This window comes from Streptomyces sp. NPDC058326, assembly GCF_042879855.1.
Classification (GTDB): domain Bacteria; phylum Actinomycetota; class Actinomycetes; order Streptomycetales; family Streptomycetaceae; genus Streptomyces.
The window spans coordinates 113666-171336 of record NZ_JBHVZO010000005.1 but is presented as its reverse complement, the minus strand read 5'-3'; the positions used below and the strand labels follow the sequence as shown (position 1 = coordinate 171336).

Sequence of the window (57671 nt, the reverse complement as noted above, 5' to 3'; positions counted from 1 at the left end):
CGCCGGGGCCGTCCTCGCCCTCGCCGCGGACTTCCGGATCGCCGATCCCACCACCCGTTTCGCCTTCCTCTTCACCCGCGTGGGCCTCTCCGGCGGCGACATGGGCGCGGCCTATCTGCTGCCCCGGGTCGTCGGACTCGGCCACGCCACCCGGCTCCTCATGCTGGGCGACCCCGTACACGCCGCGGAGGCCGAGCGCATCGGCCTGCTCTCCGAGCTCACCGAGGAGGGCCGGGCGGCCGAGCGGGCCACCGCCCTCGCCCGCCGCCTCGCCGACGGGCCCGCACTCGCGCTCGCCCAGACCAAGGCCCTGCTCACCGCCGAGCTCGACATGCCGCTCGCCGCCTCGATCGAGATGGACGCGGCCACCCAGGCACTCCTGATGAACGGCGCCGACTACGCCGAGTTCCACGCGGCCTTCACCGAGAAACGGCCCCCGAAATGGCAGGGCCGGTAGTCATGGCCGGGCAGGTGGACAGGGCAGGGCCGTCGAGGATCGCCGTCGTCGGGGGCGGGCCCGGCGGGCTCTACGCCGCCGCCCTGCTCAAGCGGCTCGACCCCGCCCGCGAGATCACCGTCTGGGAGCGGAACGCGCCCTCCGACACCTTCGGCTTCGGCGTGGTCCTCTCCGACGAGACCCTCGGCGGCATCCGGGACGCGGACCCCTTCGTGTACGAGGCGCTCCGCCGCGACCTCGTCCGCTGGGACGACATCGACGTCGTCCACCGGGGCCACCGCACCCGCTCCACCGGCCACGGCTTCGCCGCCCTCGGCCGCCGCCGGCTCCTGGAGATCCTCCACACCCGCTGCACCGACCTGGGCGTACGGCTCCGCTTCCGCACCGAGGCCCCGCCCGCCGCCGCCCTCGCCGCGGACCACGACCTGGTCGTCGCCGCCGACGGCGTCCACAGCCGCACCCGCGAGAACCACGAGGCCCACTTCCGCCCCCGGATCACCAGCCACCGCTGCCGCTACATCTGGCTCGCCGCCGACTTCGCCTTCGACGCCTTCCGCTTCGAGATCGCCGAGACCGAGTACGGCGTGATGCAGCTGCACGCCTACCCCTACGAGGCCGGTGCCTCCACCGCCATCGTCGAGATGCGCGAGGAGGTCTGGCGGGCGGCCGGTTTCGACGAGCTCGACGAGGCCGAGTCCACCGTCCGCTGCGCGAAGATCTTCTCCGAGGCGCTCGGCGGCCGCGAGCTCCGCTCGAACAACTCCGCCTGGACCGCTTTCCGTACCGTCGTCAACGAGCACTGGTCCTACGGCAACACCGTGCTCATCGGCGACGCCGCCCACACCGCGCACTTCTCCATCGGCTCCGGCACCAAACTGGCCGTCGAGGACGCCCTGGCCCTGGCGCACGCCGTCGACGGCCACCCCGACCTCCCGGACGCCCTCGCCGCCTACGAGGCCGAGCGCCGACCGGTCGTCGCCTCCACCCAGCGCGCCGCCGCCGCCAGCCTCCACTGGTTCGAGGAGCTCGCGGACCGGGTCGACCGGCCGCCCCGCCGCTTCGCCTTCGACCTCCTCACCCGCAGCCGCCGCGTCACCCACGCCAACCTGAGGCTCCGCGACCCGGCCTTCACCGCCGCCGTCGAAGCCGACTTCGGCTGCCCGCCCGGCACCCCGCCCATGTTCACCCCCTTCCGGCTCGGCGGCCTCACCCTGCGCAACCGGATCGTCGTCTCCCCCATGGACCTGTACGTCGCCGGGGACGGCGTCCCCGGTGACTTCCACCTCGTCCACCTGGGAGCCAGGGCCCTCGGCGGCGCCGGTCTCGTCATGACCGAGATGGTCTGCGTCAGCCCCCGGGGCCGCATCACCCCCGGGTGCACCGGCCTCTGGACCGACGAACAGGCCACCGCCTGGACCCGGATCGTGGACTTCGTCCACACCTCCGCCCCCGGCACCGCGCTCGGCGTCCAGCTCGGCCACTCCGGCCGCAAGGGCTCCACCCGGCGCATGTGGGAGGGCATCGACCAGCCGCTGCCCGAGGGCAACTGGCCGCTGGTCGCCGCCTCACCCCTCCCGTACCGGCCCGGCGTCAACCAGACCCCGGCCGCTCTCGACCGGGCCGGACTCACCGCCGTACGCGAGGAGTTCACGGCCGCCGCCCGGCGCGCGGCCGGCTGTGGCTTCGATCTCCTGGAACTGCACTGCGCCCACGGGTACCTACTCTCCGGCTTCCTCTCTCCGCTCACCAACCACCGCACCGACGCCTACGGCGGCGACCTCGACGGCCGGCTGCGCTACCCCCTGGAAGTCTTCGACGCGGTACGGGAGGTGTGGCCGGCCGACCGCCCCATGACCGTCCGCATCTCCGCCACCGACTGGGCCGAGGGCGGCACGACCGACGCGGAGGCCGTCGCCGTCGCCCGCGCCTTCACGGACCGGGGCGCAGACGCGATCGACGTCTCCACCGGCCAGGTCGTGCCCGACGAGACCCCCGCCTACGGCCGCTCGTACCAGACGCCGTACGCCGACCGCGTCCGCAACGAGGTCGGCGTCCCGGTGATCGCGGTCGGCGCGATCTCCTCCTGGGACGACGTGAACTCCCTGCTCCTGGCCGGCCGCGCCGACCTCTGCGCCCTGGCCCGCCCGCACCTCTACGACCCGCACTGGACCCTGCACGCGGCGGCCGAGCAGGACTACTCGGGACCGGCCGCGCCCTGGCCGGCCCCGTACCGCGCGGGCAGCCGCAAGCCCCCCACCGGCCGGGGCACGTCCTGACCCGAAAGGGGCTCTAGGCGGGCTCCCCCGAGAGGAACGGGCGCACGAACTCCGCGCCCCGGTCCCACAACAGCTCGTGCAGGGCCGTGAAGACCTCCGCCGAGCGGCTGCCCGGCCAGTCGTCCGGCAGGAGCTCCGCCGGGAGCACCGGGTCCGCGTACGGCAGCCGGCGCCAGGAGTCGAGGGCGAGGAGGTAGTCCCGGTAGGCGTCCTCGGGGCTCGCCGGCGCCGTCCGCCAGGCCCGCAGCACCGGCTCGTGGGCCGTGAGGAACTCCTCGTGGAGTGCGGCGATCGCCGGCAGGTCCCACCAGCGGGCCGCCGCCGCTGCCGTCGCCGCGTACCCCAGGTGGTCGCCCCTGAAGAGGTCCACGTACGGGGAGAGCTCCAGGCGCTCCAGGGCGTGCCTGGTCTCCTCGTACAGCCGCGCGGGTGCGATCCAGACGCCCGGTGCCGCCGTGCCGAAGCCGAGCCGGGCGAGCCGGGAGCGCAGCAGATGGCGCTTGTGCCGCTCGGCCTCGGGGACCGAGAAGACGGCGAGGACCCAGCCGTCGGAGAGCTTCGGCTCGGTACGGGCGTAGATGCGGCGGTCGCCGTCGTCGAGGAGTCGGCGGGCGTCCTCCGAGAGGGCGTATCCGGCGGCGCCGTCCGCCGTCCGGCGCGGCAGCAGCAGCCCGCGCCGCTTCAGACGCGACACCGAGGAGCGCACGGAGGGCGCGTCCACCCCGAGCACCGCGAGGAGCCGGATGAGCGCGGCCACCGGCACCGGCGACCCGTCGGGCGCACGACCGTACGCGCCGTACAGGGAGACGATGAGGGATCGGGGAGTGTGCTGCTCGGCCACGTGATCACTTTACGGGGTGATGGACACGTCATGCCCGGTCACACCGTGTCCCGCAGCCGGAAGCGCTGGAGCTTGCCCGTCGCCGTGCGCGGCAGCGCGTCCAGGAAGACGATCTCGCGGGGCGACTTGTACGGGGCGAGGCGGGCGCGGACGAAGGCCCGCAGCGCGGCGGCCGTGGTCGCGTCGCGCGGCACCCCGTCCCGTACCACCGTGTACGCCACGACGATCTGGCCGCGCAGCTCGTCCGGGCGGCCCACCACGGCCGTCTCCACCACGTCGGGGTGGTCGAGGAGCGCCTCCTCGACCTGCGGCCCGGCGATGTTGTACCCGGCCGAGATGATCATGTCGTCGGACCGTGAGACGTAGCGGAACCAGCCGTCGGGCTCGCGGACGTACGTGTCGCCCGTGACGTTCCAGCCCTCCCGGACGTACTCGGACTGGCGGGGATCGGCGAGATAGCGGCAGCCCACCGGCCCGCGCACCGCGAGCAGCCCCTCCTGGCCGTCCGGCACGTCCCGGCCGTCGCGGTCCACGACCCTGGCCTGCCAGCCGGGCACCGGGCGGCCGGTGGTGCCGGGGCGGATGTCGGCGTCGGCGGCGGAGATGAAGATGTGGAGGAGTTCGGTGGCGCCGATGCCGTTGATCAGACGGAGGCCGGTGCGGGTGTACCAGGCCTTCCAGGTCGCCTCCGGCAGGTTCTCCCCGGCGGAGACGCAGCGGCGCAGCGATCCCACGTCCGGGGCGGCGCCCTGGGCCATCTCGCCGAGCATGACCCGGTAGGCCGTCGGGGCGGTGAAGAGCACCGACACCCGGTGCCGCTCGATCGCCGCGAGCAGCTGCTTCGGCCCGGCCTGTTCCAGCAGGACCGCGCTCGCCCCGGCCCGCAGGGGGAAGACGACGAGCCCGCCCAGGCCGAAGGTGAAGGCGAGCGGCGGCGAACCGGCGAAGACGTCGTCGGGCAGCGGGCGCAGGACGTGCGCGGAGAAGGTGTCGGCGACGGCCAGGACGTCCCGGTGGAAGTGGACACAGCCCTTGGGCTGCCCGGTCGTGCCGGAGGTGAAGGCGATCAGGGCCACGTCGTCGGCGGCCGTCGCCACCGCCGGGTACGGGCCCGCGCGGCGGGCCGCGAGGGCGAGGAGGTCGTCCGGTCCTTCCCCGCCGAAGAGGGTGACGCGGAGCCCCGGGATCCGGGCCGCGAGGAGCTCGTCGACGGTGCGGGCGTCGCAGAGGGCGTGGGTGCAGCGGGCCGCCTCCGCCATGACGGACAGCTCGGGGGCGCGCTGCTGCGCGAGGACGGTGACGGCGATCGCGCCCGCCTTCATCACGGCGAGCCAGCAGGCGGCGAGCCAGGGGGTGGTGGGGCCGCGCAGCAGGACCCGGTTGCCGGGCAGGACCCGCAGATCGGAGGTGAGGACGTGGGCGATGCGGTCGACCCGGTCCTGGAGTTCCCCGTAGCTCCAGACGCCGCCCTCGCCGTCGTGGAAGGAGGGCCGGTCGGCGCCGAATCGTTCCACCGTACGGTCCAGGAGCTCGGCGCCGCAGTTGAGCCGGTCGGGGTAGGCCAGCTCGGGGAGGTCGAAGAGGAGACGCGGCCACCGGTCCGGCGGCGGCAGCCGGTCACGGGCGAAGGTGTCGAGGTGGGCCGAGGGTGTCAGCTCCATGAGTCCGTCCCCCTGTCGTGGTGGGGTCGCCCGTCGCTCCACGAGCGTATCGTGTTGGTGACGGCAGTCAACGGTTCGCGACAAGGGTGCCGGGGAGCACCCGGAGGACGGCGCCGGGCGGCGCCGGGACGCAGACGCCCGACGGGGTCAGGACGCAGACGCCCGACGGCGCAGGGACGAGGACGCCCGAGGGCGTCGGAGAGGGCCCACATGCCCGCATTCTCGCTCGATACGGCACAGATCACCTGGTGTGCGGAACTCCGCGCCCTCGCCGCCGAACGCCTGAAGCCCCTCGCCGAGAAGGGCGAACCCGGACGGGTCAACCGCCCCCTCGTCGCCGCCCTCGGCGAACACGGCCTCCTCGCCCGGCTCTTCGACGCGGGCGCCCTCGACCTCTGCCTCCTGCGTGAATCCCTCGCCAGGACCTGCACGGAGGCCGAGACCGCCCTCGCCCTCCAGGGTCTCGGCGCCCACCCCGTCGCCGCCTTCGGAACCCCCGCCCAGCGCGCCCGCTGGCTCCCCGAGGTCACCGCAGGACGGGCCGTCGCCGCCTTCGCGCTCTCCGAACCCGGCGCCGGCTCCGACGCGGCCGCCCTCGCCCTCGACGCCGTCCCCGACGGACGCGGCGGCTGGCACCTGCACGGCGAGAAACAGTGGATCTCCAACGCCCCCGAGGCCGACTTCGCCACCGTCTTCGCCCGCACCACCCGGGGCGCGGGAGCCAGGGGCGTCACCGCCTTCCTCGTCCCCGCCGGCCGGCCAGGACTCGGCGGCGAGCCCCTCGACATGCTCGCCCCGCACGCCCTCGGCACCCTCACCTTCGACGGCGTCCCCGTCGGCCCCGAGGACGTCCTCGGCGAACCCGACCGGGGTTTCCGGGTCGCCATGCACACCCTCAACCTCTTCCGGCCCAGCGTCGGCGCCTTCGCCGTCGGCATGGCCCAGGCCGCCCTGGACGCCGCCCTCGCCCACACCGCCGCCCGCCCCGCCTTCGGCGGCCGGCTCGCCGACCTTCAGGCCGTCGCCCACCGGATCGCCGAGATGGCCACCCGCACCGAGGCCGCCCGCCTCCTCGTGTACGCGGCGGCCACCGCGTACGACGCGGGCGACCCGGACGTGCCCCGGCGGTCCGCCATGGCCAAACTGCTCGCCACCGAGACCGCCCAGTACGTCGTCGACGCCGCCGTCCAGCTCCACGGCGCCCGCGCCCTGCAACGCGGCCACCTCCTGGAACACCTCTACCGCGAGGTCCGCGCACCCCGGATCTACGAGGGGGCGACCGAGGTCCAGCGCACGATCATCGCCAAGGAGCTGTACGCGTCCCACCGCCGACCGCAGGGACACCCGGCCGGCGGCCCCGCCACGGCACCGCACGAGGGCGGCCGTGAGGCGACACCGTACGAGGAGGAGCCGACCCCATGAGCCTGCACCGGCACAACCCCGCCGAACTCTCCCCGCCCAGCGGCTTCTCCCACGCCGTCACCGCCACCGGCACCCGGCTGGTCTTCCTCGCCGGACAGACCGCCCTCGACACGGCGGGCACCGTCGTGGGGGACACCCTGACCGAGCAGTTCACCACCGCACTCGCCAATCTCCTCACCGCCCTGCGGCACGCCGGCGGCACCCCCGCCGACCTCGCCCGCGTCACCGTCTACACCACCGACGTCGACGCCTACCGCGCCCAGGCCCATGAACTGGGCCGCGTCTGGCGCCGCTTGGCGGGCCGCGACTACCCGGCGATGGCGGTCATCGGAGTCGTACGCCTCTGGGACGAACAGGCGCTCGTGGAACTCGACGGCTTCGCGGTCCTCGACGAGACCGCACACGCTTGATCAACTGGTCACCCGCGCGGGCCGGGCTTAGTGTCGAAAGGTGGACTGACCGGCCCACGGATCACTCAGAGGCGAAGCTCCGAGGCGCCACCATGAGTACTCCCCAGCCGACGACACCGGCACAGACCGCCACCCAGAGGAACGGCAGTGACGGAAAGGGCATCGCCCTGTTCGTGATCGCGTCCTGCCAGCTCATGGTGGTCCTCGACATCACGATCGTGAACATCGCGCTCCCGCACATCCAGAGCGCGCTGGACTTCTCCACGACCAGTCTGGCCTGGGTCGTCAATGCCTACACCCTCACCTTCGGCGGCCTGCTGCTGCTCGGCGGCCGCGCCGGTGACATCCTGGGCCGGCGGCGGGTCTTCATCTTCGGTGTGCTGCTCTTCGGGCTCGCCTCGCTCTTCTGCGGACTCGCGCAGAGCGAATGGCAACTCCTCGCGGCCCGGGCGCTCCAGGGCGTCGGCGGCGCCATCGCCTCGCCGACCGCGCTCTCCCTCATCACCACGACGTTCGAGGAAGGCCCGGAGCGCAACCGGGCCTTCGGCGTGTTCGCGGCCGTCTCGGCCGGTGGCAGCGCGATCGGCCTGGTCGCGGGAGGCGTGCTCGTCCAATGGCTGGACTGGCGCTGGATCTTCTTCGTGAACGTCCCCATCGCCCTGCTCATCGCCTTCCTCACCCCCCGCCATGTCAAGGAGTCCGAGCGGCGCCCCGGCCACTTCGACTTCACCGGCGCTCTCACCTCCACGCTCGGCATGGTGGCCCTTGTCTACGGGTTCATCCGCGCCGCCCAGGAGGGCTGGCGAGACCCGTACACCATCGGCTCGTTCGCCGCGGCGGTGGTGCTCCTCGCCGTGTTCCTCCTCGTCGAACGGCGCTCCCGGCAACCCATCACGCCGCTGCGGATGTTCGGCGACCGCAACCGCTCCGGCACCTACGCCATCATGCTCTGCCTGGCGGCGGCGATCTTCGGGATGTTCTTCTTCCTCACGCTGTTCGTGCAACAGGTGCTGGACTTCAGCCCCTTGAGGACGGGCCTCGCGTTCCTGCCGGTGAGCGCGATCATCGCCGTCGCCGCGGGGCTCACGTCCACCCTGCTGCCCCGGTTCGGGCCGAAGCCCTTCATGGTGACGGGCTCGGTGCTCGCCGCGCTCGGCCTCTCCTGGCTGACCCTGACCGACGTGGACTCCACCTATCTCGGCAGCATCCTCGGACCGATCCTGGTCTTCGGCTTCGGCATGGGCTTCATGTTCGTCTCGCTGACCATCATGGCGCTGTCGAACGTCGAACAGCGGGACTCCGGCGCCGCGTCCGGCCTGCTCAACGCCACGCAGCAGGTAGGAGGTTCGCTGGGCCTCTCGATCCTGGTCACGGTCTTCGGCACGGCCAGCCGCACCGAGGCGGACAAGCAGGTCCCCGCGTTCCTCTCCCAGGCGGGTCCGCTGGAGAAGTCCCAGTTCGCCAGGACCGGCCAGCTCCCGCCCCCCTGGGCCGACGAGGTGCTGACCTCCGGAGTCTCCGCGGGCTTCGTCACGGCGGCGGTCTTCGCCGTGGTCGGCGCTCTGGTCGCGCTCTTCGTGATCCAGGTCCGGGCCTCGGACATCGAACGCCTCAAGGGCGGCATGGTGCCGCCCGGCTGAGCGCCCGCCCCGCTCCATGACGGGCGGGGCGGGCGGCGCGGCCGTTCAGGCCGTCACGGGGAGGCACTCGTCGAGCAGGCCGACGATGTCGCGCCAGGCCCGCCGCGCGTGCTCCGGGTGGTGGCCGACGCCGGGAACCACGTCCTGGTCGACCGGCGGGTGGTGGAAGGCGTGCAGGGCCCCGCCGTAGACCACGAGACGCCAGTCGACCCCCGCCGCCTGCATCTCCGCGGTGAAGGCGTCCCGTTGCGCGGCGGCCATGATCGGGTCCTCCGACCCGACCCCGGCCCACACGGGGCAGCGGATGCGTGCCGCCTCGCCCGGCCGGCCCGTGGTCAGCGCGTTGACCGTCCCGATCGCCCGCAGGTCGACGCCGGCGCGCCCGAGCTCCAGTACGACGGCGCCCCCGGTGCCGTAGCCGATGGCGGCGATCCGGCCGGGATCGGTCCGCGGTTCGGCGCGCAGCACGTCGAGCGCGGCGTGGCCGATGTCCCGCAGCCGGTCGGGGTCGGCGAGCAGCGGCATCGCGCGCGCCAGCATCTCCTGGGGGTCGGTGAACCAGCGCCCGCCGTGGAGGTCGAAGGCCAGGGCCACGTAGCCGAGTTCGGCCAGGGCGTCGGCCCGGCGGCGCTGGAAGTCGTTGAGGCCTGTTCCCTCGGGTCCGATCAGGACCGCGGGCCGGCGGTCGGTACCGGAGGGGAGGGCGAGGTGCCCGATCATCGTGAGGCCGTCGGCCGGGTATTCGACCGTGCGTGTGGTGACAGTCGTCATGAGACCGGACTGTACGGACGGCCGGGCCGGGGCGGGCGGGTCTTCACCGAGGGCGGAACCGCGAGTGGGGCCGGTGCCCGGGGCCGGGGGCGGCGTGGTCGAGCGATGCGGAACCGGCGTAATGAAAACGATTGTCATCCTGATATGGTCGGCGCACACCCGCTCGCCACGCCCCGAGGACCTCCCTTGCCCCGCCTGCCCGTACGCTCCGGCCTGCCCGGAAACAGCCCCGCGCCCCGTGCCCGCCGCCGGGCGCTGACCGCCCTCGCCCTCACCACCGCGGCCGTTACCCTTCTCACCGGCTGCTTCGCCGGCACGGGAGATACCGGACGGGACGGAAAGACCGGCGCCGGCCACGACGGCCGCCTCCGGGTCGCCATGATGCAGCCGCCCCGGTCCGGCCTCTCCCCGCTCTCCGACGACGCCTTCAAGCTGTCCCGGTGGTCCACCGCCGAGACCCTCGTCCGGCTCGACCGCGACGGCAACGCCGTACCCGCCCTCGCCACCACCTGGCGGCAGGCCGGCCCGACCTGGACCTTCACCCTGCGCGAGGGCGTGACCTTCCACGACGGAACCGCCCTCACCGCCGAAGCCGTCGTCCGCTCCCTGACCACCGCGGCCAAGGCCTCGCCCAAGCCCCGGATCCTCGACGGTGTCGCCCTCACCGCCCGCGCCACCGGCCCCCGCACCGTCACCGTCACCACCGGCACGGCCGACCCCCTCGTCCCCCAGCGGCTCAGCTCACCGCAGCTGTCGATCCTCGCCGCCAAGGCCTACCGGGGCGGGACGGTGAACCCGGTCGGCGCGGGCACCGGACCGTTCGTCCTGGTCCGCGCCGAGGGCGCCGCCGCCGCGACCCTCGACCGGTACGACTCCTACTGGGGCGGCCGCGCCAAGGCCTCCGGCATCGACGTGCGGTACGTCCCCGACGGCACCGCCCGGGCCGCCGCCCTGCGCAGCGGCGAGGTCGACATCGTCGAGGCCGTCCCCGTCTCCCAGGCCCGCCTCCTCGACCCGGAACTGATCACCGAGGTTCCCATGCCCCGGACCAACACCCTCTACCTCAACACCCGCAGGGGCCCGTTCAAGGACCCGGCCCTCCGCGCCGCCGCCCGGCAGGCCGTCGACGCGCGCGCCCTCGTCGAGGGGGTGTACGAAGGCCGGGCCGACGTCGCCGGCGGACTCCTCGGCCCCGCCCTGCCCTGGGCGGCCGAACTGCGCACACCCGTCCGCCGCGCCCAGGAGCCCGCCGCCCCCAAGGGCGCCACGATCACCATCGGCACCTTCACCGACCGGGCGGAGCTCCCCGAGGTCGCCCAGCTCCTCCAACAGCAGCTCCAGAAGGCCGGCTTCACCGTGAAGCTCGACGTACGGGAGTACGCCACCATCGAAGCCGACGCGCTCGCCGGGAAGTTCGACGCCTTCGTCCTCTCCCGCGCCACGGTCCTCGACTCCGGCGACCCCGCCGCGTACCTGTACAGCGACTTCGCCGGCGACGGCTCCTTCAACATCGCCCAGCTCGCCGACCCCGCCGTCGACCGGGCGCTCACCACCGCCACCGGCACGGCGACCGGCGAACCCCGCCGCCGGGCCGTGATCGCCGCCGAGGCCGCCGTACTCGCCACCGACGCGGCCGTACCGATGCTGCACGAACGCGTCATCCAGGGCGACGCGGCCACGGTCGTGGACGCCGCGCACGACCCGCGCGAGCGCGAACTCGTGACCGTGGACACCCACATCCGGTGAGGTCCCCGTCGATGACCACCCTGGCCGCCCGGGTGCTCGTGGCCAAGGCCCTGACGGTCAAAACCCTCCTGACGAAGGCCCGCCCATGAACCACCCCAAGGGAGAACAGCCCTCGACGACCCCGACGCCGGGGAAGCGGGGGACGACGCACGCGCCGGGCGGGCCGGGGGCGGAGAGCGCCCCGGCGGGGCCGAGTGCGGTGATCGCCCCGGTCGGGCCGAGTGCGGCGGACGCCTCGGTCGGGCCGAGTGCGGCGAGTGCCCTCAGCGGGAGGGACACGGCGCCCGGCCGCCGGCGGCGCCACCGGGGCATCCCGCCCCGGTGGCGGCCCGTCCTCGCGGCCGCCGGCGGACGAGGGATCGCCCTGACTCTCCTCGTGGCCGTCGTCGGGCTGCTGCCGTGGCTCTCCGGCAAGGACCCCGCCCTCGGCCTGCTGCGCGCCCGGTCCGCCGAGCAGGCGCCCACCCCCGAGGCGCTCGCCGCCATCCGCGCCGATCTCGGGCTCGACGCCGGGCCGTCGGGGCTCCTCGGCGGCTGGGCCGCCGGGCTGCTCCGGGGCGACCTCGGCGTCTCCTGGGTCTCCGGGACCGACGTCGCACCCTCGGTCCTGGGCGGCCTCGGGGTGTCGCTGACCCTGATGGGCGCGGCGCTCGTCGTCGCGACCGCCGTCGGCGCGCTGCTCGCCGTGCCCGCGCTCGTACGGGGCAGGGCGACGACGGGCACCGTGGCCGCCGTGCTCACGTCGCTGCCCGAGTTCCTGCTCTCCCTCACGCTGCTGATCGTCGCCGGAGTGTGGCTCGGTCTGCTGCCCACCTCCGGCTGGGCAGGACCGTCCCACATGGTGCTGCCCGCGCTCGCCCTCGGCGTCCCGGCGGGCGCGCTCCTCGGCCGGCTCGTCGCCGACGCCGTCCCCGCCGTCCTCGACGAGCCGTGGGTGGAGCTGTGGCGCGGCGCGGGCACCAGTCGTGCCCGGATCACGCGGGCCGCGCTCCGCCGCGCCCTGCCGCCGCTCGTCCCGCAGATCGGTCTCGTGGTCGTCGGGCTCACCGGCGGCGCCGTCGCCGTGGAGACCGTCTTCGCGGTCCCCGGCATCGGCCGTACGGCCCTCGGCGCGGCGAAGGCGCAGGACCTGCCGCTGCTCCAGGGCTGCGTGCTCGCTCTCCTCGTCCTCGGCCTGCTGGTCGGCGGCGCCGCCTCGCTCGTGCGGCGCCGGCTGCTCGGGCCCGCGTTGCGCGAGGCGGGACTGAGCCTGCCGCCGCCCCGGCCGACGAGGGTGTCCGTCGCCGTCCCGCTGCTCCTGACCGCCGTGCTCGCGGGGGTGATCGGCTGGGGCCTGTTCCGCGACCCGTACGCCGTGGACGTCGCCTCCCGGCTCGCCGGCCCGTCCGCCGCGCACCCGCTGGGCGCGGACGCGCTCGGCCGGGACGTTCTCGCCCGCCTCGGGCACGGCGCCGCCGCGACCGTCGGCACCGCCGCCGCGGTGACCGCGCTGAGCTGTCTGATCGCCCTCGCGCTGGGCTTCCTGCCGGGTACGGCGGCCGGGCTCTCGGACATCGCCAACGCACTGCCTCCGGTGATCGTCGGGCTGCTCGTCGCCGCCGCCACCGGCCCCGGCGCGGGCACGGCCGCGCTCGCCGTGACCCTGATCTCCTGGCCGCCGCTCGCCGCCCACGCGGCCGCCCTGGCCCAGGAGGTACGCGCCTCACGTTTCCTCCAGGCCCAGCGCGCCCTGGGCGCGGGCCCGTGGTGGATCGCGACGCGGCACGTGCTGCCCTCGGTCGCGGGCCCGGTGGCCCGTCACGCGGTGCTGCGGCTGCCCGGCATCGCCCTCGCCCTCGCCTCGCTGGGCTTCCTCGGCCTCGGCGCCCAGCCGCCCTCGCCCGAGTGGGGCCTGCTCCTCGACGAGTCGGCCGACTACGTCGAACGGGCCCCCGTCGCCGCGCTGGCCCCGGCCGTGGCCCTCGCCCTGCTCGCCGCGCTCGCCGTCCGCCTCTCCCACGCCGCTCCGGTCCGCGGCGGTTCCCGTACTTCCAGGAAGGCCCGCTCCCTTGCCGCCCCCCTCTCCTGAACCGCTCCTCTCCGTCGACGACCTCCGCGTCTCGTTCCCCGGGGCGGCCCCCGCCGGTGTCGAGGTCGTGCGCGGGGTCCGTTTCGAGGTGTACGCGGGCGAGGTCTTCGCCCTGGTCGGCGAGTCCGGCGCGGGCAAGTCGCTGACGGCCCGCGCGCTGCTCGGCATGGCGCCCCGCACGGCGACGGTCACCGGCCGGATCCTGCTCCACGGCGCCCCCGTCACCGCGGCCGACCTCGGCCGCCGTATCGCCCGGATCCCGCAGGACGCCCTGTCTGCCCTCTCGCCCGTCCACCGGGTCGAGGACCAACTGGCCCTGGCCGTACGGTCCGTCCAGGGGCTCGGCCGTCGCGAGGCGCGGGCGGCCGCCCGGCGGGCGCTCGCCGACACCGGCCTCGCACCGGAAGCCGCCGCCGCGTACCCGCACGCGCTGTCGGGCGGCATGCGTCAGCGTGCCGTGATCGCCATGGCCCTGGTCAACGGGCCCGACCTCGTCGTCGCCGACGAACCGACCACGGCCCTCGACCCCGACCGCCAGGAGTGGATCCTCACCCTCCTGAAGGAGCGGTGCGCGGCGGCCGGGGCCGCTCTGCTGCTCGTCACCCACGACCTGGAGGCGGTACGCCGCCACGCCGACCGGACGGCCGTCCTGTACGCGGGCCGGGTCACCGAACTCGGCGCCGTGGAACGCGTACTGGAGCACCCGGCGGCCCCGTACACCCGTGCCCTCCTCGCCTCCCTCCCCACGGCCGGGCTTCCGCACCGCTCGCGGCTGCCCGTCCTCGCCGGAGCGCCACCGGTCCCCGGTGCCACGGGCGAGGGCTGCGCCTTCGCGCCCCGCTGCCCGGACGCCACCGCCCTCTGCCGGCGCGAGGACCCCGGACCGAGGACCGTCCACGGGCGCGGGGTCGCCTGCCACCACCCTCCCGGGGAGACCGCGTGAACGCCCTGCTCCAGGTCCGCGACCTCGTCGTACGGTACGGAGACCGCACCGCGGTCGACGGGGTGTCGTTCGACGTGGCGGCCGGCGAGACCGTCGGCCTCGTCGGTCCCTCCGGCTGCGGCAAGTCGACCACGGCCGCGGCCGTCCTGCGGCTGCTGCGCCCCGACGCCGGCTCGGTCCGGTTCGACGGCGTCGAGCTCACGACCCTGCCGGACCGCGAACTGCGGCCGCTGCGCCCCCGGTTCCAGCCGGTCTTCCAGGACCCGTACGGAGCGCTCAGCCCGCGCCGCCGCATCCGCGACCAGATCGCCGAACCCCTGCGGGTGCACGGGCGCTGGACGCGGGCGGACGGCCCCGTCCGCGTCGCCGAACTCCTCGGTCTCGTCGGCCTCGACCCCACGCACGGCGACCGGCTGCCCCACGAGCTCTCCGGCGGGCAGTGCCAGCGCGCCGGGATCGCCCGCGCCCTGGCCACCCGACCGGAACTCCTCGTGCTCGACGAACCGACCTCCGCCCTCGACCCCTCCCTGCGCGCCGGCGTCCTCAACCTCCTGATGGACCTTCAGGACACCCTGGGAGTCGGATGCCTCCTCATCTCCCACGACAGGGCGGCGGTGCGGCACACCTGCGACCGCGTCCTGACCATGCGCGACGGAAAGCTCACCGCGTGACCCCCCTCACCCGCCTGCTCATCTCCAGCCAGTTCGCCTTCAACGTCGGCTTCTTCGCCGTCCTCCCGTACCTCGCCGACCATCTCGGCGGCGCCCTCGGACTCGGCGGCGCGCTCGTCGGACTCGTCCTGGGCCTGCGGACGTTCAGCCAGCAGGGCCTGTTCGTCGTCGGCGGGGCCCTCACCGACCGGTACGGCCCCCGCCCCCTCGTCCTGGTGGGCTGCGCCCTCCGGATCGCCGGCTTCGTCTGGCTCGCCCTCGCGGCGAGCGCCTGGACGGTGATCGGCGCGGTCGTCCTCGTCGGCTTCGCCGCCGCCCTCTTCTCCCCGGCCGTCGAGTCCGAGATCGCCCGCGAGGCGCTCCGCGTCGAACGCTCCGGCGGCCCCCGCCGCACCCGGACCCTGGCCCGCTTCTCCGCCGGCGGACAGGCCGGCGCCCTCCTCGGCCCCGTCATCGGCGCGCTGCTCCTGCACGGGGCGGGCGACGCCCACTTCCGTACCGCCTGCCTGGCCGGGGCGGGCGTCTTCGCCGTGGTCCTCGCCGCCCACGCACGGCTGTTGCCCCGCGGCGGCGGCCGGGAACGGAGCCCGGGGGAGTGGCGGGCGGTCCTCGGCGAGCGGCGCTTCCTCCGTCTCGCCCTCGCCTACTCCACCTACCTCCTCGCCTACAACCAGCTCTATCTGGCCCTCCCCGCCGAACTGGACCGCGCCACCGGTTCCCAGGCCGCCCTCGGCTGGCTGTTCGCTCTCTCCTCAGCCCTCGTCGTGTTCGGCTCGGGTCCCCTGGAACGGCTCGCGTCCGCCCGGCTCGACAGCCCGGCCATGGTCCGCGCCGGACTGTTCCTGACGGCCGCCGCGTTCGCCGCGACCGCGGCCCTCGGCTCGTACGGCGGCCTCTGGGCGGCCGTCACCTTCACCGTCCTCCTCACCCTCGGCCAGATGCTGGTCCTGCCCGCGACCCGGGCCCTCCTCCCGGACCTCGTCGACGAGCGCCACCTGGGCCTGGCGACCGGAGCCCTCTCCTCACTCGCCGGCCTCGTGGTCCTCGCCGCGGCGGCCCCGGTGGGCGCCCTCCTGGACCACCGGGGCCCCACCCCCTGGCTGCTGCTCGCGGCAACCCCGCTCCTCGGCCTCACCCTCGTACCCGCCGGACCCGGCACCGCGAAGGCCGGCCCCAGGGCGGGAACGACTACGGCCGTTCCTGCCAGTGAGCAACGAGGGTTGTGGCGCCGGGCGTCGGGCGGCGGAAGCCGCGGGTGAGGCAGAGCAGGTAGCCGAAGCCGGCGGCGAGCCAGCAGCCGCCGATCGTCAGGGCGACCGAGCTGAGCTGCGTCATCAGGTAGAGGGTGACGCACACACCGAGTGCCGGGACGACGACGTAGCCGAGCACGTTCACGCCGTCCGCGCCGCGGTTGCGCACGAAGAACACGACGACGCACACGTTGACGACGGTGAAGCCGAGGAACGCGCCGAAGTTGATGAACGAGGTCGCGGTCTCCAGGGAGATGCCGAGGCCGATCAGGCTGACCGTGCCGGTCAGGACGAGACACAGCACCGGGGTCCCGGTTCGGGCGTTCAGCGCGCCGAAGATCCGCTTCGGCAGCACTCCGTCGCGGCCCATGATGTACAGCAGCCGGCTGGAGCTGAGCTGGACCGCGAGCCCCGAGGCGAAGCCGCCGGCGATCCCGGCGATGTTGGTCCAGTCCGCGAAGGCCTGGCCGCCGACCTCGACGGACATCGTGTACGCGACGATCTCCGGGTCGTCGAAGATGCCGCCGGGGTGGACCAGTTGCATCACGTAGGCGACGGCCGCGAACAGCAGGCCGCCGATCGCGATCACCAGGACGACGGCGCGTGGGATGGTTCGCCGGGCATCCCGCGCTTCCTCGGAGAGCGTGGTCACGGCGTCGAAGCCGAGGTAGGAGTACGCGGCGATGGCGGCCGCGGCCGAGATGCCGGCGAGCCCGCTCTCCGCGTTCCAGAGCGGCGCGGTGTACGACTGCGGCGGCTGGTCGACGAGGTGGACGAGGCAGTACGCGACGAACAGCAGGACCAGGAACACGGCGAGGCCGGTCAGGACCTTGTTGACGCGGTCGGTCAGGGTGAGGCCGACGATGTTGACCAGTGTCGTCAGCCCGGCGTTGATCAGCATCCAGACCCAGACCGGGATGCCCGGGAACTGCGCGTTGAGGTAGAGCGACTGGACCAGCCAGGCGACCATCGGCAGGAACAGGTAGTCCAGGAGCACCGCCCAGCCGACCAGGAAGCCCACCCGGGAGCCGATCAGCTTCCGCGCGTACGAGTACGCCGAGCCGGACATCGGGAAGTGGCGGGCCATCTTCGCGTAGCCCAGCGCGGTCAGGAACATGGCGCCCGTGGCGACGAGGAAGGCGGTGGGCGCGGTGCCGGCGCTCACCGCGGCGATCACGCCGAAGATCACCATCACGAGGCTGGGCGCCATGTACGCGAGACCGAAGGTCACCACCGAGGCGAGCGAGAGGCGGCCGGTGAGGCGGCCGGGCTCGGCGGGGGCGGCGGCGGTCCGGATGTCCTGCGTCCTGCTCATCGGGCCACGTCCTCTCCGGCGGGAGCAGCCACGGCCGGGGCCGCGGGCCGCAGGCCCTCCGGGATCCACGGGGAGACAGCGGGCCGCCAGGTCTTCGGGTCGATACGGCCGTTGTAGAGGGGCAGCTCCAGCGGCGTGTCGTCGGCCGTGAAGTGGTCCCACGGCCAGGAGTCGCCGCCCGTGCCGTGCTTCCGCACGGCCGCGACCCGGTCGAGGTCGACGACGGCGAGCAGGGTGGTGTCCTCGGTGCCGACGGCGGCTACCTGAACGTGTCCCTCGGGGTCGACCAGCAGGCTCCGGCCCTGCGCGGTCGGGACCGCGCCGTTCACGCTTGCCACCCAGACCTGGTTGACGATGGCGTTCGCCGTGTTGATCGGGATCTCCTGGGCGCGGCCGGACGTCGCGGTCTGCACGACGTTGACGATCAGCTCAGCGCCCATCCAGGCGAGATGCCGGGTGACCTCGGGGTACCAGGAGTCGTAGCAGACCGACAGGCCGATCCGGCCGGTGCCCGGCATGTCGAAGACGACGAACTCCCGGCCGACGCACATGGGCTCGTAGGGGCGCCAGGTGAAGATCTTCCGGTAGTGGGCGACAAGCTCCCCGTCCGGGCTGTAGACGACGGCGGTGTTGTACACCTTCCCGTCCGCGCCGCGCTCCAGGACGGTCCCGGGGATCAGCCAGATCCCCAGCTCGCGGGCGAGCGCGCCGAGCGCCGTGCCGCGCGGGCCGTCGAGGGGCTCCGCGTACGTCTCGTAGTACGCGTCGAGGGTGGTCATCGTCTCTACGCCCTCGGAGCACAGGTGCAGCTCGGGGTAGACGACGAGATCGGCCCGGTTGGGCGACTTCATGCGCAGCCGGAGGCCCTCGGCGAACTGCTCGAAGGACTCGGCCGGGGCCTGCACGAGGGCGAGGCGTATGTGCCGGCTCATGGGTTTCCTGGATTCCTGACGACGTACGGGGTGGGGGTGGGTGCCAAAAGAACCCGATCCGAAGCACTGTTGTCAACGGTGTTGGCAATCTCGTGGGAAATCCGTTGGTAGGGTCGCGGGAGCGCCGGAGCAGAGGAGAGTCATGGCGAAGAAGACGGCGGCGAAGGCGCAGACCACGGCCGGCCGGCGGTCCGGCGACGGCACCGCCGCCGAGCGGCCCACCCGCCGGGAGAGCAGGGAGCTGCGCCAGGAGGCCGCGGTGAGCGCGGCCTTCCGCCTCGCGGAGCGGGAGGGCATCGCCGGGCTTTCGATGCGCCGGCTCGGCCAGGAGCTGGATGTCGACGCGACCATCCTCTACCGGCTCTTCCGGGACAAGGACGAGCTGCTGCTCGCCCTGGCCGAGCGGACCATCCGGATGATCCTCGACGGGACCGGAGAGACCCCGCAGGACGAGTCCTGGCAGGACACGCTGCGCCGGATCGCCGAGGACACCTGGCTGGTCCAGACCCGCTACCCGGCGATCACGGCGCTGACCTTCGCGCGCACCACCGGAGGCCCGGCCGAGCAGCGGCTGGTCGAGCTCATCCTCGCCGCGTTCGCGCGCTCGGGGCTGGCCCCTGGCCCGGCCGTGCTCCACTACCGGACCTACGTGGACACCATGCTCGGCCTGTGCGCGCACTCCGCAGCGCTCGGTTCGCTCGACCCCGAGGTGCGCGAGAAGGACGAGACGACCTGGACCCGGGTCTACGCCCGCCTGCCCGAGGTCGGCCACCCGGTCACCCGGACGTTCATCGACGAACTGAGCAGCGTCACGCCGAAGGCGATCTACGACAACGCGGTGGAGGCGGTGCTGGCCGCGGCCGAGCGGGCGGCGGTGGCCGCCGGGTAGGCGGCGGGCCGGCTACGAGAGGGATGCGGCGGCCGGCGGACCGGCTGCGATCGGCCTTGACACGCGCCAGGTCTTGAACGTGGCGGAGACCTCCGGTGGCGGGGAGCTGCTGCCGCGGTCCGAGCAGCCGCCGCACGGAGACCCTCGGTGCGACGCGTGTCAGCGCCTCGCCCGCGGCCCCTGTCACAGCGAGGCGACGCTGTGGCAGGGGCTGTTCTCGCGGGGGACGGATTCAGCCCGTGCAGCCCGCCGTCTTCTGCGCGGTGGGGAAGTAGGCGGTCATGAACCGCACGAGGGCCTCTTTGCGCTCGGCCGTGTCGTCCTTCTTGGGGTAGAAGCGCTCCGCGCGCGCCAGGAAGACGCGCTCCTCGCCCTTGACGGCGCACTTCCGCGCCGCCGCGACCAGCGTGTCGGTCGCCCGCCCCTCGTCACCGATGGCAACGGTCGTGGCCTGGGGCATCTGCCAGTCCCAGGTCGCCCGGTAGTTCTCGTTAGCGGGTGCCACGCGGCTCTCCAGGGCGAAGACGCGTTCCCCGTCCACGAGCACGCCGCAGCGACGGGTCGCCGCGTCCGAGTTCGCCGGGCTCGTGGTCAGCTTCTCGCCCGGCAGGAGCACCGGCCGGAGCACGGCGGGGTCGACGGGGATCCCGCACAGTTCGGACGGCGCCGCGTACTGCTCCGCGGACTTCGTGCAGCCGGTGGCCGTGAGGGCGACGAGGCCCGCGGCGAGCGCCACGAGCGTCACGATCGGACGGTGACGCCTCACTGGTCACCCGCCAGGCCCTTGGCGCGGTTGTTTCCGTTCAGTGCGGCGAGATTGATCTCGTTCTCCAGTGTGTAGGCGTTGTTGCCATGGCCGGGATGGGCCTTGGCCCATTCCTCGGAAAGGGCGCGCAGCTGGTTCTCACGGAACTGGAACGTCTTGCCGTTCTGCTCCTGGATGCCCTTGTCGATCCGCGCCTGCTCGTCGAGCTGCCACTGGTAGGCGAGCGCGTCGACGCCGCGCTGTGCCGCGTCGCCGACGACCGGGATGAAGTTCGCCGCGCCGCCGAAGCCGTGGTAGAGCCACTTGGCCTCCCAGGCCGGGTCCTCCTTGTCGGTCTTCAGCGCCTGGTAGCGGGCCTCCTCCAGGAAGCCGATGGTCGCCCCGCCGCGTTGCAGGGTCTCCTTCGGGTCGCTGGGGTGCTCGTTGTGGATGTCGTTGAGGATCTCCCGGTTCATGGCCTCGTTGAGCATGCCGTACGCGTCCTGGTCACGGGAGATCTGCTTGGTGACCTCCAGCAGCTGGGCCCGGTCGAGCTGGCGCGGGTCGCTGTCGTTGTCCGACAGGGAGCTCGCCGAGTGGTGCGTGACGTCGCTGTGCCGGGAGAGGACCTTCGCCATGTCGTCGCGCATCTCCGAGGGGAACTCGTCGCCGCGCGCCGACAGGTATTCCAGCGACCGGTCCAGGACCTTCCGGTGCTCGGGGGTGAGGTCGACCTGACGGGCGGTCGGGTCGTTCGGGTTCATGCCGGTGGCGGCCGCCGCCAGCGCGGCGCCGGTGGCGTTGAACGCCGAGTTGCCGTCCTTGCTGTTCAGCGGAGTGTCGTCGAAGACCTGCCGGTCGCCGAGGACGTACTTGGCGTTGTCGGGGTTGTCGGCGCCGAAGAAGTCGGTGGCCGCGTTGGGGCTGGCGGACAGCGCGGTCATGAAGCCGGTCATCGGGTCGCGCCCGAAGTCCTCGCCGATGAAGTTCATCTTCGGCATCGGCGGCACCCCGGCGTTCCAGTAGTTGGCGGGGAGCTTCATCTTCTTCTCGGTCTCGACGAGCTTGTTGCCGTAGTCGTTGAGGAAGCGGTTGTCCCAGTCGCCGGTCCGCATCAGGTTGCTCATGATCTGGAAGCCGTACGGCTGGGCGCCACGCGTCTCGATGCGCTGGTCGCCGAGCTTCACCATGTCGTTCTCCCAGGTACGCATGGCGGGACTGTCGGACTGGGTCGCGCCCGCCAGGACGAGGGAGAGGTTCTGCTGGAAGTCCCCGAGCTCCTTGAGACGCGCCCGCTGGAGGTCACCGCCGTCCGAGGGGTCGGACAGGTCGGCCCAGAAGTCGAGGACGCCGCGCGGGCCGAGCGTGGTGGCCAGCTTCTCCTGGAAGAGCCGGTCGTCCTTGTAGGCGGCGAGGTCCCTGTTGAGCTGGTCGAACTCCTCGGGAGTGAGGTCGTCGCCCTTCTTCTTCAGCAGCTCCGCGATCCGGTCCGCGTCCTTCATGGCCTGCGCGGCCCGGTCCCGGTTGTAGTAGGCGGCGTCGGAGAACCCGTACTCGGTCTGGCCGACGAGCATGGTCAGCGCCTGAGCCGCGGTGCTGTCGCTCTCGGTCGCCTGCTCCAGGATCTTCTGCACCTGGTCGCGCAGCGCGGTGGCGTCCGCCGGGCTGTGCTCCGGCACCTCGTGGCCCTTGGCGGCCCGGTCCGGGTGGATGTTCATGGTGACGGTGAAACCACCGTTCCCGGTCTCCACCACGGTCAGGTTCCGGGTCAGGCCCTGCTGGATCGCGTCGTTCAGCTGCTTCTTGTAGCCGACGAGTTCGCCATGGGTGTCCTTGAGGATGTTGGCGATGCTGGTCGCCTGCGTGGCGGCGTCGCCGAACTCCTTGGCCGTCTTGCCGATGAACTCCCTGGTGACAGTGGCGTTCACGCCCTCCCAACTGGCCTTGGCGGCCTTGCCGCCGAGGTTGTCGCGGGCGTCCGACTCCAGTTCCCACAGCTTCTTCGCCATGGTCTCCCAGTCACCGGCGGCCGTACCGAGCTTCGAGAAGTCCCCGAACCTGAGCGCGTCGAGATCCATCAGTGCTGCGCCCTCTCCTCGAAGCCCTTGTCGAGCTGCTCGAACTTGAACCGGGTCGCGAACGTGTGCTCGTCGTCCGCGTGGGTCTTCTTGGAGTACTCCAGGTGGTTGGAGATGTGACCACAGGCGTCGAGCAGCGTGTCGACCTGCTTGCGCCACTTCTCGGCCACCGTGGTCAGGGCCGGGCCGAGCGCGAAGTCCTGCTTCATCGCCGCGCCCGCCTCCTGAGTGTTGGCCTTGGCGTGGTCGCCGTCGGTGCTCAGCCGCTGATGCAGCTTGAAGGCCGCGTCACCGATGGCCGCGAGGTCCGTCTGCTCGACCTTCAACGTTCCGTACTGCTGCGACCCTCCGCCCCCGCCGTCGAGTTGGTTGAGGCGCATGGCGGTCTGCTTCTCGCCGGCCGCTGTCCTGATACCGGCCCATTCCTCGTCGAATGACACAAGATCCCCGTGTGGTTTCGCGGTTTGACGCTTTGCGATCGTGAGTGCGATTCACCATAGCCCTGTCGGCGAGACGGGTGGAGATCCGGTCGCGAATCAGCCCCGCTCGAAGTGCCGGCCGTCGCGGTCGGTGCCGGGTCTCAGAAGAGGTTGCCGAGCCAGGAGCGTTGCTCGACGTCGCGGGACTTGGCAGGGGCGAACGGCGCCCCCCACCGGCCGGTGCCGTGGTGGAGGTGCAGGACGGTGTCGTCCGTGTCGGGGGTTCGGGTGTCGGCGAGCAGGTCGTTGCGGCCGTCGCCGTCGACGTCGCCGATGCCGATGAGGTTGTCGAAACCGCCCCAGCCGCCGCCGATCGGGAGCTCGTACGGCGCCTCGTACGCGTCGAGGTTCCAGACCTGCCTGATGTCGTACGACGACAGGGTGCCGTCCCAGTGGCGGACGAGGACGTCGGGGAGCCGTTGTCGTCGAAGTCGTGCGGACGGGGGGCGCGCGTGAGGGTGAAGGACCCCTTGCGCTCGACCGCCGGCCCGACGCCGTTGGCCGGCACAGCCGTCATCGCCCAGGTGTAGGCGCCGTTGAACGCCGGAAGGCCGTCCTTGAACAGACCGTCCCAGGTCAGGGAGTGCGCGGTCGCGCCCTCCCGGGGCTCCTGGACGACCTTCGCGGTCCGGCCGGAGGCCGTATGGGTCAGCGTCAGCGTCGTCTTGGCGTTGAAGCGGCTGAGCGTCCAGCCGGCCGTCAGCCTCCCGCCCGCGCGGTCGAAGTCGAAGGTGCCGGTCGGCGGCAGGGTCTCCTTCACCACGGTGAGGGCGGTCGGCCGGTTGAGGGTGCGCAGGAGGGCGGCGGTGGGCTTGCCGGTGGCGGGGTCCTGGGCGATCCGGTACAGGCCCTCGCCGTGGGCGAGGGTGCCGCCCAGGACAAGCGGGCTCCCGTCGGGGCTGTGGGCGACGGACCCCGCGTGGTCCAGCAGTGGAATGTCCCCGGCGCCGTTCAGCGAGCGTGCGGTGAGCGGGGTGTACGGGTGGGGGGACGTGGCGGTGCCCGCGCCTGGTTCGACCAGTGTCCAGGACACTGGTGACGTCGTCAGCCAGACGCGTCCAACGGTGAACAGCCGAGGTACCGGCACCACGTCACCCACAACAGACATGTGACAGCCGTTCAGGGTTGTACGGCACCGTGGTCACGATCCTGCCGGTCGCCCGAGCCGAGCTATCGCTTCCTGTGGCTCGCGCTCTTCGACGGTCCGGCGTGACCTGGCAGAAGGGAAGGGGACGAGCCGCCCACAGCCACCGCCGCACCGCCCTCTGCCCAGCGTATTCGCAGGTCGGAAGGGGTGCGGCGGTGCTGTTCCGTCAGATGTCCCGGAAGATCTCGATCTGCGCGCCGATCGAGTTCAGGCGCTCCGCGAGGTCCTCGTACCCCCGGTTGATGACGTACACGTTCCGGAGGACCGAGGTGCCCTCCGCCGCCATCATCGCGAGGAGGACGACCACGGCGGGGCGCAGGGCCGGCGGGCACATCATCTCGGCGGCGCGCCAGCGGGTGGGGCCCTCCACCAGGACGCGGTGGGGGTCGAGGAGCTGGAGGCGGCCGCCGAGGCGGTTGAGGTCGGTGAGGTAGATGGCCCGGTTGTCGTAGACCCAGTCGTGGATGAGGGTCTTGCCCTGGGCGGTGGCCGCGATCGCCGCGAAGAACGGCACGTTGTCGATGTTCAGGCCGGGGAACGGCATCGGGTGGATCTTGTCGATCGGCGCCTCCAGCTTGGAGGGGCGGACCGTCAGGTCGACCAGGCGGGTCCGGCCGTTGTCCGCCGGGTACTCGGCCGAGCGGTCGTGGTCGAGGCCCATCTCCTCCAGGACCGCGAGCTCGATCTCCATGAACTCGATCGGGACCCGGCGGATCGTCAGCTCCGACTCGGTGACGACGGCCGCGGCCAGCAGGCTCATCGCCTCGACCGGGTCCTCCGAGGGGGAGTAGTCCACGTCCACGTCGATCTGGGGCACACCGTGCACGGTCAGGGTGGTGGTGCCGATGCCGTCCACCCGTACGCCGAGGGCCTCCAGGAAGAAGCACAGGTCCTGGACCATGTAGTTGGAGGAGGCGTTGCGGATGACGGTCACGCCGTCGTGCCGGGCCGCGGCGAGCAGCGCGTTCTCCGTGACGGTGTCCCCGCGCTCGGTGAGCACGATCGGGCGGCCGGGGGAGACCGAGCGCTCGACCTGGGCATGGTAGATGCCCTCGGTGGCCGTGATGTCGAGGCCGAAGCGGCGCAGCGCGATCATGTGCGGTTCGATCGTGCGCGTACCGAGGTCGCAGCCGCCGGCGTACGGCAGTTTGAAGCGGTCCATGCGGTGCAGCAGCGGGCCGAGGAACATGATGATCGAGCGGGTGCGGATCGCGGCGTCCGCGTCGATCGAGTCCATGTCCAGCTCGGCCGGGGGCACGATCTCCAGGTCGACGCCGTCGTTGATCCAGCGGGTGCGCACCCCGATGGAGTTGAGCACCTCCAGGAGACGGAAGACCTCCTCGATGCGGGCGACCCGGCGCAGGACCGTGCGGCCCTTGTTGAGGAGGGAGGCGCAGAGCAGCGCGACACAGGCGTTCTTGCTCGTCTTGACGTCGATGGCGCCGGAGAGCCTGCGGCGGCCGACGACCCTGAGGTGCATCGGTCCCGCGTAACCCAGAGACACGATCTCGCTGTCGAGGGCTTCGCCGATCCGGGCGATCATCTCAAGGCTGATGTTCTGATTGCCGCGCTCGATCCGGTTCACGGCGCTCTGGCTCGTGGCCAGTGCTTCGGCGAGCTGCGTCTGCGTCCAGCCGCGGTGCTGACGGGCGTCACGGATGAGCTTGCCGATGCGTACGAGGTAGTCGTCTGCCATGGCGTCACGTTATCTCAGATATGAGATGGTGATCGTCATCGGGGTGCGCCGTCAGGGTGACAGGCCGTGCGCGGTGGGGTGACGCGGTTCGTACAGGGGGAGTTCCGTGCCGCTCGGCAGCCGGACGGCGGCGAGCAGCCCCCAGCCCTGGTCGGTGATGGCGCGTGAGATCTCGGCGCCCCGGTCCTCCAGGGCCGTCAGGGTCTCGGTGAGGTCCTCGCACATGAGGTACACCTCGTGCTTCGGCTCCTCCGTCGTGGGATGCACCGCGATCTCGGCCGGCGGCAGCTTGAAGACGAGCCAGCCGCCGCCCGCGTCCACGTGCTCGAAGCCGAAGACGTCCTTGAGGAAATTCCGGTCCGCTTCGGCGTCCCGGGTGTACAGAATCACGTGCGCGCCGCTGAACATGATCCGATCCTCGACCCGCCCTGCGGCCACGGCAATCGCTCCGCGCCCGTACGGGGGGCGCAGGGTGTGACGGCCCAGGTGTGGCGGCCGAACCGGTCCCTGCGGCGGCCGAACCGGTCTCTGCGGCGGTCGGCCGGTCCCTCCAGGAGCGCGCAGGCCCCTCCGGCGGCCGGTCGGCCCCTCCGGGAGTGGGCAGGCCCCTCCTCCGTACCAGCTACGGCAATTCCACCGATACATGGGCAGAAAGGGCGCCGAGGAAGTCTGCCGCCTCGAAGGCCGCGCCGGCCGAGGCGACCCCGACCGTCCTGGTCCGGCCCGACAGCACCCGGTCGACGGCCTCCACCGCGAGCGGCGCGCTCACGGCGTAGATGTCCTGACCGCGCGCCACCGCGCGCCGCTCCTCGCCGCCGGAGCGCACGACCACGTCCACCAGGAAGGTCTGGGCGGACCGGCCGCGCTCGTCGACCGCGGCCGGCGCCGGGGTGTCCGATGAGGCCAGGTCCTTCGCGGCCCCGGCGGCCATGTAGGTGCGGACCTCGGGGACGTCCAGGTGGCTGGGGACCGTGACGACATCGGCCATGGTGAAGTCGCCGATCACGGAGCTGACCCCCAGCGGGTCGGGGAAGGCCCACTTCTCGGTCGTGGACGGTGCCCCGTCGCCGTACTCCAGACGCCCCCCGGTGAAACGGACGTGCCGGCCGTCCCTGCGCTCCCGCGAGACCGCCCCCGCCGTACGGGTCCCGGCCGTGGGGTGCCAGCTGCTCAGCCCGTACGCGACGTGCACCTCGTCGGCCGACGTCCGGTCTCCCAGAGCGGCGGTGACGAGCAGGTCGCCGAGACCGCCGAAGAAGGCCATCGCGGGGACCACCAGAGTGCCCGCGGCACGGGCGGGTTCCGCGAACCGGGCGAACGTGTCGACGTTGGCCTCGATCTCGGCCGCCACGTCCACGTACGGGATCCGGGCGCGCAGCGCCGCCTCGATCACCGGGGCGGCGGTCGAGGCGAACGGCCCCGCGCAGTTGATCACGGCGGCGGCGCCGGTGAGCGCCCGGTCGAGCGAGGCCGGGTCGTCGACCGTGGCCGGCCGGACGGCGAGGCCGGCGAGCTCCGGACGGGACGCCGCGAACTCCGCCAGCTTGCCGGCGTCACGCCCGGACAGGACGGGGACGAATCCGCGCTCCAGCAGCTCCGCCACCACGAATCGCCCGGTGTGCCCGTAGGCGCCGAACACCGCGACCGTCCGTACCGAACCCATGACTTCCTCCGTTGCCCGCTGTCCTCTTCCGATACGAGAAGGCTGTCAGGGGCCGTCGGCCCGAGCCAGTGTCCGGAACGACACGCCCCGTACAATTACGGACATGGGAACAGTCGCGCTGGCCGTCACCGACGGAATGCTGCACTTCGAACTCTCCGTGGCGTACGAGGTGTTCGACGACGCGGCGTACGACCTCACCGTCTGCGGGCCGGGGCCGGTGCGCTTCGGCAGGTTCCGGCTCGAGCCGGACGCCGGGCTCGACCGGCTCGCGCACGCCGACACGGTGATCGTCCCCGGGTGGGCCGACGTCGACGCGGACCCGCCCGCCGAGCTCGTCGACGCGGTCCGCACGGCCCACGAGGCGGGCGCGCGGGTGGCCTCGCTGTGCACGGGCGCGTTCGTACTGGCCGCCGCCGGGCTGCTCGACGGCCTGCGCGCGACCACCCACTGGGCGCACACCGACGTCCTGGCGGCCCGTCACCCCTTGGTGGAGGTCGACCCGGACGTGCTGTACGTCGACAACGGCAGCGTGCTCACTTCCGCGGGCAAGGCCGCCGCGATGGACCTCTGCCTCCACCTGGTCCGGCTCGACCACGGCTCGGCACACGCCAACACGATCGCCCGCCGGCTCGTGGTGCCGCCGCACCGGTCGGGCGGCCAGGCCCAGTTCGTCACCGCGCCCGTGCCGGCCCAGGACGACCACCCGCTCGCCGAGCTGCTCCCCTGGGCGATCGAGCGGCTCGACCAGGCGCTGACGGTGGAGGACCTGGCCCGGCGGGCCAACATGAGCGCGCGCCACCTCGGCCGCCACTTCCGGTCGGTGACCGGCGCGACGCCGCTGCAGTGGCTGCTGACCCAGCGGATCCGGCGCGCCCAGGAGCTCCTCGAATCCAGCGGCGACAGCCTCGACACCATCGCGGCGGCCACGGGCATGGGCACGGCCACGACGCTGCGCCGCCACTTCAACCGCACGCTCGGCGTCCCCCCGGACGCCTATCGCCGCACCTTCCGCCGCTCCGTGGCCCGCGCCGGGATGTGAGGGCCGGCCGCGTCCGGCGGGTCAGGGGCCCGGTGTGCCGGAAATCGCGCTGTCGACCGCCTCGTACGTCACGCCGTGGTCGGCGAGGGCCTCCGCGACGACCCCGCCGGTCATGGTGAGCGCGAGCAGGATGTGCTCGTCCCCGATCTCCCGGTCCTTGCGGGCCAGCGTCACCCGGAGGGACTGCTCCAGGACGGTCTTGGCCTCCCGGGAGAAGGTCTGGCGGCCCGACCACCAGCCGGAGTCCTTGCGGTCGCCCGAGAGCGCGCCCGTGCCGTGGGTCTCCTCCACCCGCGCCACGATCGCCCCGACGTCGATGCCCAGGTCCGCCAGGGCGTTCGTGTCGGCGCGGGAGAGCCCCGCCCGGCGCCGGGCCTCGGCGAGCGCGGCCACCAGGGACGGGCGGCGGTCCGGCGGGCAGAGCCGGCGCAGCGCGGCCGCCGCCCGGCTGTCCTCCCGGTCGAGCAGGGACAGGAGGACGTGCTCCTTGGTGACGACCGTCGCGCCGCCCCGTTCCGCGTGCTCGACCGCCCCCTTCACCACGGCCCGCGCGTCCTTCGTGAACCGTTCGAACATCACTGCCTCCCATACTTCTTGTGGACGGCCTGCCGGCTGACTCCCAGTTCGGTCGCGATCTCCTGCCACGACCAGCCCTGGTTGCGCGCACTGCGCACCTGGACGGCCTCCAGCTGTTCGAGCAGTCGCCGCAGCGCGGAGACGGCCCGGAGTCCGACCCGGGGGTCACGGTCGCCCGCCCGTGTGGCGAGATCGGTCGCATCGCTCATGCAGTCAACCTACGTTGACAGTGAAGGTGGCGTCAACCCTGGTTGACATCGCGACTCTCGCCCCTCGGTGGCGGGGCATGCCTTGATCGCCGCCGCCGAACGGGTCGGCGTACGGCGCGAAGCTGGTCCTGGGGGGATGCTTCGTCCGATCCGTGAAGCCCTCATGGGTGCCCGCGCCGACAAGGCGTCCCGGCGGCGCCGCGGCCGTGACGAGGGTGTCGCACTCCTGGTGATCGGCGGGCGTGACGCCCGTCTTCCCCTCATCGGCTCCGACGGAAGGCATGCCGGGCATGACCGAGCGGCGGGGATGCACTAGAGTTATCTCGACATCGAGATAACTGCTTACGGCGCACCGCGGACGCCCACCCGGTAAGGGTTACCTAACTAAGTCTTACCTTAGCGGATCGGCGGGGAGTCGGGCGGCACCACGCGGCGGCAGCCGCATATTGTCGCTGCGCGGTAACCGCGCACACTGATGAAGGAGACTGTCGTGTCGGCGAACAGCTTCGACGCCCGCAGCACGCTGCGCGTGGGCGACGAGTCGTACGAGATCTTCAAGCTGGACAAGGTCGAGGGCTCCGCGCGCCTCCCTTACAGCCTGAAGGTCCTCCTGGAGAACCTGCTCCGCACCGAGGACGGCGCGAACATCACCGCCGACCACATCCGGGCCCTCGGCGGCTGGGACTCGCAGGCCCAGCCGAGCCAGGAGATCCAGTTCACGCCGGCCCGCGTGATCATGCAGGACTTCACCGGCGTTCCCTGTGTCGTCGACCTCGCCACCATGCGCGAGGCCGTCAAGGAGCTCGGCGGCGACCCGGCGAAGGTCAACCCGCTCTCCCCGGCCGAGCTGGTCATCGACCACTCGGTCATCGCCGACAAGTTCGGCACCGCGGACGCCTTCGGCCAGAACGTCGAGCTGGAGTACGGCCGCAACAAGGAGCGCTACCAGTTCCTGCGCTGGGGCCAGACCGCCTTCGACGACTTCAAGGTCGTCCCCCCGGGCACCGGCATCGTCCACCAGGTGAACATCGAGCACCTGGCCCGTACGGTCATGGTCCGTAACGGCCAGGCGTACCCCGACACGCTCGTCGGCACCGACTCGCACACCACCATGGTCAACGGCCTCGGTGTGCTCGGCTGGGGCGTCGGCGGCATCGAGGCCGAGGCCGCGATGCTCGGCCAGCCGGTCTCCATGCTCATCCCGCGCGTCGTCGGCTTCAAGCTGACCGGCGAGCTCCCGGCCGGCACCACCGCCACCGACCTGGTCCTCACGATCACCGAGATGCTGCGCAAGCACGGCGTCGTCGGCAAGTTCGTCGAGTTCTACGGTGAGGGCGTCGCCGCGACCTCCCTCGCGAACCGCGCCACCATCGGCAACATGTCGCCGGAGTTCGGCTCCACCGCCGCGATCTTCCCGATCGACGGCGAGACCCTGAAGTACCTGAAGCTGACCGGCCGCTCCGAGCAGCAGGTCGCGCTCGTCGAGGCGTACGCCAAGGAGCAGGGCCTCTGGCTCGACCCGGCCGCCGAGCCCGACTTCTCCGAGAAGCTGGAGCTCGACCTCTCCACGGTCGTCCCCTCCATCGCCGGCCCGAAGCGCCCGCAGGACCGCATCGTCCTCGCGAACGCCGCCCAGCAGTTCGCCCTGGACGTCCGCAACTACGTGGACGACGTCGACGAGGCGGGCAAGGAGTCCTTCCCGGCCTCCGACGCCCCGGCCAACACCCCGAACGGCGCCCCGTCGAAGCCGGTCCTCGTGACCGCCCCCGACGGCTCGACCTACGAGATCGACCACGGCGCGGTGACGGTCGCGGCCATCACCTCCTGCACCAACACCTCGAACCCGTACGTCATGGTCGCCGCCGCGCTCGTCGCGAAGAAGGCCGTGGAGAAGGGCCTGACCCGCAAGCCGTGGGTCAAGACCACCCTCGCCCCGGGCTCGAAGGTCGTCACCGACTACTTCGACAAGGCGGGTCTCACCCCGTACCTCGACAAGGTCGGCTTCAACCTCGTCGGCTACGGCTGCACCACCTGCATCGGCAACTCCGGCCCGCTGCCGGAGGAGGTCTCCAAGGCCGTCAACGAGCACGACCTCGCGGTCACCTCGGTCCTCTCCGGCAACCGGAACTTCGAGGGCCGTATCAACCCCGACGTCAAGATGAACTACCTGGCGTCCCCGCCGCTGGTCGTCGCGTACGCCATCGCGGGCTCCATGAAGGTGGACATCACCAAGGACGCGCTCGGCGTCGACACCGAGGGCAAGCCGGTCTACCTGGCCGACATCTGGCCGTCGGAGGCCGAGGTCAACGACGTCGTCGCCAACGCCATCGGCGAGGACATGTTCAACAAGTCCTACCAGGACGTCTTCGCGGGCGACGCCCAGTGGCAGGCGCTGCCGATCCCGACCGGCAACACCTTCGAGTGGGACACCGAGTCCACCTACGTCCGCAAGCCCCCGTACTTCGAGGGCATGACGATGGAGACCACCCCGGTCACCGACATCGTCGGCGCCCGCGTCCTGGCCAAGCTGGGCGACTCGGTCACCACCGACCACATCTCCCCGGCCGGCGCCATCAAGGCCGACACCCCGGCCGGCAAGTACCTCACCGAGCACGGTGTGGAGCGTCGTGACTTCAACTCCTACGGCTCGCGCCGGGGCAACCACGAGGTCATGATCCGCGGCACCTTCGCCAACATCCGCCTGCGCAACCAGATCGCGCCGGGCACCGAGGGCGGCTTCACCCGCGACTTCACGCAGCCGGACGCGCCGGTGTCGTTCATCTACGACGCCTCCCGCAACTACATCGAGCAGGGCACCCCGCTCGCGATCCTGGCGGGCAAGGAGTACGGCTCCGGCTCGTCCCGCGACTGGGCCGCCAAGGGCACCGCGCTGCTCGGCGTCAAGGCCGTCATCGCCGAGTCGTACGAGCGCATCCACCGCTCGAACCTCATCGGCATGGGCGTCCTGCCGCTCCAGTTCCCGGAGGGCGCCTCGGCGGAGACCCTGGGCCTGACCGGCGAGGAGACCTTCTCCTTCACCGGCGTCGAGGAGCTCAACAACGGCACGACCCCGCGTACGGTCAAGGTCACCACCGACACCGGTGTCGAGTTCGACGCGGTCGTCCGCATCGACACCCCCGGTGAGGCGGACTACTACCGCAACGGCGGCATCATGCAGTACGTGCTCCGCAACCTGATCCGTGGCTGACACGATCTGAACCGGTAGTACGGGAAAGGGCCCCGCTCCTCGGAAGAGGAGCGGGGCCCTTTCGCTGCGCCGAAGGCGATCAGAACATCGCGCCGAAGCCGTTCCAGCCCGAGGTGCCGATCTTCATGCGGGTGGTGTAGGGCCTGGACGAGCTGCCCGCGCCCTTGTACAGCCACAGCGCGCCGGCGCTGTCGCGGGCCACCAGGTCCGCGCGGCGGTCACCGGTGAGGTCGCCGGGGGAGAAGATGTGGTTGTACATGTTCCAGCCGCTGCCGACACGGGTCCGGGTGGAGAAGGGGGCCCGGTAGTTGCCGGTGCCCTTGTAGAGCCACAGGACGCCGCTGCGGTCACGGGCGACGAGGTCGGCGCGGCCGTCGCCGGTCACGTCACCCTTGCCCGCGATCTGGGTGTACGCGTTCCAGCCGGAGCCGACGCGGTAGCGCTGCGTCAGGGACGCGTTGCCGTTGCCCAGGTAGTGCCAGAGCACGCCGGCGCTGTCACGGGCCAGGACGTCGTCCGGGGCGCCGCCACCGGTGTTGCCGGCCGAGACGACCCTGTTGTAGATGTTCCAGCCGCCGCCGAGGTCGCGGACCGGACCGTCGCTGGCGTAGTGCAGCCGGCCCGTGCGGTTGACGGCGTACCAGCCGTCGGCGTGGTACCAGCCATCCGCGTCGGGCCGTGCGTCGGTGTCCGCCTGGGTGAAGTTCTTGTATCCCACCCAGCCCCAGCCCTGCTTCCCGGCGATCCGCTGGATGGCGCCGCCGCCGACGGGGGTGTAGCCGATGATGTCGCCGTTGGTGTGCCAGCCGTAGAGGTTGTTGAGCGCGGCCCCGGAGGCGGCGGTCGAGGAGGCCGCGGCGGCGGACACGCGGTCCGACTGCGGTGCGGTGGGGGCGCTGAACGCCTGGCCCGGCTCGGCCGCGACCGCGGCGGTGGTGGCGGCGACCAGGGCGGCGGTTATCGCGGCGACCGTGACACGGGACAGGGCGCCCATGCGGTTCAGGCCAGAAGTGTTGGCCACTAGTACTCCATCTGGGAGAGGGACAAGGCAGTGCCGCCGGTTCGTCCGAACACATGGACGAGATCGGCGGTCCCCCTATGATCGCGGGTCGTCCTCACAGGATCCTTACTTTGCAGGGGGTCTGTGACACAACTGTTTCGATCCGGCCGTATGTCCCCCTTGTTCACGCGTGTCCGCGCCGCGCCACGGGCCTTCCCTCAAGGTGCCCCACTACGGGGAGGCCTGAGGTGCTGTCAAGGGTGGCGCCGCAGCAATGCTTGGACGAAACGCCGCAGATCCGCCGTGCTTATCCCGGAGGTCTCAACTCGGGAAAGATGGCTGCCGAAACCTGGTTTCGATCTTGCTCAGTCGAAGGGAAGTGGACTATACCTGTCGGCGTCCAGCCAGTCGTATCCATCACACGACGGCCCGACGCCTGCACGACCCGGCTGCAAATGACCGCGGTGGCGGGGCCCTTCGCCTGTGGCGAGCGAGTACGGGCGACCGGTACACCGCCTGAGTCCTGAATGAAGGCGAGGACTTGAGCATGGGATCCACCTCCGCACACAACGGTGAGGGCCTTGGCCGTCGCGACCTGATCAAGCGTTCTGCCGCCATCGGTCTGATCTCGGTGCCGACGATGGGCTTCCTGTCCGCCTGCGCGAGCAGCGGTGACAGCGGCAACGAGAAGGTCGAGAAGGGCACGAAGTCCGAAAAGAACCCGCTCGGGGTGAACGAGGCGGCAGCGCTCGACTTCGTCCTCTTCGACGGCGGATTCGGACAGCAGTACGCCAAGGACGCGATCAAGATCTACGAGGGGAATTTCCCCAAGGCGAAGGTCAAGTTCACCCCCACCCAGAAGATCACCACCACGCTCCAGCCGCGCTTCAACGGCGGCAACCCGCCGGACCTCATCGACAACTCCGGCGCCGAGCAGATGGACATGGGTGTCCTCGTCGGCCAGAAGCAGCTGGCGGACCTCACCCCGCTCCTGGACTCGCCGTCCATCGACGACCCCAAGAAGACGGTCCGCGACACCCTGCGGCCCGGCATCGTCGAGATGGGCCAGTTCGACGGCGACCCGGTGTGGATCATGTACTACGCCTACACGATCTACGGCGTCTGGTACTCGCAGAAGCTCCTCGACTCCCTCGACGCGAAGTACCCCGAGACCTGGGACGAGATGCTGGCCGTCTGCGAGAAGGCCAAGAAGAAGGGCATCGCCGGCTGGACGTACGCGGGCAAGCACCCGTACTACGTTCCCTTCTCGCTCTACCCGATGATCGGCAAGGTCGGCGGCCGCGAGGTCCTGGACGCCATCGACAACCTGGAGCCGAAGGCCTGGGAGCACCCCGCGGTCAAGGCCTGCTTCGAGGCGTACTACGAGCTCGTCCGGAAGGGCTACATCCTCAAGGGCACGCCCGGCCTCGACCACATCCAGTCGCAGACTGCCTGGACCGAGGGCAAGGCGCTGTTCATCCCGAACGGCTCCTGGGTCGAGAACGAGGCCGCGAAGACCATGCCGGCCGACTTCAACCTGGCCGTCTCGGCCCCGACCGGCCTCGACGCCTCGGACAAGATGCCGTTCGGCACCATCTGGGCCTCCGGCGGCGAGCCCTTCATCGTCCCGGCGAAGGCGGCGAACCCCGAGGGCGGCATGGAGCAGCTGCGCATCATGCTCAGCGAGGCGTCCTCCAAGAACTTCACCCAGTCCGTGAAGTCCCTGACGGCCCTCAACGGCGGCACCGACGGCATCGACCTGACCCCGGGCCTCAAGTCGGGCGTGGCGGCTCTTGAGAAGGCCGGCCAGAACGTCGTCAACCCGCGCCTCCAGGACTGGTACGTCGCCCTCCAGAAGGAGAAGATCGGCGTCGCCGGCATCGGTGAGCTGATGGCCGGCCGCGCGACCCCGGCCGAGACGATCAAGAAGATCCAGAAGTACGCCGACGAGGCGGCCAAGGACTCCTCGATCAAGCACTACAAGCACCAGTGAGCAGTGCCGGGGCCCCTTCCCGCCGACCGGGAGCGGGCCCCGGCCCCTTCGCGCGCCACAGCAGCGGCGCGCCTCCGCGGGAAGATCGGGGTCGGTAGGAATGCAACACGGCAAGTACCGTTTCATCGTGGGGTTCCTGGCGGCCCCTCTCGCGCTCTACGCGCTCTTCGTCATCTGGCCGTTCATCCAGTCCATCTACTACTCGTTCACGGACTGGACGGGGCTGAGTCCCGAATTCGGGATGGTCGGAGTCGACAACTACAGCAGGATGCTGGACGACGAGGTCTTCTGGAAGTCGCTCCAGCACAGCCTGACCTTCGCGGTGGTGCTGCCGCTGGTGACCGTCGGACTCGCGCTGTTCTTCGCCTTCATGCTCAATGTCGGCGGTCGGCGCCGTAAGGGCGCGGCCATCGCGGGTGTGCGCGGCTCGTCCTTCTACAAGATCGTGTATTTCTTCCCGCAGGTGCTGTCGATCGCGATCGTGGCGCTGCTCTTCCAGTTCGCGTACAACCCCAACAGCGGAGCCATCAATTCCGTTCTGAAGGGTGTCGGTCTCGGCAGCGTCCAGCCCGACTGGCTCGGAGATCCGGACCTCGCCCTCATCTGTGTGATGGTCGTCCTCGTCTGGTCCACCGTCGGATTCTTCGTCGTCCTCTTCTCGGCCGGAATGGCGTCCATCCCGCGGGACTTCTACGAGGCGGCCCTGCTCGACGGCGCGAACCGCTTCACCACGTTCTTCAAGATCACCCTGCCGCTGCTCTGGGACACGGTGCAGTCGGGCTGGATCTACATGGGCATCCTCGCGCTCGGCGCGGAGTCCTTCGCCGTCGTGCAGATCATGACCGTCGGCCCCAACGGCGGCGGGCCCGACTACTCGACCATCGTCCTTCCGCTGTACGTGTACCAGAAGGCGTTCCGGGACGGTCAGGCCGCCTACGCCACGACCATCGGCGTCGCACTCCTCCTCGTCACGCTGGCCTTCGCGGCCGTCGTGATGAAGGTGGGCCGGCGCGAGCGGCTGGAGTTCTGATGAAGACGACCACCACCACCGGCGTCGAGACCCCCGACTCCCCGGGCGGCCCGGGACCTGCGGTCACCAAGAGCACGGCGCCCGCCCCCGTCAGGCAGTCCAAGAAGGAGGGCGGCACCCTCAACGTCTTCTCGCACGGCGTTCTGATCATCTGGGCGATCATGGTCGTGATGCCGCTGCTCTGGGCGGTCATGACCTCGTTCAAGACCGACCGGGCGATCTTCACCTCCCCGTGGGCGCTGCCCGACCGGCTGCACTTCGAGAACTGGTCGCGCGCCTGGACCGAAGCGCACATGAGCGACTACTTCCTGAACACCATCCTGGTGGTCGGCGGATCGCTCGCGGGAACCCTGCTCTTCGGCTCGATGGCGGCCTACGTCCTGGCCCGCTTCGACTTCCCGGGCAACCGCTTCATCTACTTCCTCTTCATCGGAGGGATGAGCTTCCCGATCATCCTGGCGCTCGTGCCGCTGTTCTACGTGATGCAGAACATGGCCCTGCTCAACACGCTGCACGGCCTGATCCTCGTCTACATCGCGTACTCGCTGCCGTTCACCGTCTTCTTCCTCACCGCCTTCTTCCGCACCCTGCCGACCTCGGTGGCGGAAGCGGCCTTCGTGGACGGGGCCTCGCACACCCGGACGTTCTTCCAGGTGATGCTGCCGATGGCCAGGCCCGGCCTCATCAGCGTCGGCATCTTCAACTTCCTCGGCCAGTGGAACCAGTACCTGCTGCCGACCGTGCTCAACACCGAGCCGGAGAAGAAGGTGCTGTCGCAGGGCCTCGTGCAGCTCGCCGTCAGCCAGGGCTACAAGGGCGACTGGTCCGGGCTCTTCGCCGGGCTCGTCATGGCCATGCTGCCGGTCCTCGCCGCGTACATCATCTTCCAGCGGCAGGTGGTGGCCGGTCTGACCGCCGGCGCCGTGAAGTGATCCCGTAGCTCCTCCCGCCCGTACCCGAAGGGCCCCCCGCGCACCCGCGCCGGGGGCCCTTCGGGCGTCCACGGCGGCATGTGACGCAGACCGTCCGCCACTCAAGGTCTTGACGGGGACCAAGCCGAAAGCGTCCCCTTAGAGTTCACATGTTGGAGAAAACGGTGGGAGTGAGTGAGTCGATGGAGACTCCGGGGTCGCAGACGTCTCTGCACAGGGCCAATCTCGAACGGGTCGTCCGGGCGGTGCGCATGGCCGGCTCGCTCACCCAGGCGGAGATCGCCCGGGCGACGGGCCTGTCCGCCGCGACGGTCTCCAACATCGTCCGGGAGCTGAAGGACGGCGGCACCGTCGACGTCACACCGACCTCGGCGGGGGGCCGCAGGGCCCGCAGCGTCTCGCTCTCCGGCGACGCCGGGATCGTCATCGGCGTCGACTTCGGCCACACCCACCTCCGGGTGGCCGTCGGCAACCTCGCCCACCAGGTCCTCGCGGAGGAGGCCGAACCGCTCGACGTCGACGCCTCCGCGGCCGAGGGCTTCGACCGGGCGGAACAGCTGGTCAAGCGGCTGATCCGGGCCACCGGCATCGGTCCGGACAAGGTGATCGGCGTCGGACTCGGCGTCCCGGGACCGATCGACGTCTCCTCCGGGACCCTCGGGTCGACCTCGATCCTGCCGGGCTGGAGCGGGATCAATCCGGCCGAGGAGCTCTCCGGCCGCCTCGGCGTTCCCGTGCACGTCGACAACGACGCCAACCTGGGCGCCCTCGGGGAGCTCGTCTGGGGCAGCGGGCGGGGCGTCAAGGACCTGGCGTACATCAAGGTGGCCAGCGGCGTCGGCGCGGGCCTCGTCATCGACGGGCGGGTCTACCGGGGGCCCGGTGGCACCGCGGGCGAGATCGGGCACATCACGCTCGACGAGTCGGGCCCGGTCTGCCGCTGCGGCAACCGGGGCTGCCTGGAGACCTTCACCGCCGCGCGGTACGTCCTGCCGCTGCTCCAGCCCAGCCACGGCCCCGATCTGACCATGGAACGGGTCGTCCAGCTGGCCCGGGAGGGCGACCCCGGCTGCCGCCGGGTGATCGCCGACGTCGGACGGCACATCGGCAGCGGCATCGCCAACCTCTGCAACCTCCTGAACCCCAGCCGGGTGGTGCTCGGCGGCGACCTCGCGGAGGCCGGAGAGCTGGTCCTGACGCCCATCAGGGACTCCGTCTCGCGGTACGCGATCCCCAGCGCGGCCCGGCAGCTCTCGCTGGCTCAGGGGGCCCTCGGCGGCCGCGCCGAGGTGCTCGGGGCGCTCGCTCTCGTCCTGAGCGAAATGGGCGATTCGACCCTGTTGGAGAGCGCCCTGCCCGCCGCCGCTCCGGTCTCCCGGCTTGCCTTCACTTAGATAACGAACACCACCGTTGTCATCTCGTTAAGAATTTACTTCTTGACGGCAACGTTGCGGCCGAGTTGACTTCGTGCCACCTCGGCCGCAACGTCGCGGCCTCGTCAGGGAGGCAACCCCACATGAACGCAGTGACGCGTCGTGCCGTCATAGCCACGGCCGCGGTCTCGATGGCACTCTCGCTCGCCGCCTGCGGCCAGGCCGGCGGCGGCGACAGCGGAGACAAGGGCAGCTCGACCAAGATCGGCCTGCTCCTTCCCGAGAACAAGACCTCGCGCTACGAGGCCCTCGACAAGCCGCAGTTCGAGAAGGCCGTCAAGGCCGCCTGCGGCGACTGCGAGGTCGTGTACAACAACGCGGTCTCCGACGTCGTCAAGCAGAAGCAGCAGTTCGACCAGCTGATCGCCGACGGCATCAAGGTCATCGCGCTCGACCCGGTCGACGCCACCAAGGCCGAGGGCTGGGTCAAGGACGCCAAGGCCAAGGGCGTCAAGGTCGTCGCGTACGACCGTGCGGTCAAGGGCGCCGACGCCTACGTCAGCCACGACAACAACAAGGTCGGCGAGCTCCAGGGCCAGGCGCTCCTCGCCGCCCTCGGCGGCAAGGCCGCCACCGCCAACGTCGTGATGATCAACGGCGACGAGAAGGACCCGAACGCCGCGCTGTTCAAGAAGGGCGCCCACGCCGCCCTCGACGGCAAGGTCGGCAAGATCGCCTACGAGGCCTCCGGCGAGTGGGACCCGAAGGTCGCGGGCGAGAAGATGTCCGCCGCGATCTCCTCGGTCGGCAAGGACAAGATCAACGCGGTCTACTCCGCCAACGACGGCATGGCCGGCGGCATCATCACCTCCCTCGAGAACGCCGGCATCAAGAACATCCCGGTGGGCGGCCAGGACGCCGAGGTCGCGGGCATCCAGCGGATCATCGCCGGCACGCAGACCTTCACCATCTACAAGTCGCCGCTCCAGCTGGCCCCCGAGGCCGCCAAGTTCGCGGTGAACCTGCTCCAGGGCAAGGAGCTCGGCGCCCAGGGCGCGACCGACGGCGTGCCGTCGACGCTCTTCCCGCCGGTCGTGGTCGACAAGACCAACATCCAGACCACGGTCGTCAAGGACGGCATCTACAAGGCCGCCGACCTCTGCACCTCGGACCTCGCCGCCAAGTGCACCGAGCTGGGCGTCAAGTAACGCCTGACCCCACCCGCCGGGCCCCCTGAGGGGCCCGGTGCCACGGATCCCGCCGCCGACCGCGTACGGCACACCGGCAGCCCCTCGGACGGGGCGGCCGGGAGGCCGCCGCCACGGCCCGCGTACAGAGGGTGAAGACCCCTGGTAACCGCGGCCGGCGCACGACGCCCGGATCCGTCCCCCCGCCCGTCCGGCCCCCGGCCGACCCAGACCCCGCTGTCGGTCCGGGGGCCGGACGAGCTCAGCCCCCCTCGAAACTTCGGCGCTGCACCGGCGGCGCGACATGCCGCCGCCCGCGGGCGGCGAAGGAGTTGGTTCACGTGTCCCAGACGCCCGTGCTGGCGTTGCGCGGGATCTTCAAGCGGTTCGGAGCGGTTCAGGTCCTCTCCGGTGTCGATCTCGAAGTCCACGCAGGAGAGGTCGTCGCGCTCGTCGGCGACAACGGAGCGGGAAAGTCGACGCTCGTCAAGACGATCGCCGGTGTGCACCCCATCGACGAGGGCGTCATCGAGTGGGAGGGCGAGCGCGTCGAGATCCAGCGCCCCCACGACTCCCAGAACCTCGGTGTCGCGACCGTCTACCAGGACCTCGCGCTCTGCGACAACCTCGACGTCGTCGCCAACCTGTTCCTCGGCCGCGAGATCAAGAAGGGCAGCGTCCTCGACGAGGTCGCCATGGAGAAGCGGGCCAAGGACCTGCTCTCCACGCTCTCCATCCGCATCCCCAGCGTCCGCATCCCCGTCGCCGCCCTCTCCGGCGGCCAGCGGCAGGTCGTCGCCATCGCGCGTGCCCTGGTCGGCAACCCCAAGATCGTGATCCTGGACGAGCCGACCGCCGCCCTCGGCGTCGAGCAGACCGCCCAGGTCCTCGACCTCGTCGAGCGGCTGCGCGAGCAGGGCCTCGGCGTCATCCTCATCAGCCACAACATGGCCGACGTGAAGGCCGTCGCCGACACCGTGGCGGTGCTCCGCCTGGGCCGTAACAACGGCACCTTCCCGGTCGCCACCACCACGCACGAAGAGATCATCGCCGCGATCACCGGTGCCACGGACAACGCCGTGACCCGCCGTCAGGCCCGCAACGCGGAGGTAGCGAAGTGAGCAACACCCCTCCCACCGCGAGCGACCAGGCCGCCGTGCCCGAACCCCGCACCCCCGGCGAGCAGGCCCCGGTGACCGAGACCCCGGCCGCCGCCGCGGTCCCCGCCGTCGACCCCCGCCTCCTCGTGCGCGAGCAGGGCTTCAAGGGCTACGTCGACGAGTTCAAGCGCAAGATTCGCTCCGGCGAGATCGGCTCGCTGCCCGTCGTCGTCGGCCTCGTCGTCATCGGCATCGTCTTCCAGGCCCTCACCGGCAACTTCATCACCTCGTACAACCTCGACCAGATCACCCTGTACGCGGTCGGCCCCGGCATCATGGCCGTCGGCATCGTCTTCGTCCTGCTGCTCGGCGAGATCGACCTCGCCGTCGGCTCCGTGGCGGGTCTGGCCGGAGCGGTCTGGGGCGTCCTCGGCACCGACATGCCCGACGGCCTCGCGATCGTCCTCGGCATCCTGTCCGGCACCCTGCTCGGCGCCTTCCACGGTCTGGTCTTCGCCAAGATCGGCGTGCCCGCCTTCGTCGTCACCCTCGCCGGCTTCCTCGGCTGGGCCGGCCTCCAGACCTGGGTCATGGGCGACAAGTCGACCATCCCGACGCCCATCGGCAGCTTCGTCGGCGACCTCACCAAGTACTACTTCTCCGACGTCGCCGCCGCCTACGGCCTCGCCGTGGCCGTCGTCGCCGCGTTCTACCTCGCCCAGCTCCGCGACGCCCGCCGCCGCAAGGCCGCCGAGCTGCCGCACCGCCCGCAGAGCGAGATGATCCTGCGCACCGCCGTCCTCGCGGTCCTGGTCCTCGTCGCCGCCTACGGCTTCAACCAGGAGCAGGGCCTGCCGCTCTCCCTTGTGATCTTCCTGGTGATCCTCCTCGTCACCGACTTCGTGCTGCGCCGCACCACCTACGGCCGTCAGGTCTTCGCCGTCGGCGGCGGCATCGAGGCCGCCCGCCGCGCCGGCATCAACGTCTCGTGGATCCGGATCTCGGTCTTCATGATCTCCGGCACCATGGGCGCCATCGGCGGTCTGTTCCTCGCCTCCGCGACCGGCGGCGCCGACCGCTCCCTCGGCGGCGGCAACCAGCTGATGATGTGCATCGCCGCGGCGGTCATCGGCGGTACGTCCCTGTTCGGCGGACGCGGCAAGGTCTGGTCGGCGCTCCTCGGCATCCTGGTCATCCAGTCGATCGTCCAGGGCCTCAACCAGATGAACCTGTCCTCCAACGCCATCCAGTACATGATCACCGGAGCGGTCCTGCTCATCGCGGTGATCATCGACTCGGTCTCCCGCAAGACGCAGAAGACGGCGGGACGCGCCTAGGGACCCCGTCCCGAGCGCGTAACGCCCGACACACCGCCCGGCGCCGTGAAACCGGCGCCGGGCACTGCTGCGTCCGGAGCAGTGAACCGGCACGCACAGGCCCGTACAGATCAGCGGCACGTAGGCCGTGAGGGTGACGCCTCACCCCCCGGCCCGATGCCCGCGATCCAGGACGGAACATTAGACTCGACAAATCGGCAAGCTCGACCAGCTCAAACGCAAGGAGGAACGGGTGGCTCTGCTGACCCGTATCAGGGGACCGCGAGATCTGGACCGGCTCTCCCCGGAACAGCTGGACCAGCTGGCCGACGAGATCAGGACGTTCCTCGTGGACGCCGTCTCCAAGACCGGCGGGCACCTCGGGCCCAACCTCGGCGTGGTCGAGCTGACCATCGCCCTGCACCGCGTGTTCGACTCCCCGAAGGACCGGGTCCTCTGGGACACCGGCCACCAGAGCTACGTCCACAAGCTGCTCACGGGCCGCCAGGACTTCTCCAAGCTCAAGATGAAGGGCGGCCTCTCCGGCTACCCCTCGCAGGCCGAGTCCGAGCACGACGTCATCGAGAACTCCCACGCCTCCACGGTCCTCGGCTGGGCCGACGGCCTCGCCAAGGCCAACGAGGTCCTGAAGAAGGACGACCACGTCGTCGCCGTGATCGGCGACGGAGCCCTCACCGGCGGCATGGCCTGGGAGGCGCTGAACAACATCGCCGCCGCCAAGGACCGCCCGCTCGTCATCGTCGTCAACGACAACGAGCGCTCCTACGCGCCGACCATCGGCGGCCTCGCCAACCACCTGGCGACCCTGCGCACCACCGACGGCTACGAGCGCTTCCTCGCCCGCGGCAAGGACATCCTGGAGCGCACCCCCGTCGTCGGGAAGCCGCTCTACGAGACCCTCCACGGCGCCAAGAAGGGCCTCAAGGACTTCATCGCCCCCCAGGGCATGTTCGAGGACCTCGGCCTCAAGTACGTCGGCCCCATCGACGGCCACGACATCGAGGCCCTGGAGTCCGCCCTGACGCGCGCCAAGCGCTTCGGCGGCCCCGTGATCGTCCACTGCCTCACCGAGAAGGGCCGCGGCTACCAGCCCGCCCTCCAGGACGAGGCCGACCGCTTCCACGCCGTCGGCAAGATCCACCCCGACACCGGCCTGCCCATCGCCTCCTCCGGCGCCGACTGGACCGGCGTCTTCGCCGAGGAGATGGTCGCGCTCGGCAAGGAGCGCGAGGACATCGTCGCCATCACCGCGGCCATGCTCCAGCCCGTCGGCCTCGACAGGTTCGCCAAGGCCTACCCCGAGCGGGTCTTCGACGTCGGCATCGCCGAGCAGCACGCCGCGGTCTCCGCCGCCGGCCTCGCCACCGGCGGACTCCACCCCGTCTTCGCGGTGTACGCCACCTTCCTCAACCGCGCCTTCGACCAGGTCCTGATGGACGTGGCCCTGCACAAGTGCGGAGTCACCTTCGTCCTGGACAGGGCCGGTGTCACCGGCACCGACGGCGCCTCCCACAACGGCATGTGGGACATGTCGATCCTCCAGGTCGTCCCCGGCCTGCGGCTCGCCGCCCCGCGCGACGCCGACCAGGTCCGCGCCCAGCTGCGCGAGGCCGTCGAGGTCACCGACGCGCCGACCGTGGTCCGCTTCTCCAAGGGCGCGGTCGGCCCGGCCGTCCCCGCCCTGCGCAGGGTCGGCGGCATGGACGTGCTCCGCGAGCCCGGCAGCGACCGGCCGGACGTCCTCCTGGTCTCCGTGGGCGCCCTAGCGCCCATGTGCCTGGAGATCGCGAACCTCCTCGACAGTCAGGGCATCACCACGACCGTCGTCGACCCCCGTTGGGTCAAGCCGGTCGACGAGGCCCTCGCCCCGCTGGCCGAACGTCACCGGGTCGTCGTCACCGTCGAGGACAACAGCCGCGTCGGCGGTGTCGGCTCGGCCGTCGCGCAGGCGCTGCGCGACGCCGGGGTGGACGTACCGCTGCGTGACTTCGGCATCCCGCCGCGCTTCCTCGACCACGCCTCCCGCGCCGAGGTCATGGCCGAGATCGGACTGACCGCCCCGGACATCGCCCGGCAGGTCACCGGTCTGGTCTCACGCCTCGACGGAAGGTTCGAGAGCAGCGCGCAGGCCGTGGAGCCCGCCCGCGACTGACGGTTCCCGTCACCCCGCGTCACCCACGGGCCGGTCGGCTCACTCTTCGGAGTGCCGACCGGCCCGTTCGCGTGCATTCTGACCTCTAGGACCCGTCTTCTGGATCAGGCCCCGCGAGCCCGGCATGATCCAAAAGACGGGCCCTAGGGCCCGCAGCCCCACGGCAGGGAGGTACGACGGTGAGCACGGACCAGCAGCCACGGGCGAACTCCGGAATGTTCCGGACCAAGTCGGTCGAACAGTCGATCCGTGACACGGAGGAACCGGAGCACGCGCTCCGGAAGTCCCTGTCCGCCTGGGATCTGACGGTGTTCGGCGTCGGTGTCATCATCGGCACCGGCATCTTCGTCCTGACCGGAAAGGTCGCCAAGGAGAACGCGGGCCCGGCCACCGCCCTCGCGTTCGTCGCGGCGGGCATCGTCTGCGCCCTCGCCGCCCTCTGCTACGCCGAGTTCGCCTCGACGGTGCCGGTGGCCGGATCGGCGTACACCTTCGCGTACGCCTCGATCGGCGAACTGCCCGCCTGGATCATCGGCTGGGACCTCGTCCTGGAGTTCGCGCTCGGCACGGCGGTGGTCGCCGTCGGCTGGTCGGGGTACGTCCGCTCCCTCATGGACAACGCAGGCTGGCACCTACCCGCCTGGATGGAAGGCCCGGACGTCGCCGGCGGCACCTTCGACATCCTGGCCTTCCTGCTCGTGCTGGTGCTGACCGTGGTCCTCGTCCTCGGGATGAAGCTCTCCGCGCGGATCACCGCGGTCGTCGTGGCGATCAAGGTGACCGTCGTGATGATCGTGATCATCGCGGGCCTGTTCTTCATCGTCGGCGACAACTACAAGCCCTTCATCCCGCCGGCCGTCACCCCCGAGGGCGGCGGCTCCAACTGGGACTCCCCGCTCGTCCAGCTGCTGTTCGGCTACGAGCCCACCAACTTCGGCGTCATGGGCATCTTCACCGCCGCCTCCGTCGTCTTCTTCGCCTTCATCGGCTTCGACGTGGTCGCCACCGCCGCCGAGGAGACCAAACTGCCGCAGCGGGACATGCCCCGCGGCATCCTGGGCTCCCTCTTCATCTGCACCGTGCTCTACGTGGCCGTCGCCCTGGTCGTCACCGGCATGCAGCACTACACGGAGCTGTCCGTGAGCGCCCCGCTCGCCGACGCCTTCAAAGCCGCCGGACACCCCTTCTACGCGGGCGTCATCAGCTTCGGCGCCGCCGTCGGCCTCACCACGGTCTGTCTGATCCTGCTCCTCGGCCAGACCCGGGTGTTCTTCGCGATGAGCCGCGACGGCCTGCTGCCGCGCTTCTTCTCCGTCACGCACCCGCGCTTCAAGACCCCGTACCGGCCCACGATCCTGCTCGGCGTGATCATCGCGATCATCGCCGGCTTCACCAGCATCAACGAGCTCGCGACCCTGGTGAACATCGGCACGCTCTTCGCCTTCGTGCTCGTCGCCTTCGGCGTCATCGTGCTCCGCCGCACCCGCCCCGACCTGCCGCGGGCCTTCCGTACCCCCTGGGTGCCCGCGCTGCCGATCCTCTCCATCGCCGCCTCGCTCTGGCTGATGCTCAACCTGCCCGGCGAGACCTGGTTCCGGTTCGCCGTCTGGATGGCGATCGGCATCGTCGTGTACTTCCTGTACGGGCGCGGCCACAGCCGGCTCGGGCGGGAGGGCCCGGACGCCCGCTACTGAGCGGGTGACGTGGCAGCCGCGGGAGGGACCCTCCGGAAGGGCGACTACAGTCGGTTCGTACCCGAACTCCTTCCGACGACCGGAGTGCTGGATCCCCCCATGGCGAATCGATCCCAGGCCCCCACCGACCGTTCACACGGCTCCTCCACCGCCCCCGTTCTCCAGGGACGCTGGCTGACCAGAGGGGCGGAGGGCCGGTTCAGCGCCTATCTGCCCCGGGACGGCGACGTGGTGCGCTGGACCGAGGAGCCCGACGGCCGCTGGAGCGGGCCCGTCCCGCTCGGCGGCGACGGTCTGAGGCCCTTCCTCGCGGTGGGCCAGGGCCCGGACCGGTACGTCCACCTCGTCGCCCTGCGGCCGGCCGGCGGGGGAGAGGACCACATCGAGCTGGTGCACAGCGTCCAGTTCCAGACGGGCCGCCCCACGGTCGCCTGGCGGCCGATCGGGCACTCCAACGGCAAGGGGCCGTGGACCGGCAACCCGGCCGTCGCGGTCGATGCCCAGGGCCGCGCGTACGTCTTCATGCGCAACGGCGGCGGCGGCCTGAGCGTACGGGCCCAGAAGGACGCCGGCGGCTGGCACCCCTGGTGGGACCTGATGGGTTCGAAGACGGACCCCTCGCCCGCCGCCGTCACCAACGGCTCCGGCCTCGTCGAGCTGTACAGCTCGCACGCCAAGGGACTCGTCCGCTACGTCCAGCGGGAGCCCGGCGCGAAGCCGATCCGCGAGGAGCTCGTCCCGGCCTCGGTGACCATGGGCACCCTGGCGGTCACCACCGGCCCCTCCGGACACGCCACCCTCTTCTACCTCGACGAGGACGGCCGGGTCTGCGCCTGGTCGCCCGAGCGCTCCCTCGAACCCACACCGCTGGGCGACGCGGTCGGCACCGGGCGGCTCTCCGTCACCCGCTGCCTCATCGACGGCTTCGACTGCACGGTCCTCGCCCAGCAGTCCGCGGACGGCCGGCTGGCCCTCGCCGCCTACCCGAGCGAGCAGGAGGGCGAGGGTATCGAGTGGTCGGAGACCGGTGACGCCCGGGGCGACCTCGACACCGTCCTCACCCGCGGGCTCGACGGACGTCTCGTCGTGATGTCCCTGGCCGGCGGGAGCTCGCTGCTCACCACCCGCCAGAAGGCGGCGGCGGACGGCCTCCTTCTGGAGGGCTGGCGCTCCATAGGGTGACGCCCGCCCCCTGACCCGCCCGCGGAACGGCGAACGGCCCCGGCACCTGGAGAAGGTGCCGGGGCCGTACGCGTACGTACCGGGGGGTTACGCCGGGACGCTCGCCACGCCCTGCGCCAGGAAACGCTTGCCGTTGACGCGCTCGGAGACACCCTCACGGTCCAGGTACGGCGTGATGCCGCCCAGGTGGAAGGGCCAGCCGGCACCCGTGATGAGGCAGAGGTCGATGTCCTGCGCCTCGGCGACGACACCCTCCTCCAGCATCAGGCCGATCTCCTGCGCCACCGCGTCCAGGACGCGGTCGCGGACCTGCTCCTCGTCCAGGACGGAGTCGCCCTGGACGAGGAGGGCGGCGACCTCCGGGTCGAGCTCCGGCTTGAAGCCGTTCTCCGCGTTGTAGACGTAGAAGCCGCGCTTGCCGGCCTCGACCACACGCTTGAGGTTCGGCGAGACGGTGAAGCGGTCCGGGAAGGAACGGTTCAGGGTCTCGGAGACGTGCAGACCGATCGCCGGGCCGACGAGCTCCAGGAGCACCAGCGGCGACATCGGCAGACCGAGCGGCTCGATGGCCTTCTCGGCCGTCTCGACCGGGGTGCCCTCGTCGATGACGTTCTGGATCTCGCCCATGAAGCGGGTCAGGATGCGGTTCACGACGAACGCCGGGGCGTCCTTGGTGAGGACCGCGGTCTTCTTCAGCTTCTTGGCGACACCGAACGCGGTGGCCAGCGAGGCGTCGTCCGTCTTCTCGCCGCGGACGATCTCCAGGAGCGGGAGGATCGCGACCGGGTTGAAGAAGTGGAAGCCGACCACGCGCTCCGGGTTCCGGAGCTTGGAGGCCATCTCCGAGACGGACAGCGAGGAGGTGTTGGTGGCGAGGATCGCGTGCGCCGGGGCGACCGCCTCGACCTCCGCGAACACCTTCTGCTTGACGGACATCTCCTCGAACACGGCCTCGATGATGAAGTCCGCGTCCGCGAAGCCCTCGGCCTTGTCCAGGACGCCGGAGACCAGGCCCTTGAGACGGTTGGCCTTGTCCTGGTTGATCCGGCCCTTGCCGAGCAGCTTCTCGATCTCGGCGTGGACGTAGCCCACACCCTTGTCGACGCGCTCCTGGTCGATGTCGGTCAGGACGACCGGCACCTCCAGGCGGCGCAGGAAGAGCAGGGCCAGCTGGGAGGCCATCAGACCGGCGCCGACGACACCGACCTTGGTGACCGGGCGGGCCAGCGACTTGTCCGGGGCGCCGGCGGGGCGCTTGCCACGCTTCTGCACCAGGTTGAAGGCGTAGATGCCGGAGCGCAGCTCGCCGCCCATGATCAGGTCCGCGAGGGCCTGGTCCTCGGCGTCGAAGCCCTTCTGCAGGTCGCCGTCCTTGGCGGCCTCGATGATGTCGAGGGCGCGGTAGGCGGCCGGGGCGGCGCCGTGCACCTTGGAGTCGGCGACGAGACGGCCCTTGGCGACGGCCTGGTCCCAGGCCTCGCCGCGGTCGATCGCGGGCCGCTCCACGGTCACGGAGCCGTTCAGGACGGAGGCCGTCCAGATCAGCGACTGCTCCAGGAAGTCCGCGCCCTCGAAGAGCGCGTCGGCGATGCCGAGCTCGAAGACCTGCTTGCCCTTGAGCTGACGGTTCTGGTTCAGCGAGTTCTCGATGATGACCGAGACGGCCTTCTCCGCGCCGATCAGGTTCGGCAGGATGGCGCAGCCGCCCCAGCCGGGAACCAGACCGAGGAAGACCTCGGGCAGCGAGAAGGCCGGCAGGGCCTTCGACACGGTGCGGTAGCTGCAGTGCAGACCGACCTCGACGCCGCCGCCCATGGCCGCGCCGTTGTAGTACGCGAAGGTCGGCACGGCGAGCGCGGACAGACGCTTGAAGACGTCGTGGCCGCCCTTGCCGATGGCGAGCGCCTCGTCGTGCTTCTTGAGCAGCTCGACGCCCTTGAGGTCGGCGCCGACGGCGAAGATGAACGGCTTGCCGGTGATGCCGACGCCGACGATCTCACCGTTCGCGGCCTCGGCCTCGACCTGGTCGATCGCCGTGTTCAGGTTGGCGAGGGACTGCGGACCGAAGGTGGTCGGCTTGGTGTGGTCGAAGCCGTTGTCCAGCGTGATCAGGGCGAACCGGCCCGCACCCGCGGGCAGTTCGAAGTGCCGTACGTGGGCGCTGGTGACGACCTCGTCCGGGAAGAGCTCGGCGGCGCCCTTCAGAAGCTCGGCGGTGGTGCTCACTTGCCCTCCCAGTGGGGGTTTTCCCAGATGACCGTGGCGCCCATGCCGAAGCCGACGCACATCGTGTTGAGGCCGTAGCGGACCTCCGGGTGCTCCTCGAACTGGCGGGCCAGCTGCGTCATCAGCCGGACGCCGGAGGAGGCCAGCGGGTGACCGTAGGCGATCGCGCCGCCGTACTGGTTGACGCGGGCGTCGTCGTCGGCGATGCCGTAGTGCTCCAGGAACGCCAGGACCTGGACCGCGAAGGCCTCGTTGATCTCGAAGAGGCCGATGTCCTCGATCGAGAGTCCGGCCTGGGCGAGCGCCTTCTCGGTCGCGGGGATCGGGCCGTAGCCCATGACCTCGGGCTCGACGCCGGCGAAGGAGTACGAGACGAGGCGCATCTTGACGGGGAGGTCGTTCTCCCGCGCGAAGTCCTCGGAGGCGATGATCGAGGCGGTGGCGCCGTCGTTGAGGCCGGCCGCGTTGCCCGCGGTCACGTTTCCGTGGACGCGGAACGGCGTCTTCAGGTTGGCGAGCGACTCCAGGGTGGTGCCCGGACGCATCGGCTCGTCGGCGGTGACGAGGCCCCAGCCGGTCTCGCCGCCGGCGGCGTCGGTGCGGCGCACCGAGATCGGCACCAGGTCCTGCTGGATCTTGCCGTCGGCGTACGCCTTGGCGGCCTTCTCCTGCGAGCGCACGGCGTACTCGTCGGCGCGCCGCTTGGTGATGCTCGGGTAGCGGTCGTGCAGGTTCTCGGCGGTCATGCCCATGAACAGGGCGGACTCGTCGACCAGCTTCTCGCTCACGAAGCGCGGGTTCGGGTCGACGCCCTCACCCATGGGGTGACGGCCCATGTGCTCGACGCCACCGGCGATGACGGCGTCGTAGGCGCCGAAGGCGATGGAACCGGCGACGCTCGTCACGGCGGTGAGGGCACCGGCGCACATGCGGTCGATCGAGTAGCCCGGCACCGACTGCGGCAGCCCGGCGAGGATGCCCGCCGTACGGCCGAGCGTCAGACCCTGGTCGCCGATCTGCGTGGTCGCGGCGATGGCGACCTCGTCGATCTTCGCGGGGTCGAGGCCCGGGTTGCGGCGCAGCAGCTCCCGGATGGCCTTGACGACGAGGTCGTCGGCGCGGGTCTCGTGGTAGATGCCCTTCGGGCCCGCCTTGCCGAACGGGGTGCGGACGCCGTCGACGAAGACGACGTCCCTGACGGTACGAGGCACGATGGCTCTCCTCCAGGGTGCGGGATGGCACTGCTGCTGCGGCACACGCCTAAGCGTGCGCTTGCTTCCCCCATGCTACTTGTGAGTAACCGGGCTGCCCAGTCCCTGGGGCCGTAGCGGTGAAGGTCACACTTCCGGAGTATGGGAAACGCCCCCGGCGGAAGGCCGGGGGCGTGCGGTCGGCGCGGGCGCCTGTGGCGGGCCTCTTCCCCGCCCCTTCCCGAAACTGGGGCAAGCCCCCAGACCCCCGTACGGCCTGAGGCCGTGCCCTCAAACGCCGGGCGGGCTGAATTTCCGCCCAGGCGGAAATCTCAGCCCCGCCGGCGTTTGAGGCGCGGGTCTGGGGCGGAGCCCCAGTTCGGGAAGGGGCGGGGGGAAGGAAGCCCGCCGCAGGCGCCGCGGCCACGCTGGGGTCAGGCCTTCGCCGTCAGCGCCTTCACCAGGAGCGGGGTCACCAGTTCGACCTGCCAGGGGCGCGCGCCGTACCCCGTCAGGGCGGCGGCGACGCCCTCCGCGTCGCCCGGTGCCGGCGGCTCCCAGCAGACCCGGCGCACCGTGTCCGGGGTGATCAGGTTCTCCTGCGGGAGGTTCAGCTCCTCCGCGAGCGCCGACACCGCCGCGCGCGCCGCCGAGAGGCGGGCCGCCGCGACCGGGTCCTTGTCCGCCCAGGCGCGCGGCGGGGGCGGCCCGGCCACCTGCTGGCCGGGCTGCGGAAGCTCGCTCTCCGGCAGGGCTCTGGCGCGGTCGACCGCGGCCTGCCACTGCTCCAGCTGACGGCGCCCCATCCGGTGGCCGAAACCGGGCAGCGCCGTCAGCGCGGCCAGGTTCACCGGCACCGCGAGCGCCGCTTCCACGATCGCCGCGTCGCTCAGCACCTTGCCGGGGGAGACGTCCCGCCGCTGGGCGACCTTGTCGCGGGCCGTCCACAGCTCCCGTACAACCGCCATCTGGCGACGGCGGCGCACCTTGTGCATGCCGGAGGTCCGGCGCCACGGGTCCTTGCGGGGCGGCGCGGGCGGGGCCGCGGCGATCGCGTCGAACTCCTGGTGCGCCCACTCCAGCTTGCCCTGCCGGTCGAGCTCCTTCTCCAGAGCGTCCCGCAGGTCGACGAGGAGCTCGACGTCCAGAGCCGCGTACCGCAGCCAGGGCTCGGGGAGCGGCCGGGTGGACCAGTCCACCGCGGAGTGGCCCTTCTCCAGGGCGTAACCGAGGACGGACTCGACCATCGCGCCGAGGCCGACCCGGGGGAAACCCGCGAGCCGCCCGGCGAGTTCCGTGTCGAACAGAGAGGTCGGCAGCATGCCTATGTCCCGCAGGCAGGGGAGGTCCTGCGTCGCGGCGTGCAGGATCCACTCGGTCCCGGCGAGCGCCTCGCCGAGTCCGGAGAGGTCGGGGCAGCCCACGGGGTCGATGAGCGCGGTGCCCGCGCCCTCGCGGCGGAGCTGCACGAGATAGGCGCGCTGGCCGTAGCGGTAGCCGGAGGCGCGCTCGGCGTCCACGGCGACGGGGCCGCTGCCGGCGGCGAAGGCGGCGATCACCTCGGCGAGGGCGTCCTCCGTCTCGACGACGGGCGGAACCCCCTCGCGGGGCTCCAGCAACGGGATCGGAAGCCCATTCGCAGGGACGTCGTCGTCCGGGGGGCCGCCCCCGGTGGTGCGCAGTGCTGTGTCTGCTGCGGTCTCTTGGGCGTCGGTCACGTGTCAAGGGTATCGGTGAACGGCAAGCGCCTGTCGACGGAACGTTCCGTCGACAGGCGCTTGCTCGTCCTGGGCCGGTCTGTCAGTGGATGATCCCCGTCCGCAGGGCCACCGCGACCATGCCGGCGCGGTCGCCGGTGCCCAGCTTGCGGGCGATGCGGGCCAGGTGGCTCTTCACGGTGAGGGCCGAGAGGCCCATGGAGACGCCGATCGCCTTGTTGGACTGGCCTTCCGCGACGAGCCGGAGCACCTCGACCTCCCGGCCGGAGAGCTCGCGGTAGCCGCCCGGGTGGCTCGGGGCACCCGGGGGGCGGCGGTGGCCGAGCCGTGCTGCCGCGGCGCCGATGGGGGCGGCGCCGGGCCGGGTGGGGTGGCCGATGTTGTTCCGGGTGCCGGTGACGACATAGCCCTTCACGCCGCCCGCCAGGGCGTTCCGTACGGCGCCGATGTCATCGGCGGCCGAGAGGGCGAGGCCGTTGGGCCAGCCCGCGGCGCGGGTCTCGGACAGCAGGGTCAGGCCGCTGCCGTCGGGCAGGTGGACGTCGGCAACGCAGATGTCGCGCGGGTTGCCGACGCGGGGACGTGCCTCCGCGATGGACGAAGCCTCGATCACGTCACGTACTCCGAGGGCCCACAGGTGGCGGGTCACGGTGGAACGGACGCGCGGGTCGGCCACGACGACCATGGCCGTCGGCTTGTTCGGGCGGTAGGCGACCAGGCTTGCGGGCTGCTCGAGGAGAACGGACACCAGGCCTCCTGGGGGGAAGGGTGCGGGACGGAGCCGGCTCGGGGAAGAAGCCGGGGGCGAACCCGTGCTGTGAAGGGGTCACTGACTCCTTCGGCAGCTGAGCCGCCCGCCTTTAGGGAAAGATCACGATTTGGTGAGTAACAATTAGGGCAATTCGGACGCGTGATCGATCATCCTACGAGCGGACCCCGTCCCGTCACCCCCACGGGGGAGGGCCGGAGCCACCGTTCGGACACCCCGCGCGGTGGCTTGAACACGCCCCTCAGGGCTGCTGCGGCCCCCGCCGCTGCGGCAGCGAGACGACCCCCGCCCCCGACACCGTCCCCGCCGCTCCCGCCACCGGCTCGGCCGGAGCGGGCGGCAGGCCCGCGATCTGACACAGCAGATCGCACCAGGCCGCCAGATGCGCGCCCGTGTCCGGCACCCCGCCCAGACCCTCACGCGGCGTCCAGGACGCCCGGATCTCGATCTGCGTCGCCGGCCTGCGGTCCGCGAGACCGCCGAAGTAGTGCGAGCCCGCCATGGTGACCGTGCCGCTCGCCTCACCGTACGCGAGCCCCCGGGCCTCCATGGCCCCCGTCAGCCAGGACCAGCACACCTCGGGAAGCAGCGGATCCGCCGCCATCTCCGGCTCCAGCTCCGCCCGGACGAGCGTCACCAGGCGGAACGTACCCTTCCAGGCGTCGTGCCCCTCCGGATCGTGCAGCAGCACCAGACGCCCGTCCGCCAGGTCCTCCTCGCCGTCCACGACGGCCGCCTCCACCGCGTACGCGTAAGGGGCGAGGCGCTGCGGCGGCCTCGTAGGGTCGATCTCCATCTCCGGCCGCAACCGCGCCGAACGCAGGGCCTCCACCGCCCGCCGGAACACCGGTGGCACCGGGTGCGTCTCCGTACTGTCCGCCGTTTCGTCCGTCCCTCGATCGCCCTCGGAATGATCGGAAAAATGTCCCTGAGCCGCAGCCATGCGGGGAAGAGTAGGCGGAACGAGCCCTCCGCGCAGGGAGGGACACCCTGCCCGCACGAGCGGCTTCCCGCCACATGCGAAGATTCTGGGCGTGAGCGCCAACGACAGCCCGACGGGCCAGCAGACGAAGCAGCAGTCGCGGACCTACGACTCCGCGTTCCTCAAGGCGTGCCGGCGAGAGCCGGTGCCGCACACCCCCGTCTGGTTCATGCGGCAGGCCGGGCGCTCCCTCCCCGAGTACCTGAAGGTGCGCGAGGGCATCCCCATGCTCGAATCGTGCATGCGGCCCGAGCTGGTCACCGAGATCACGCTCCAGCCGGTCCGCCGCCACAAGGTCGACGCCGCCATCTACTTCAGCGACATCGTCGTCCCCCTCAAGGCCATCGGCCTCGACCTCGACATCAAGCCCGGCGTCGGCCCCGTCGTCGCCGACCCGATCCGCACCCGCGCCGACCTGGACCGGCTGCGCGACCTGACCCCCGAGGACGTCCACTACGTCACCGAGGCCATCGGGATGCTCACCGAGGAGCTGGGCGACACCCCGCTCATCGGCTTCGCCGGCGCGCCTTTCACCCTCGCGAGCTACCTCGTCGAGGGCGGTCCGTCGCGCAGCCACGAGCGCACCAAGGCGATGATGTACGGCGACCCGCAGCTCTGGGCCGACCTCCTCGACCGCCTCGCCGAGATCACCTCGGCCTTCCTCAAGGTCCAGATCGAGGCCGGCGCCTCCGCCGTCCAGCTCTTCGACTCCTGGGTCGGCGCCCTCGCCCCGGCCGACTACCGCCGCTCGGTCATGCCGGCCTCGGTGAAGGTCTTCGACGCGGTCGCCGGGTACGGCGTCCCCCGCATCCACTTCGGCGTCGGTACGGGCGAGCTGCTCGGCCTCATGGGCGAGGCCGGCGCGGACGTCGTCGGCGTCGACTGGCGCGTCCCGCTCGACGAGGCCGCCCGCCGCGTCGGCCCCGGCAAGGCGCTCCAGGGCAACCTCGACCCCGCCGTGCTCTTCGCCTCGCGCGAGGTCGTCGAGGCCAAGACGGACGAGGTGCTCGCCGCCGCGCGGGACCTGGAGGGACACGTCTTCAACCTGGGCCACGGCGTCATGCCGTCGATGGACCCGGACGCGCTGACCCGCCTCGTCGAGTACGTGCACACGCGGACGACCGTCTGACCCACGCGCACGGAGCACGACGACGGCCGCCGGGGCACCCCTGGCGGCCGTCGCCTTCCCGCACGAGGGGACCGGCCGTCAGCCCGCCGCGCGGACCGCCGCCGTCGCCTTCCGGGCCGCGATCAGGACCGGGTCCCACACCGGCGAGAACGGCGGCGCGTACCCCAGGTCCAGGGCCGTCATCGCCTCCACCGTCATCCCCGCCGTCAGCGCCACGGCCGCGATGTCCACCCGCTTCGCCGCGCCCTCCCGGCCCACGATCTGCACCCCGAGCAGCCGCCCCGTGCGCCGCTCCGCCAGCATCTTCACCGTCATCGGCGCGGCCCCCGGGTAGTAGCCCGCCCGGCTCGTCGACTCCACCGTCACCGTCACGTACCGCAGCCCCACCGCGCGGGCGTCCTTCTCCCGCAGGCCCGTCCGTGCGATCTCCAGGTCGCACACCTTCGACACCGCCGTGCCCACCACACCCGGGAACGTCGCGTAGTCACCGCCCACGTTCGCGCCGATGACCTGGCCGTGCTTGTTCGCGTGCGTTCCGAGGGGCACGTACCGCTCACGGCCCGAGACCAGGTCGAGGACCTCCACGCAGTCACCACCGGCCCAGATGTTCGCGTGGCCCCTGACCCGCATCGCCAGATCGGTGAGCAGACCGCCGTGCGCCCCCAGCGGCAGCCCCGCCGCCCGCGCGAGCGAGGTCTCCGGCACCACCCCCATCCCGAGGACCACCACGTCCGCCGGATACTCGGCGTCCTCCGTCGCCACCGCCCGGGCCCGGCCTCCCCCAAGCTCTCGGCTGGGCTCGAGCAGGGAGGTGCCCCCATCACCCGTCAGGACCTTCGTGACCTCCGCCGAGGCGACCGTCGTGATCCCCAGGCCGTCCATCGCCCGGTGCACCAGCCGGCCCATGTCCGGATCCAGGGTCGCCATCGGCTGCTCGCCCCGGTGCAGCACCGTCACCTCGTACCCCCGGGAGAGCAGCGCCTCGGCCATCTCCACACCGATGTAGCCCGCGCCGACCACCACCGCCCGCCGCCCGGGCGACCGGTCGAGCGAGTCGAGGAGCGCCTGCCCGTCGTCCAGGGTCTGCACGCCGTGCACGCCCGGCGCGTCGATCCCCGGCAGCGCCGGGCGCTTCGGCCGCGCCCCCGTCGCGATCACCAGCTTGTCGAAGCCCGTCCAGGCCTCCGTACCCCCCTCCAGGTCCCGCGTACGGACCCGCTGCCTGGCCACGTCGACCTCCGTCACCTCCGTCCGCATCCGCAGATCGATCGCGCGCTCCCGGTGCTCCTCGGGGGAGCGGGCGATCAGCTCGTCGCGGCCGGCGACGTCGCCGCCGACCCAGTACGGGATGCCACAGGCCGAGTACGAGGAGAAGTGACCGCGCTCGAAGGCGACGATCTCCAACTCCCCGGGGGCCTTCAGCCTGCGCGCCTGCGACGCGGCGGACATTCCCGCCGCGTCCCCACCGATGACCACCAGTCGTTCCGTCATGAGAAGAAACTACTTCTCGCCGGTCTCCGGGGGTTCGGGAGCCGTGGCCGCTCCGGCGGCGTCGCGCGGGGTCTCCGGCAGGACGGGGGCGGCCGGACGGGTCCGTGCCGTGCGGCGCGGGCGGATCAGGCGGTGCCACACGACGAACGCGATCAGGGCGACCGCCAGCCACGGGGCAAGGGCCGCCAGGATGAGGCCGATCCAGGTCCCCGCGGCGACCAGGGCGTTCCACCCACCGCTCAGGGCGTCCCCGAAGCCGGGACCGCCCTGCTCCGGCTCCTCCGGCCGCGGCTTCTGCTTCTCCGTCAGCTCCAGGGTGATCGTCGCCAGGGACGTCCGGTCCTTCAGTGAGGACTGCTGGGCGAGCAGTGCCTCCAGGTCCGCCTGACGGCGGCTCAGCTCGCCCTCGAGGGTCACCACGTCCGCCAGCCTCTCCGCCCGCTGCATCAGCGCCCGTACCCGTGCCACGCTCGCGCGCTGGGTGGCGATCCGGCTCTCCACGTCCACCACCTGCTCGGTGACGTCCTTGGCGTCCGCCTTGCGGGACAGCAGCTTCCCCGTCCCCGCGAGATCGGTGAGGACGGTGTCGTACCGCTCCTGCGGCACCCGCAGCACGATGCGGGAGGCGACGTACCCCTCGACCCGCTCCGTCGCCTCGTTCTCGACGTGCCCGCCCGCGCCCGCCGTCACCGTGCGGGCCGTGGCGAGGGCCTTCGTCACATCACCGACCTCGACCGAGAGCGAGGCGGTGCGGATGACGTGCTGCTGGGCGGGGGCCTTCGAGGGCGCCGACGGGGCCTTCTCGGCACCCGATCCGGCGTAGCCGTCGGCGGCGCCCCGCGCCGCCGTGTCGCCCTTGGCATCCGCGGGCCCCGCCGCGCTCAGGTCCCGCTCGGAGCCGCCTGCCATGTCGTCGCCGGCTCCGCAGCCGGTCAGCACCAGCGCGGCCGTGAGCAGGACCGCGCCGGCCGCCGCCCGTGTTCTCGCCGTCGTACGTGAACTCCGCATCGCGTCCCCCCAGGGGTGATAGGTGTTGCCCGTTCGACGTACGGGC

Annotated in this window: 46 protein-coding genes (1 of these 46 cut by a window edge); 25 read left to right on the top strand and 21 right to left on the bottom strand. The window is 71.6% G+C overall.

Annotated elements, in window-relative coordinates; translation table 11 throughout:
- Both ACFVYX_RS12305 and ACFVYX_RS12300 read left to right on the top strand, forming a co-directional pair.
- Window positions 1-457 carry the 3' portion of an enoyl-CoA hydratase family protein gene (locus tag ACFVYX_RS12305; RefSeq protein ID WP_389681261.1) on the top strand. It extends 371 nt beyond the left edge of the window, so only the last 457 of its 828 coding nucleotides appear in the window; the start codon falls outside the window, past its left edge; it ends in the stop codon at window positions 455-457.
- The gene (locus ACFVYX_RS12300; RefSeq protein ID WP_389681260.1) at window positions 442-2733 is read left to right on the top strand and encodes a bifunctional salicylyl-CoA 5-hydroxylase/oxidoreductase; all 2292 of its coding nucleotides are present in this window, start codon (window positions 442-444) and stop codon (window positions 2731-2733) included. Before ACFVYX_RS12305 ends, ACFVYX_RS12300 begins: the two co-directional genes overlap by 16 nt.
- 13 nt (window positions 2734-2746) lie before the next feature.
- Here the strand turns inward: ACFVYX_RS12300 and ACFVYX_RS12295 are convergent, their stop codons facing one another.
- Window positions 2747-3574 (bottom strand): PaaX family transcriptional regulator C-terminal domain-containing protein, encoded by an 828-nt coding sequence (locus tag ACFVYX_RS12295; protein ID WP_389681259.1) that lies wholly within the window; start codon window positions 3572-3574, stop codon window positions 2747-2749.
- A 38-nt stretch (window positions 3575-3612) separates the two neighbouring features.
- Window positions 3613-5235, bottom strand: coding sequence for an AMP-binding protein (locus ACFVYX_RS12290; RefSeq protein ID WP_389681258.1), 1623 nt, complete (start codon window positions 5233-5235; stop codon window positions 3613-3615).
- Between the two features lie 210 nt (window positions 5236-5445).
- On the opposite strand from ACFVYX_RS12290, the gene ACFVYX_RS12285 reads away from it, so the two are divergent.
- From ACFVYX_RS12285 to ACFVYX_RS12275, 3 genes are all read left to right on the top strand, one after another.
- A complete protein-coding gene (locus ACFVYX_RS12285; protein WP_389681257.1) occupies window positions 5446-6657 on the top strand; it encodes an acyl-CoA dehydrogenase family protein in 1212 nt (403 codons plus the stop codon).
- Window positions 6654-7067 carry a RidA family protein gene (locus tag ACFVYX_RS12280; RefSeq protein WP_389681256.1) on the top strand — a complete coding sequence of 138 codons (414 nt, stop codon included), beginning with the start codon at window positions 6654-6656 and terminating at the stop codon, window positions 7065-7067. Before ACFVYX_RS12285 ends, ACFVYX_RS12280 begins: the two co-directional genes overlap by 4 nt.
- 92 nt (window positions 7068-7159) lie before the next feature.
- Window positions 7160-8707 carry an MFS transporter gene (locus ACFVYX_RS12275; protein ID WP_389681255.1) on the top strand — a complete coding sequence of 516 codons (1548 nt, stop codon included), beginning with the start codon at window positions 7160-7162 and terminating at the stop codon, window positions 8705-8707.
- Between the two features lie 45 nt (window positions 8708-8752).
- Here the strand turns inward: ACFVYX_RS12275 and ACFVYX_RS12270 are convergent, their stop codons facing one another.
- Complete coding sequence (locus ACFVYX_RS12270) at window positions 8753-9478, bottom strand: dienelactone hydrolase family protein (RefSeq protein ID WP_389681254.1); 726 nt, start codon at window positions 9476-9478, stop codon at window positions 8753-8755.
- Window positions 9479-9733: 255 nt separating this feature from the next.
- Here ACFVYX_RS12270 and ACFVYX_RS12265 point away from each other — a divergent pair, with 255 nt between their 5' ends.
- The 5 genes from ACFVYX_RS12265 (at window position 9734) to ACFVYX_RS12245 (ending at window position 16165) form a co-directional block, all read left to right on the top strand.
- Window positions 9734-11224: an ABC transporter substrate-binding protein gene (locus tag ACFVYX_RS12265; RefSeq protein WP_389681541.1), complete on the top strand. Its 1491-nt coding sequence runs from the start codon at window positions 9734-9736 to the stop codon at window positions 11222-11224.
- An 85-nt stretch (window positions 11225-11309) separates the two neighbouring features.
- Window positions 11310-13292 carry an ABC transporter permease subunit gene (locus tag ACFVYX_RS12260; RefSeq protein ID WP_389681253.1) on the top strand — a complete coding sequence of 661 codons (1983 nt, stop codon included), beginning with the start codon at window positions 11310-11312 and terminating at the stop codon, window positions 13290-13292.
- Window positions 13273-14235: an ABC transporter ATP-binding protein gene (locus tag ACFVYX_RS12255; RefSeq protein ID WP_389681252.1), complete on the top strand. Its 963-nt coding sequence runs from the start codon at window positions 13273-13275 to the stop codon at window positions 14233-14235. The genes ACFVYX_RS12260 and ACFVYX_RS12255 overlap by 20 nt, the downstream gene beginning before the upstream one ends.
- Window positions 14232-14906: an ATP-binding cassette domain-containing protein gene (locus tag ACFVYX_RS12250; protein WP_389681251.1), complete on the top strand. Its 675-nt coding sequence runs from the start codon at window positions 14232-14234 to the stop codon at window positions 14904-14906. The genes ACFVYX_RS12255 and ACFVYX_RS12250 overlap by 4 nt, the downstream gene beginning before the upstream one ends.
- Complete coding sequence (locus ACFVYX_RS12245) at window positions 14819-16165, top strand: MFS transporter (RefSeq protein WP_389681250.1); 1347 nt, start codon at window positions 14819-14821, stop codon at window positions 16163-16165. The genes ACFVYX_RS12250 and ACFVYX_RS12245 overlap by 88 nt, the downstream gene beginning before the upstream one ends.
- Here ACFVYX_RS12245 and ACFVYX_RS12240 read toward each other — a convergent pair.
- Entirely contained in the window at window positions 16095-17471 is a 1377-nt protein-coding gene (locus tag ACFVYX_RS12240) for an APC family permease (protein WP_389681249.1), read from the bottom strand. The genes ACFVYX_RS12245 and ACFVYX_RS12240 overlap by 71 nt on opposite strands.
- Window positions 17468-18403, bottom strand: a complete 936-nt coding sequence (locus tag ACFVYX_RS12235) for a carbon-nitrogen hydrolase family protein (protein ID WP_389681248.1) — start codon at window positions 18401-18403, stop codon at window positions 17468-17470. The genes ACFVYX_RS12240 and ACFVYX_RS12235 overlap by 4 nt, the downstream gene beginning before the upstream one ends.
- Window positions 18404-18545: 142 nt before the next feature.
- Here ACFVYX_RS12235 and ACFVYX_RS12230 point away from each other — a divergent pair, with 142 nt between their 5' ends.
- On the top strand, window positions 18546-19292 hold the full coding sequence (locus ACFVYX_RS12230; RefSeq protein ID WP_389681247.1) for a TetR/AcrR family transcriptional regulator: 747 nt from the start codon (window positions 18546-18548) through the stop codon (window positions 19290-19292).
- 232 nt (window positions 19293-19524) lie between these two features.
- Here the strand turns inward: ACFVYX_RS12230 and ACFVYX_RS12225 are convergent, their stop codons facing one another.
- The 3 genes from ACFVYX_RS12225 to ACFVYX_RS12215 are packed head-to-tail and all read right to left on the bottom strand — an operon-like array spanning window position 19525 to window position 22495.
- Window positions 19525-20037 (bottom strand): hypothetical protein, encoded by a 513-nt coding sequence (locus tag ACFVYX_RS12225; protein WP_389681246.1) that lies wholly within the window; start codon window positions 20035-20037, stop codon window positions 19525-19527.
- Window positions 20038-20054: 17 nt separating this feature from the next.
- Window positions 20055-22115, bottom strand: a complete 2061-nt coding sequence (locus ACFVYX_RS12220; RefSeq protein WP_389681245.1) for a hypothetical protein — start codon at window positions 22113-22115, stop codon at window positions 20055-20057.
- Window positions 22115-22495, bottom strand: coding sequence for a hypothetical protein (locus ACFVYX_RS12215; protein WP_389681244.1), 381 nt, complete (start codon window positions 22493-22495; stop codon window positions 22115-22117). Before ACFVYX_RS12215 ends, ACFVYX_RS12220 begins: the two co-directional genes overlap by 1 nt.
- Before the next feature lie 284 nt (window positions 22496-22779).
- Here ACFVYX_RS12215 and ACFVYX_RS12210 point away from each other — a divergent pair, with 284 nt between their 5' ends.
- Entirely contained in the window at window positions 22780-23124 is a 345-nt protein-coding gene (locus ACFVYX_RS12210; RefSeq protein ID WP_389681243.1) for a hypothetical protein, read from the top strand.
- Between the two features lie 783 nt (window positions 23125-23907).
- On the opposite strand, the gene ACFVYX_RS12205 is transcribed toward ACFVYX_RS12210, so the two are convergent.
- From ACFVYX_RS12205 to ACFVYX_RS12195, 3 genes are all read right to left on the bottom strand, one after another.
- Complete coding sequence (locus ACFVYX_RS12205; RefSeq protein ID WP_389681242.1) at window positions 23908-25437, bottom strand: helix-turn-helix domain-containing protein; 1530 nt, start codon at window positions 25435-25437, stop codon at window positions 23908-23910.
- Between the two features lie 51 nt (window positions 25438-25488).
- Window positions 25489-25845 carry a VOC family protein gene (locus ACFVYX_RS12200; protein WP_389681241.1) on the bottom strand — a complete coding sequence of 119 codons (357 nt, stop codon included), beginning with the start codon at window positions 25843-25845 and terminating at the stop codon, window positions 25489-25491.
- Window positions 25846-26059: 214 nt separating this feature from the next.
- Complete coding sequence (locus tag ACFVYX_RS12195) at window positions 26060-27100, bottom strand: saccharopine dehydrogenase NADP-binding domain-containing protein (protein ID WP_389681240.1); 1041 nt, start codon at window positions 27098-27100, stop codon at window positions 26060-26062.
- Between the two features lie 103 nt (window positions 27101-27203).
- On the opposite strand from ACFVYX_RS12195, the gene ACFVYX_RS12190 reads away from it, so the two are divergent.
- The gene (locus ACFVYX_RS12190; RefSeq protein WP_389681239.1) at window positions 27204-28139 is read left to right on the top strand and encodes a helix-turn-helix domain-containing protein; all 936 of its coding nucleotides are present in this window, start codon (window positions 27204-27206) and stop codon (window positions 28137-28139) included.
- 21 nt (window positions 28140-28160) lie between these two features.
- On the opposite strand, the gene ACFVYX_RS12185 is transcribed toward ACFVYX_RS12190, so the two are convergent.
- Both ACFVYX_RS12185 and ACFVYX_RS12180 read right to left on the bottom strand, forming a co-directional pair.
- Entirely contained in the window at window positions 28161-28715 is a 555-nt protein-coding gene (locus tag ACFVYX_RS12185) for a Clp protease N-terminal domain-containing protein (RefSeq protein ID WP_389681238.1), read from the bottom strand.
- Window positions 28715-28924, bottom strand: a complete 210-nt coding sequence (locus ACFVYX_RS12180; RefSeq protein WP_360315884.1) for a helix-turn-helix domain-containing protein — start codon at window positions 28922-28924, stop codon at window positions 28715-28717. The genes ACFVYX_RS12185 and ACFVYX_RS12180 overlap by 1 nt, the downstream gene beginning before the upstream one ends.
- A gap of 490 nt (window positions 28925-29414) precedes the next feature.
- Between ACFVYX_RS12180 and acnA the strand changes: the two genes are divergently transcribed.
- Complete coding sequence (acnA, locus tag ACFVYX_RS12175) at window positions 29415-32132, top strand: aconitate hydratase AcnA (protein WP_389681237.1); 2718 nt, start codon at window positions 29415-29417, stop codon at window positions 32130-32132.
- Window positions 32133-32211: 79 nt separating this feature from the next.
- On the opposite strand, the gene ACFVYX_RS12170 is transcribed toward acnA, so the two are convergent.
- On the bottom strand, window positions 32212-33153 hold the full coding sequence (locus ACFVYX_RS12170; RefSeq protein ID WP_389681236.1) for an FG-GAP repeat domain-containing protein: 942 nt from the start codon (window positions 33151-33153) through the stop codon (window positions 32212-32214).
- A gap of 526 nt (window positions 33154-33679) precedes the next feature.
- Here ACFVYX_RS12170 and ngcE point away from each other — a divergent pair.
- The 10 genes from ngcE (at window position 33680) to ACFVYX_RS12120 (ending at window position 47112) form a co-directional block, all read left to right on the top strand.
- Window positions 33680-35125 (top strand): N-acetylglucosamine/diacetylchitobiose ABC transporter substrate-binding protein, encoded by a 1446-nt coding sequence (gene ngcE / locus ACFVYX_RS12165; RefSeq protein ID WP_389681235.1) that lies wholly within the window; start codon window positions 33680-33682, stop codon window positions 35123-35125.
- A 100-nt stretch (window positions 35126-35225) separates the two neighbouring features.
- Window positions 35226-36155 (top strand): carbohydrate ABC transporter permease, encoded by a 930-nt coding sequence (locus tag ACFVYX_RS12160; RefSeq protein ID WP_389681234.1) that lies wholly within the window; start codon window positions 35226-35228, stop codon window positions 36153-36155.
- Window positions 36155-37087 carry a carbohydrate ABC transporter permease gene (locus ACFVYX_RS12155; RefSeq protein WP_389681233.1) on the top strand — a complete coding sequence of 311 codons (933 nt, stop codon included), beginning with the start codon at window positions 36155-36157 and terminating at the stop codon, window positions 37085-37087. The genes ACFVYX_RS12160 and ACFVYX_RS12155 overlap by 1 nt, the downstream gene beginning before the upstream one ends.
- Before the next feature lie 182 nt (window positions 37088-37269).
- Window positions 37270-38481 (top strand): ROK family protein, encoded by a 1212-nt coding sequence (locus ACFVYX_RS12150; protein WP_388901455.1) that lies wholly within the window; start codon window positions 37270-37272, stop codon window positions 38479-38481.
- Window positions 38482-38603: 122 nt separating this feature from the next.
- Complete coding sequence (locus tag ACFVYX_RS12145; RefSeq protein ID WP_389681232.1) at window positions 38604-39668, top strand: sugar ABC transporter substrate-binding protein; 1065 nt, start codon at window positions 38604-38606, stop codon at window positions 39666-39668.
- Window positions 39669-39979: 311 nt separating this feature from the next.
- Window positions 39980-40768: an ATP-binding cassette domain-containing protein gene (locus ACFVYX_RS12140; protein ID WP_351219763.1), complete on the top strand. Its 789-nt coding sequence runs from the start codon at window positions 39980-39982 to the stop codon at window positions 40766-40768.
- Window positions 40765-42084: a sugar ABC transporter permease gene (locus ACFVYX_RS12135; protein ID WP_389681231.1), complete on the top strand. Its 1320-nt coding sequence runs from the start codon at window positions 40765-40767 to the stop codon at window positions 42082-42084. Before ACFVYX_RS12140 ends, ACFVYX_RS12135 begins: the two co-directional genes overlap by 4 nt.
- Before the next feature lie 232 nt (window positions 42085-42316).
- A complete protein-coding gene (dxs, locus tag ACFVYX_RS12130; RefSeq protein WP_389681230.1) occupies window positions 42317-44236 on the top strand; it encodes a 1-deoxy-D-xylulose-5-phosphate synthase in 1920 nt (639 codons plus the stop codon).
- 215 nt (window positions 44237-44451) lie between these two features.
- Window positions 44452-45930 (top strand): amino acid permease, encoded by a 1479-nt coding sequence (locus tag ACFVYX_RS12125; protein ID WP_389681540.1) that lies wholly within the window; start codon window positions 44452-44454, stop codon window positions 45928-45930.
- Between the two features lie 99 nt (window positions 45931-46029).
- Complete coding sequence (locus ACFVYX_RS12120) at window positions 46030-47112, top strand: hypothetical protein (RefSeq protein WP_389681229.1); 1083 nt, start codon at window positions 46030-46032, stop codon at window positions 47110-47112.
- Between the two features lie 87 nt (window positions 47113-47199).
- Here ACFVYX_RS12120 and ACFVYX_RS12115 read toward each other — a convergent pair whose 3' ends face one another.
- From ACFVYX_RS12115 to ACFVYX_RS12095, 5 genes are all read right to left on the bottom strand, one after another.
- A complete protein-coding gene (locus ACFVYX_RS12115) occupies window positions 47200-49338 on the bottom strand; it encodes a 3-hydroxyacyl-CoA dehydrogenase NAD-binding domain-containing protein (protein WP_389681228.1) in 2139 nt (712 codons plus the stop codon).
- Complete coding sequence (locus tag ACFVYX_RS12110) at window positions 49335-50549, bottom strand: thiolase family protein (RefSeq protein ID WP_389681227.1); 1215 nt, start codon at window positions 50547-50549, stop codon at window positions 49335-49337. Before ACFVYX_RS12110 ends, ACFVYX_RS12115 begins: the two co-directional genes overlap by 4 nt.
- A gap of 413 nt (window positions 50550-50962) precedes the next feature.
- Entirely contained in the window at window positions 50963-52246 is a 1284-nt protein-coding gene (locus ACFVYX_RS12105; RefSeq protein WP_389681226.1) for an HRDC domain-containing protein, read from the bottom strand.
- Window positions 52247-52328: 82 nt separating this feature from the next.
- Window positions 52329-52994: a response regulator transcription factor gene (locus ACFVYX_RS12100; protein ID WP_073817496.1), complete on the bottom strand. Its 666-nt coding sequence runs from the start codon at window positions 52992-52994 to the stop codon at window positions 52329-52331.
- A gap of 262 nt (window positions 52995-53256) precedes the next feature.
- Window positions 53257-53958 carry a DUF3000 domain-containing protein gene (locus ACFVYX_RS12095; RefSeq protein ID WP_389681225.1) on the bottom strand — a complete coding sequence of 234 codons (702 nt, stop codon included), beginning with the start codon at window positions 53956-53958 and terminating at the stop codon, window positions 53257-53259.
- Between the two features lie 91 nt (window positions 53959-54049).
- On the opposite strand from ACFVYX_RS12095, the gene hemE reads away from it, so the two are divergent.
- On the top strand, window positions 54050-55126 hold the full coding sequence (gene hemE / locus ACFVYX_RS12090) for a uroporphyrinogen decarboxylase (protein WP_389681224.1): 1077 nt from the start codon (window positions 54050-54052) through the stop codon (window positions 55124-55126).
- Between the two features lie 78 nt (window positions 55127-55204).
- Here hemE and ACFVYX_RS12085 read toward each other — a convergent pair whose 3' ends face one another.
- Both ACFVYX_RS12085 and ACFVYX_RS12080 read right to left on the bottom strand, forming a co-directional pair.
- Window positions 55205-56617: an FAD-dependent oxidoreductase gene (locus ACFVYX_RS12085; RefSeq protein ID WP_389681223.1), complete on the bottom strand. Its 1413-nt coding sequence runs from the start codon at window positions 56615-56617 to the stop codon at window positions 55205-55207.
- Between the two features lie 9 nt (window positions 56618-56626).
- The gene (locus tag ACFVYX_RS12080; RefSeq protein WP_389681222.1) at window positions 56627-57625 is read right to left on the bottom strand and encodes a DUF4349 domain-containing protein; all 999 of its coding nucleotides are present in this window, start codon (window positions 57623-57625) and stop codon (window positions 56627-56629) included.
- Window positions 57626-57671: the final 46 nt, after the last annotated feature.

Bases quoted from the DNA above. Each gene is read 5' to 3' on its own strand.
- ACFVYX_RS12155 (WP_389681233.1), top strand. From the start codon at position 36,155: ATGAAGACGACCACCACCACCGGCGTCGAGACCCCCGACTCCCCGGGC.
- ACFVYX_RS12230 (WP_389681247.1), top strand. From the start codon at position 18,546: ATGGCGAAGAAGACGGCGGCGAAGGCGCAGACCACGGCCGGCCGGCGG.
- ACFVYX_RS12185 (WP_389681238.1), bottom strand. From the start codon at position 28,715: ATGTTCGAACGGTTCACGAAGGACGCGCGGGCCGTGGTGAAGGGGGCG.
- ACFVYX_RS12125 (WP_389681540.1), top strand. From the start codon at position 44,452: ATGTTCCGGACCAAGTCGGTCGAACAGTCGATCCGTGACACGGAGGAA.
- ACFVYX_RS12120 (WP_389681229.1), top strand. From the start codon at position 46,030: ATGGCGAATCGATCCCAGGCCCCCACCGACCGTTCACACGGCTCCTCC.
- ACFVYX_RS12275 (WP_389681255.1), top strand. From the start codon at position 7,160: ATGAGTACTCCCCAGCCGACGACACCGGCACAGACCGCCACCCAGAGG.
- ACFVYX_RS12290 (WP_389681258.1), bottom strand. From the start codon at position 5,235: ATGGAGCTGACACCCTCGGCCCACCTCGACACCTTCGCCCGTGACCGG.
- ACFVYX_RS12205 (WP_389681242.1), bottom strand. From the start codon at position 25,437: ATGGCAGACGACTACCTCGTACGCATCGGCAAGCTCATCCGTGACGCC.
- ACFVYX_RS12235 (WP_389681248.1), bottom strand. From the start codon at position 18,403: ATGAGCCGGCACATACGCCTCGCCCTCGTGCAGGCCCCGGCCGAGTCC.
- ACFVYX_RS12080 (WP_389681222.1), bottom strand. From the start codon at position 57,625: ATGCGGAGTTCACGTACGACGGCGAGAACACGGGCGGCGGCCGGCGCG.
- ACFVYX_RS12285 (WP_389681257.1), top strand. From the start codon at position 5,446: ATGCCCGCATTCTCGCTCGATACGGCACAGATCACCTGGTGTGCGGAA.
- ACFVYX_RS12085 (WP_389681223.1), bottom strand. From the start codon at position 56,617: ATGACGGAACGACTGGTGGTCATCGGTGGGGACGCGGCGGGAATGTCC.
- ngcE (WP_389681235.1), top strand. From the start codon at position 33,680: ATGGGATCCACCTCCGCACACAACGGTGAGGGCCTTGGCCGTCGCGAC.
- ACFVYX_RS12200 (WP_389681241.1), bottom strand. From the start codon at position 25,845: ATGTTCAGCGGCGCGCACGTGATTCTGTACACCCGGGACGCCGAAGCG.
- ACFVYX_RS12095 (WP_389681225.1), bottom strand. From the start codon at position 53,958: ATGGCTGCGGCTCAGGGACATTTTTCCGATCATTCCGAGGGCGATCGA.
- ACFVYX_RS12220 (WP_389681245.1), bottom strand. From the start codon at position 22,115: ATGGATCTCGACGCGCTCAGGTTCGGGGACTTCTCGAAGCTCGGTACG.
- ACFVYX_RS12240 (WP_389681249.1), bottom strand. From the start codon at position 17,471: ATGAGCAGGACGCAGGACATCCGGACCGCCGCCGCCCCCGCCGAGCCC.
- ACFVYX_RS12270 (WP_389681254.1), bottom strand. From the start codon at position 9,478: ATGACGACTGTCACCACACGCACGGTCGAATACCCGGCCGACGGCCTC.
- ACFVYX_RS12245 (WP_389681250.1), top strand. From the start codon at position 14,819: ATGCCTCCTCATCTCCCACGACAGGGCGGCGGTGCGGCACACCTGCGA.
- ACFVYX_RS12195 (WP_389681240.1), bottom strand. From the start codon at position 27,100: ATGGGTTCGGTACGGACGGTCGCGGTGTTCGGCGCCTACGGGCACACC.
- ACFVYX_RS12280 (WP_389681256.1), top strand. From the start codon at position 6,654: ATGAGCCTGCACCGGCACAACCCCGCCGAACTCTCCCCGCCCAGCGGC.
- ACFVYX_RS12190 (WP_389681239.1), top strand. From the start codon at position 27,204: ATGGGAACAGTCGCGCTGGCCGTCACCGACGGAATGCTGCACTTCGAA.
- ACFVYX_RS12150 (WP_388901455.1), top strand. From the start codon at position 37,270: ATGGAGACTCCGGGGTCGCAGACGTCTCTGCACAGGGCCAATCTCGAA.
- ACFVYX_RS12145 (WP_389681232.1), top strand. From the start codon at position 38,604: ATGAACGCAGTGACGCGTCGTGCCGTCATAGCCACGGCCGCGGTCTCG.
- ACFVYX_RS12300 (WP_389681260.1), top strand. From the start codon at position 442: ATGGCAGGGCCGGTAGTCATGGCCGGGCAGGTGGACAGGGCAGGGCCG.
- ACFVYX_RS12215 (WP_389681244.1), bottom strand. From the start codon at position 22,495: ATGCGCCTCAACCAACTCGACGGCGGGGGCGGAGGGTCGCAGCAGTAC.
- ACFVYX_RS12180 (WP_360315884.1), bottom strand. From the start codon at position 28,924: ATGAGCGATGCGACCGATCTCGCCACACGGGCGGGCGACCGTGACCCC.
- ACFVYX_RS12260 (WP_389681253.1), top strand. From the start codon at position 11,310: ATGAACCACCCCAAGGGAGAACAGCCCTCGACGACCCCGACGCCGGGG.
- ACFVYX_RS12160 (WP_389681234.1), top strand. From the start codon at position 35,226: ATGCAACACGGCAAGTACCGTTTCATCGTGGGGTTCCTGGCGGCCCCT.